General features: G+C 71.5%; 47 protein-coding genes, 1 pseudogene and 1 riboswitch (2 of these 49 cut by a window edge). Of the genes and pseudogenes, 17 read left to right on the top strand and 31 right to left on the bottom strand.

The window, feature by feature from the left end; translation table 11 throughout:
• The 3 genes in view from ACIOMQ_RS14730 to ribD are tightly spaced (each overlapping or abutting the next) and all read right to left on the bottom strand, a layout consistent with a single transcriptional unit that may run on beyond the window.
• Positions 1–179: the beginning of a nicotinamide riboside transporter PnuC gene (locus ACIOMQ_RS14730; protein ID WP_401938583.1), read on the bottom strand. It extends 466 nt beyond the left edge of the window; the window shows 179 of its 645 coding nt (coding positions 1–179); its start codon is at positions 177–179; the stop codon falls past the left edge of the window.
• Positions 176–793, bottom strand: coding sequence for a riboflavin synthase (locus tag ACIOMQ_RS14735; protein WP_362208996.1), 618 nt, complete (start codon positions 791–793; stop codon positions 176–178). Before ACIOMQ_RS14735 ends, ACIOMQ_RS14730 begins: the two co-directional genes overlap by 4 nt.
• Positions 794–1,894, bottom strand: coding sequence for a bifunctional diaminohydroxyphosphoribosylaminopyrimidine deaminase/5-amino-6-(5-phosphoribosylamino)uracil reductase RibD (ribD, locus tag ACIOMQ_RS14740; RefSeq protein ID WP_402189134.1), 1,101 nt, complete (start codon positions 1,892–1,894; stop codon positions 794–796).
• 158 nt (positions 1,895–2,052) lie between these two features.
• Positions 2,053–2,183, bottom strand: a riboswitch (FMN riboswitch).
• Between the two features lie 81 nt (positions 2,184–2,264).
• Between ribD and ACIOMQ_RS14745 the strand changes: the two are divergent.
• A pseudogene (locus ACIOMQ_RS14745) lies at positions 2,265–2,498 on the top strand (hypothetical protein); the annotation flags it as partial.
• Positions 2,499–2,621: 123 nt separating this feature from the next.
• On the opposite strand, the gene ACIOMQ_RS14750 reads toward ACIOMQ_RS14745, so the two are convergent.
• Complete coding sequence (locus tag ACIOMQ_RS14750) at positions 2,622–3,812, bottom strand: ROK family transcriptional regulator (RefSeq protein ID WP_402189136.1); 1,191 nt, start codon at positions 3,810–3,812, stop codon at positions 2,622–2,624.
• A 160-nt stretch (positions 3,813–3,972) separates the two neighbouring features.
• On the opposite strand from ACIOMQ_RS14750, the gene ACIOMQ_RS14755 reads away from it, so the two are divergent.
• Together ACIOMQ_RS14755 and ACIOMQ_RS14760 are read left to right on the top strand one after the other, a co-directional pair.
• Positions 3,973–5,205: an MFS transporter gene (locus tag ACIOMQ_RS14755; protein ID WP_402189138.1), complete on the top strand. Its 1,233-nt coding sequence runs from the start codon at positions 3,973–3,975 to the stop codon at positions 5,203–5,205.
• 176 nt (positions 5,206–5,381) lie between these two features.
• Positions 5,382–6,773, top strand: a complete 1,392-nt coding sequence (locus ACIOMQ_RS14760; protein ID WP_362209008.1) for a solute carrier family 23 protein — start codon at positions 5,382–5,384, stop codon at positions 6,771–6,773.
• 155 nt (positions 6,774–6,928) lie between these two features.
• On the opposite strand, the gene ACIOMQ_RS14765 is transcribed toward ACIOMQ_RS14760, so the two are convergent.
• Positions 6,929–8,488: an FAD-dependent monooxygenase gene (locus tag ACIOMQ_RS14765; protein ID WP_401270656.1), complete on the bottom strand. Its 1,560-nt coding sequence runs from the start codon at positions 8,486–8,488 to the stop codon at positions 6,929–6,931.
• Between the two features lie 121 nt (positions 8,489–8,609).
• Here ACIOMQ_RS14765 and ACIOMQ_RS14770 point away from each other — a divergent pair, with 121 nt between their 5' ends.
• Positions 8,610–9,152: a CGNR zinc finger domain-containing protein gene (locus ACIOMQ_RS14770; RefSeq protein ID WP_402189141.1), complete on the top strand. Its 543-nt coding sequence runs from the start codon at positions 8,610–8,612 to the stop codon at positions 9,150–9,152.
• Positions 9,153–9,310: 158 nt separating this feature from the next.
• On the opposite strand, the gene ACIOMQ_RS14775 is transcribed toward ACIOMQ_RS14770, so the two are convergent.
• The 6 genes from ACIOMQ_RS14775 to ACIOMQ_RS14800 all read right to left on the bottom strand — a co-directional run bounded on the left by ACIOMQ_RS14775 (position 9,311) and on the right by ACIOMQ_RS14800 (position 16,901).
• Complete coding sequence (locus ACIOMQ_RS14775) at positions 9,311–10,243, bottom strand: GNAT family N-acetyltransferase (RefSeq protein ID WP_401270651.1); 933 nt, start codon at positions 10,241–10,243, stop codon at positions 9,311–9,313.
• Positions 10,240–12,408 (bottom strand): peptidase C14, encoded by a 2,169-nt coding sequence (locus ACIOMQ_RS14780; protein WP_402189143.1) that lies wholly within the window; start codon positions 12,406–12,408, stop codon positions 10,240–10,242. Before ACIOMQ_RS14780 ends, ACIOMQ_RS14775 begins: the two co-directional genes overlap by 4 nt.
• 64 nt (positions 12,409–12,472) lie before the next feature.
• Positions 12,473–13,312 (bottom strand): SDR family NAD(P)-dependent oxidoreductase, encoded by an 840-nt coding sequence (locus ACIOMQ_RS14785; protein ID WP_402189145.1) that lies wholly within the window; start codon positions 13,310–13,312, stop codon positions 12,473–12,475.
• A 189-nt stretch (positions 13,313–13,501) separates the two neighbouring features.
• On the bottom strand, positions 13,502–14,347 hold the full coding sequence (locus ACIOMQ_RS14790; RefSeq protein ID WP_402189147.1) for an amidohydrolase family protein: 846 nt from the start codon (positions 14,345–14,347) through the stop codon (positions 13,502–13,504).
• The gene (locus ACIOMQ_RS14795; RefSeq protein ID WP_362212831.1) at positions 14,344–15,531 is read right to left on the bottom strand and encodes a mandelate racemase/muconate lactonizing enzyme family protein; all 1,188 of its coding nucleotides are present in this window, start codon (positions 15,529–15,531) and stop codon (positions 14,344–14,346) included. Before ACIOMQ_RS14795 ends, ACIOMQ_RS14790 begins: the two co-directional genes overlap by 4 nt.
• A complete protein-coding gene (locus ACIOMQ_RS14800; RefSeq protein ID WP_401989345.1) occupies positions 15,531–16,901 on the bottom strand; it encodes an aspartate aminotransferase family protein in 1,371 nt (456 codons plus the stop codon). The genes ACIOMQ_RS14795 and ACIOMQ_RS14800 overlap by 1 nt, the downstream gene beginning before the upstream one ends.
• 291 nt (positions 16,902–17,192) lie before the next feature.
• Between ACIOMQ_RS14800 and ACIOMQ_RS14805 the strand changes: the two genes are divergently transcribed.
• From ACIOMQ_RS14805 to ACIOMQ_RS14850, 10 genes are all read left to right on the top strand, one after another.
• Positions 17,193–18,050 carry an IclR family transcriptional regulator gene (locus ACIOMQ_RS14805; RefSeq protein ID WP_362212836.1) on the top strand — a complete coding sequence of 286 codons (858 nt, stop codon included), beginning with the start codon at positions 17,193–17,195 and terminating at the stop codon, positions 18,048–18,050.
• A 207-nt stretch (positions 18,051–18,257) separates the two neighbouring features.
• Positions 18,258–20,408, top strand: coding sequence for a peptidase C14 (locus ACIOMQ_RS14810; protein WP_401938603.1), 2,151 nt, complete (start codon positions 18,258–18,260; stop codon positions 20,406–20,408).
• Positions 20,409–20,531: 123 nt separating this feature from the next.
• Positions 20,532–21,788: a Gfo/Idh/MocA family oxidoreductase gene (locus ACIOMQ_RS14815; protein ID WP_362205779.1), complete on the top strand. Its 1,257-nt coding sequence runs from the start codon at positions 20,532–20,534 to the stop codon at positions 21,786–21,788.
• 47 nt (positions 21,789–21,835) lie between these two features.
• Entirely contained in the window at positions 21,836–23,089 is a 1,254-nt protein-coding gene (locus ACIOMQ_RS14820; protein ID WP_402189149.1) for an ABC transporter substrate-binding protein, read from the top strand.
• Between the two features lie 108 nt (positions 23,090–23,197).
• Positions 23,198–24,106 (top strand): sugar ABC transporter permease, encoded by a 909-nt coding sequence (locus ACIOMQ_RS14825; protein ID WP_362205773.1) that lies wholly within the window; start codon positions 23,198–23,200, stop codon positions 24,104–24,106.
• 2 nt (positions 24,107–24,108) lie between these two features.
• Positions 24,109–25,056: a carbohydrate ABC transporter permease gene (locus tag ACIOMQ_RS14830; protein WP_362205770.1), complete on the top strand. Its 948-nt coding sequence runs from the start codon at positions 24,109–24,111 to the stop codon at positions 25,054–25,056.
• Between the two features lie 6 nt (positions 25,057–25,062).
• Entirely contained in the window at positions 25,063–26,091 is a 1,029-nt protein-coding gene (locus ACIOMQ_RS14835) for an NAD-dependent epimerase/dehydratase family protein (RefSeq protein ID WP_362205767.1), read from the top strand.
• A gap of 8 nt (positions 26,092–26,099) precedes the next feature.
• Positions 26,100–27,155, top strand: a complete 1,056-nt coding sequence (locus ACIOMQ_RS14840) for a dihydrodipicolinate synthase family protein (protein WP_402189151.1) — start codon at positions 26,100–26,102, stop codon at positions 27,153–27,155.
• Positions 27,139–28,161, top strand: coding sequence for a hydroxyacid dehydrogenase (locus tag ACIOMQ_RS14845; RefSeq protein ID WP_362205761.1), 1,023 nt, complete (start codon positions 27,139–27,141; stop codon positions 28,159–28,161). The genes ACIOMQ_RS14840 and ACIOMQ_RS14845 overlap by 17 nt, the downstream gene beginning before the upstream one ends.
• A 73-nt stretch (positions 28,162–28,234) precedes the next feature.
• Entirely contained in the window at positions 28,235–29,083 is an 849-nt protein-coding gene (locus ACIOMQ_RS14850; protein WP_401755519.1) for a fumarylacetoacetate hydrolase family protein, read from the top strand.
• 28 nt (positions 29,084–29,111) lie between these two features.
• On the opposite strand, the gene ACIOMQ_RS14855 is transcribed toward ACIOMQ_RS14850, so the two are convergent.
• The 5 genes from ACIOMQ_RS14855 to ACIOMQ_RS14875 form a co-directional block, all read right to left on the bottom strand.
• On the bottom strand, positions 29,112–30,818 hold the full coding sequence (locus ACIOMQ_RS14855) for a flavin monoamine oxidase family protein (protein WP_401267184.1): 1,707 nt from the start codon (positions 30,816–30,818) through the stop codon (positions 29,112–29,114).
• 50 nt (positions 30,819–30,868) lie between these two features.
• Complete coding sequence (locus ACIOMQ_RS14860) at positions 30,869–31,666, bottom strand: carbon-nitrogen hydrolase family protein (protein WP_362205752.1); 798 nt, start codon at positions 31,664–31,666, stop codon at positions 30,869–30,871.
• A gap of 360 nt (positions 31,667–32,026) precedes the next feature.
• Positions 32,027–32,482 carry an Lrp/AsnC family transcriptional regulator gene (locus ACIOMQ_RS14865; protein ID WP_401267187.1) on the bottom strand — a complete coding sequence of 152 codons (456 nt, stop codon included), beginning with the start codon at positions 32,480–32,482 and terminating at the stop codon, positions 32,027–32,029.
• Positions 32,483–32,592: 110 nt separating this feature from the next.
• Positions 32,593–34,050, bottom strand: coding sequence for an aldehyde dehydrogenase family protein (locus ACIOMQ_RS14870; protein ID WP_401267189.1), 1,458 nt, complete (start codon positions 34,048–34,050; stop codon positions 32,593–32,595).
• A 199-nt stretch (positions 34,051–34,249) separates the two neighbouring features.
• Positions 34,250–35,716 (bottom strand): GuaB1 family IMP dehydrogenase-related protein, encoded by a 1,467-nt coding sequence (locus tag ACIOMQ_RS14875; protein WP_362205745.1) that lies wholly within the window; start codon positions 35,714–35,716, stop codon positions 34,250–34,252.
• Between the two features lie 307 nt (positions 35,717–36,023).
• On the opposite strand from ACIOMQ_RS14875, the gene ACIOMQ_RS14880 reads away from it, so the two are divergent.
• Positions 36,024–37,046, top strand: coding sequence for a terpene cyclase (locus ACIOMQ_RS14880; protein ID WP_362205742.1), 1,023 nt, complete (start codon positions 36,024–36,026; stop codon positions 37,044–37,046).
• A 99-nt stretch (positions 37,047–37,145) separates the two neighbouring features.
• Here ACIOMQ_RS14880 and ACIOMQ_RS14885 read toward each other — a convergent pair whose 3' ends face one another.
• Together ACIOMQ_RS14885 and rpe are read right to left on the bottom strand one after the other, a co-directional pair.
• Positions 37,146–38,162, bottom strand: a complete 1,017-nt coding sequence (locus ACIOMQ_RS14885; RefSeq protein WP_402189294.1) for a sugar-binding transcriptional regulator — start codon at positions 38,160–38,162, stop codon at positions 37,146–37,148.
• A 164-nt stretch (positions 38,163–38,326) separates the two neighbouring features.
• A complete protein-coding gene (gene rpe, locus ACIOMQ_RS14890; RefSeq protein ID WP_362205739.1) occupies positions 38,327–39,010 on the bottom strand; it encodes a ribulose-phosphate 3-epimerase in 684 nt (227 codons plus the stop codon).
• A gap of 473 nt (positions 39,011–39,483) precedes the next feature.
• On the opposite strand from rpe, the gene ACIOMQ_RS14895 reads away from it, so the two are divergent.
• Complete coding sequence (locus ACIOMQ_RS14895; protein ID WP_401267194.1) at positions 39,484–39,612, top strand: hypothetical protein; 129 nt, start codon at positions 39,484–39,486, stop codon at positions 39,610–39,612.
• Positions 39,613–39,746: 134 nt separating this feature from the next.
• On the opposite strand, the gene ACIOMQ_RS14900 is transcribed toward ACIOMQ_RS14895, so the two are convergent.
• From ACIOMQ_RS14900 to fmt, 4 genes are all read right to left on the bottom strand, one after another.
• Positions 39,747–40,709, bottom strand: a complete 963-nt coding sequence (locus ACIOMQ_RS14900) for a hypothetical protein (RefSeq protein ID WP_362205736.1) — start codon at positions 40,707–40,709, stop codon at positions 39,747–39,749.
• 422 nt (positions 40,710–41,131) lie between these two features.
• The gene (locus ACIOMQ_RS14905; RefSeq protein WP_402189296.1) at positions 41,132–42,163 is read right to left on the bottom strand and encodes an alpha/beta hydrolase; all 1,032 of its coding nucleotides are present in this window, start codon (positions 42,161–42,163) and stop codon (positions 41,132–41,134) included.
• 460 nt (positions 42,164–42,623) lie between these two features.
• Positions 42,624–44,057: a transcription antitermination factor NusB gene (locus ACIOMQ_RS14910; protein ID WP_362205734.1), complete on the bottom strand. Its 1,434-nt coding sequence runs from the start codon at positions 44,055–44,057 to the stop codon at positions 42,624–42,626.
• Between the two features lie 235 nt (positions 44,058–44,292).
• Complete coding sequence (gene fmt / locus ACIOMQ_RS14915; protein WP_402189154.1) at positions 44,293–45,225, bottom strand: methionyl-tRNA formyltransferase; 933 nt, start codon at positions 45,223–45,225, stop codon at positions 44,293–44,295.
• Positions 45,226–45,454: 229 nt separating this feature from the next.
• Here fmt and ACIOMQ_RS14920 point away from each other — a divergent pair, with 229 nt between their 5' ends.
• On the top strand, positions 45,455–46,003 hold the full coding sequence (locus ACIOMQ_RS14920) for a hypothetical protein (RefSeq protein WP_362205728.1): 549 nt from the start codon (positions 45,455–45,457) through the stop codon (positions 46,001–46,003).
• Positions 46,004–46,133: 130 nt separating this feature from the next.
• Here ACIOMQ_RS14920 and ACIOMQ_RS14925 read toward each other — a convergent pair whose 3' ends face one another.
• From ACIOMQ_RS14925 to carB, 9 genes are all read right to left on the bottom strand, one after another.
• Positions 46,134–48,278, bottom strand: a complete 2,145-nt coding sequence (locus ACIOMQ_RS14925) for a primosomal protein N' (protein WP_402189156.1) — start codon at positions 48,276–48,278, stop codon at positions 46,134–46,136.
• Between the two features lie 143 nt (positions 48,279–48,421).
• The gene (metK, locus tag ACIOMQ_RS14930) at positions 48,422–49,645 is read right to left on the bottom strand and encodes a methionine adenosyltransferase (RefSeq protein WP_362205722.1); all 1,224 of its coding nucleotides are present in this window, start codon (positions 49,643–49,645) and stop codon (positions 48,422–48,424) included.
• A gap of 243 nt (positions 49,646–49,888) precedes the next feature.
• Complete coding sequence (coaBC, locus tag ACIOMQ_RS14935) at positions 49,889–51,091, bottom strand: bifunctional phosphopantothenoylcysteine decarboxylase/phosphopantothenate--cysteine ligase CoaBC (protein WP_402189158.1); 1,203 nt, start codon at positions 51,089–51,091, stop codon at positions 49,889–49,891.
• A 132-nt stretch (positions 51,092–51,223) separates the two neighbouring features.
• Positions 51,224–51,496 (bottom strand): DNA-directed RNA polymerase subunit omega, encoded by a 273-nt coding sequence (gene rpoZ, locus ACIOMQ_RS14940; RefSeq protein WP_003970369.1) that lies wholly within the window; start codon positions 51,494–51,496, stop codon positions 51,224–51,226.
• 79 nt (positions 51,497–51,575) lie between these two features.
• Complete coding sequence (gene gmk / locus ACIOMQ_RS14945; RefSeq protein ID WP_401267210.1) at positions 51,576–52,193, bottom strand: guanylate kinase; 618 nt, start codon at positions 52,191–52,193, stop codon at positions 51,576–51,578.
• Positions 52,194–52,231: 38 nt separating this feature from the next.
• Positions 52,232–52,555, bottom strand: coding sequence for an integration host factor (locus ACIOMQ_RS14950; RefSeq protein WP_362205715.1), 324 nt, complete (start codon positions 52,553–52,555; stop codon positions 52,232–52,234).
• 244 nt (positions 52,556–52,799) lie between these two features.
• Positions 52,800–53,639 carry an orotidine-5'-phosphate decarboxylase gene (gene pyrF / locus ACIOMQ_RS14955; RefSeq protein WP_362205712.1) on the bottom strand — a complete coding sequence of 280 codons (840 nt, stop codon included), beginning with the start codon at positions 53,637–53,639 and terminating at the stop codon, positions 52,800–52,802.
• Positions 53,636–54,745, bottom strand: coding sequence for a quinone-dependent dihydroorotate dehydrogenase (locus ACIOMQ_RS14960; protein WP_362205709.1), 1,110 nt, complete (start codon positions 54,743–54,745; stop codon positions 53,636–53,638). The genes pyrF and ACIOMQ_RS14960 overlap by 4 nt, the downstream gene beginning before the upstream one ends.
• Positions 54,746–54,801: 56 nt before the next feature.
• Positions 54,802–57,159, bottom strand: the 3' portion of a protein-coding gene (carB, locus tag ACIOMQ_RS14965) for a carbamoyl-phosphate synthase large subunit (RefSeq protein ID WP_362205706.1). It continues 951 nt past the right edge of the window; the window shows 2,358 of its 3,309 coding nt (coding positions 952–3,309); its start codon lies beyond the right edge, outside the window; its stop codon occupies positions 54,802–54,804.

The raw sequence follows: 57,159 nt of genomic DNA on the forward strand, positions 1-57,159 counted from the left end.
ACATTGGCGGCGACCAGGACGACGCCGGACAGGAGCTGGGCGGGCCAGGTCCAGATGGAGCGGAGCCAGCCCAGCGTCAGCGCGATCAGACCGACCGTGTTGCCGATCATGTCGGACCAGATGATGTGCTGCCCGAAAGCGCTGAACGCCTCCGAGTTCAGCCAGTTCAGCGCGGTCACTTCGCCGGCTCCCCGGGCTCCCGCGCGGTGTCGCCGAGCAGCCGCTCGACATACTTCGCGATGACGTCCACCTCCAGGTTGACCGGGTCGCCGGGCTCCTTGATGCCGAGCGTGGTCAGGGCGAGGGTGGTGGGGATGAGGCTGATGGTGAAGTAGTCGGGTCCGGCGTCCACGACGGTCAGGCTGACGCCGTCGACGGTGATCGACCCCTTCTCCACCACGTAGCGGGTCAGGTCCGCGGGGAGGGAGATCTTCACGACCTCCCAGTTCTCGGAGATCTTGCGCTCGACGATGCGGCCGGTTCCGTCGACATGGCCCTGGACGATGTGGCCGCCCAGCCTGCCGCCGACCGCCATGGGCCGTTCCAGGTTGACCCGGGAGCCGGTCTCCAGGGCGCCGAGGCTGGACCGGTTCAGGGTCTCGGCCATCACATCGGCGGTGAACTCGCCGTCGCCGAGGTCGACGACGGTGAGGCAGACGCCGTTGACGGCGATGGAGTCGCCGTGCTTCGCGCCTTCGGTGACCACGGGACCGCGCAGGCGGAAGCGGGAGGCGTCGCCGAGTTCCTCGACGGCGGTGACTTCACCCAGTTCTTCGACAATTCCGGTGAACACTCAGTTTCCCTTCCGGGCAGGGCCGGGGACGGCGGTGATGCGCAGATCGGGGCCGATACGGACGGTCTCGGTCACATCGAGGCGCAACGCCTCGGCGATGGTGGAGATTCCGGCGTCGGCGAGGGCCACGGGGCCGGCGCCGAGGAGCACGGGGGCGAGATAGCCGACGACCTTGTCGACCGTTCCCGCGGCGACGAAGGCCCCGGCCAGGGTCGGGCCGCCTTCGAGGAGTACGGAGCGAATGCCCCGCCCGTACAGGGCGGTGAGCAGGGCGGGGATGTCCAGGCCGGGGCCGGTGGCGGCGCGCGGCAGCCTGAGGACGGCCCCTTCGGGGAGGTGGCGGGCGTCGGCGTCCTCGGCGACGGCGACCAGGGTGGGCGCGGTGCCGTCGAGGACGCGGGCGCCCGGACGTACGGCGGTGGCGCCGGTGTCCACGACCACCCGCAGGGGCTGTACGGCGCCGTCGGCGCCCCGTACACCGAGCTGCGGGTCGTCGGTGCGGGCTGTGCCGGAGCCGACCACGACGGCGTCGGCCTCGGCGCGCAGGCGGTGGACGTCGGCGCGGGACTCGGCAGAGGTGATCCAGCGGCTGGTGGCGTCGGCGGCCGCGATCCGGCCGTCGAGCGTCGCCGCGTACTTCCACAGGACGTACGGGCGGCCGAGGCGCACCGAGGTCAGCCAGGCCGCGTTGCCCGCCCCGGCCTCGTCCGCGAGAAGCCCCTGCTCGGCCTTGATCCCGGCCGCGCGCAGGGTGTCCGCACCGCCGGTGGCCTGCGGGTTCGGGTCGCCGACCGCGTAGACGACCCGGGCGACCCCGGCCTCGATCAGCGCCTGGGCACAGGGACCTGTGCGGCCGGTGTGGTTGCAGGGTTCGAGGGTGACGTAGGCGGTGCCGCCCCGGGCCCGGTCGCCCGCGGCGCGCAGGGCGTGTATCTCGGCGTGCGGTCCGCCGGCGCGCTGGTGGAAGCCTTCGCCGGCCCGATGGCCCGCGGCGTCGAGGACGACGCAGCCGACGACCGGGTTGGGGCTGGTGGAGCCGAGACCGCGGGCGGCGAGCGCGATCGCTCGGCGCATGGCGGTGATGTCGGCTGCGGTGTCCACCGGGTCCTCCTGCCTCTTAGGGCACGGACTCCGGGGCCTGTCGACGACGACAGATGAAGCGGGAACGCGACAGGGGAACGCCGAATGCCGGAATGCACGGATGGGATCGGTTGCCCGAAGACCATCCGCCGACGGCGGCGTACCCGTGAAACGGCCCGCCGCGCACTGCCTCCCATCCGGACTTTAACCGTCGGTCCAGGAATTTCACCTGGTCAACCGGCCGCTGGCTGCGGACGGGTCGCGGACTATAACCGCCGGTTCGGAATTGCACCGACCCCGGAGTGCGCTGCTACTGGTACACGGTCAGTGTGCCATGCCCGCCGAGAGGCCATATGAGTGAGTGTGTGTGGAGTGGCTCACAGCGGCCGGCAGTGGCAGGCGGGTGGACTCCGGCGGCTTCCACTCGATGGCGACCAAGGCCGACGGGTCGGTGAATCGGGCGGGCATCGACACCTTCGCCGACTCGGCCGTCGCCTTCGTCAAGAAGTACGGATTCAGCGGCGTCGACATCGACTGCGCGCACCCGACGGCCATGAGGGCCGGCCGCCCGGACAGGGGCGGTCCGGAGACCGGGGCGCTTCCCGATCCGCCCCGCGCCCGTCTGCGGGCGACCGGACCGGGACGGCCCCCGCCGTCCGTACGGCCGCCGGGCAGCGGCGCGGAGACCCCTTGAGCCCCGAACGGGCCGCGGGCACGGCGGCGCCCGAGGAACGTCTCGCCGCGCGGTTCAGCCGGCCGGAGTGAACAACTCGTCCTGAGCCGCTTCCCGGGCCGCCAGCAGCGCGCCGCGGAGCACCGCGACGCCGCCCAGCCGCCCCGCCCTGACCTCGGTGCGCAGCGGAGACATCCCGGCGAGCCGTTCCTCGACCCGCGCCGCGAGCGCGTCGCCGCCCGCGTGACCGACCTCGCCCGCGAGCAGCACACAGCCCGGGTCGAGGACCGAGGCGATGGCGGCGGCGCCGAGCGCGAGACGTTCGGCGAGGGCGTCCAGGAACGCCTCGCTGTCCCCCTCCCCCGCCAGCGCGGCCCGTACGGCGACCGCGGCACCCGGCTCCTTGTCCCCCTCGGCCGCTCCCGGGGGCACGTGGATCCCGTGGGCGGCGGCCAGTTCGCAGACCGGCGCGGAGCCTGCCAGCGAGTGGAACCCGCCGTCGCAGTTGACGGCCGACGGAGTGCCGGTGGTGCCGGGCACCGGCAGGAAGCCGATCTCGCCCGCGCCGCCCGAGGCCCCGCGGCGGAGCTTCCCGTCCAGCATGACGGCGGCACCGACGCCGTGGCCGAGCCAGAAGAAGACGAAGGTGTCGCGGTCGCGGGCCGCGCCGATGCGGTGCTCGGCGACGGCGGCGAGATTGGTCTCGTTCTCGACCAGCACGGTGGCGGGCAGCCGCTGCTGGAGCACCCGGACCAGCCGCCGGTGCCAGGCGGGCAGCCCGGTGGTGTCGCGCAGCTCGCCGGTGACCGGGTCGATCAGCCCGGGTGCGCCGATGCCGACGCTGTGCAGCGGGGCGGCGCCCGCCTCGCGCGCGGTGCGTTCCAGCAGTGCCGCGGCCTGCTCGGCGGCGGCCTCGGTCCCGGTGTCGCTGCCGATGGGCAGGGTGGCCTCGGCCAGCGTGGCGCCCAGGAGATCGGCGACGACCACGTCGACGCTGCCGGTGCGTACGTCGAGCGCGGCGAGATGGGCGCGGTCGGCGGCGATCCCGTACAGCCGGGCGTTGGGGCCGCGGCGCTCGGCGCCCGCCTCACCGACCACCCGGACCAGGCCGGCCCCCTGGAGCCGTTCGACGAGGTCGGCGACGGTGGGGCGGGAGAGTCCGGTCAGGGTCTTCAACTGCGTGGCCGTCAACGGGCCGTCCTGCTGGAGCAGTCGCAGGGCGAGCCGGTCGTTGATGGCCCGAGCGGTGCTCGGTGATGCGGGCATGCCGGGATCCTTCCAGATCGCTGCCGCACGGGACGGAGGGGCGAGCCTGAGCAAACGCACTATTTATCAGGCAGGGTTCCTGATAGTTTACGGCCCGCAGCGTGGAGACGGACGCCGGGGTCGCCGGCGGCAGAGGATTCCCAAGGGAGGGCACGGCGGTATGACAACGGATTCCACCGAGGCGGTCTTCGGCATGGAGCAGGTGAGACGGGCCAGGTTCGCCGTCGCCGCGGTCTTCACCGTGCACGGCGCGGTGACCGGCAGCTTCGCCACCCGGGTGCCCTGGATCCAGGACCACGCCGGGATCAGCGCCGGGCAGCTCGGACTGGCCCTCGCCTTCCCCGCGATCGGCGCCTCGCTCGCGATGCCGCTGGCCGGCGCGATCAGCCATCGCTTCGGCGCCAGGACCACGCTGCGCGGACTGCTGGCCCTGTGGACGCTGGCGCTGGTCCTGCCGGCGATGGCGCCCAACCTGCTGACGCTGTGCGCGGCGCTCTTCGCGTACGGGGCGTCGGCCGGCATGTCGGACGTGGCGATGAACGCCCTCGGCGTGGAGGTGGAGAACCGCCTCGACAAGTCGATCATGTCCGGGCTGCACGGCATGTGGAGCGTGGGCGCCCTGATCGGTTCGGCGGCCGGCACGGTGGCCGCGCATCTGGGCACGGACGCCCGGCTGCACCACTGCGTCGCCGCCCTCGCCCTCACCGCACTGGGCCTGCTCGCCTGCCGGGGCGTACTGGACCTGCGCAGCGAACCGGACGAGGAGCCGCCGCCGCGCTTCACGCTGCCGCCGAAGTCGGCGCTGATCATCGGCGCGGTGGGCTTCTGCGCGGTGTTCGCGGAGGGGGCCAGCCTGGACTGGTCGGCGGTCTATCTGCGGGACATCATGGACACCTCCGCGGGGCTCGCCGCGGCGTCCACGACGGCGTTCGCGCTCACCATGGCGGTGGCCCGGATCGTCGGCGACAAGGTCGTCGACCGCTTCGGTGCGGTCAGGACGGTACGGGTGGGCGGCGTCCTCGCGACGGTGGGCGGGCTGCTCGTGGTCGCGTCGCCGAGCGCGGCACCGGCCATGTGCGGTTTCGCGCTCCTCGGTCTCGGCGTCGCCGTGGTCGTGCCGCTCGCCTTCGCGGCGGCCGGGCGCAGCGGCCCGAACCCGAGTCAGGCGATCGCGGGCGTCGCCACCATCACGTACACCTCCGGGCTCATCGCCCCGTCCGCGATCGGCTCACTGGCCGAGGCGACGTCGCTGGTGGTGTCGTTCGGCCTGGTGACGGTGCTGGCGTTCGGCCTGGTGCTGGGGGCCGGGGTGCTGCGGGCGGGCGACCGCAGGGCCGTGCCGTCCTCGGACACCGGTGCTCCGAGTGCGGCGGCGGCCGAGCCGCGCCCCTGAGCCGCCGGCCCGGCGGGGCGCGGGCCTCCGCCCGTACAGCGGACCGCGCTTCCGCGTCCACGGCCCGACCGCGGGCGCACCGCGATCCGGCATTACCATGGCGCTGATCATTTTTCGCGGTGTGCACCATGCCGGGCGAGGCACTGGACTCCGCACCTACACACTAGGGAGCGACCATGGGCCTCGGCGTGCGCTGGACCTTGCACGGCGACGGGAAGACTCCCGCACCGGGGGCCGTGGTCCGGCCGGACGAACGGCTTTCATGGCCTCGTACGTTCGGGCTCGGCGCCCAGCACGTGGTCGCGATGTTCGGCGCGTCGTTCGTCGCTCCGGTGCTCATGGGTCTGGACCCGAACCTGGCGATCATGATGTCGGGTGTCGCGACGGCCATCTTCCTGCTGGCCACGCGCGGCCAGGTACCCAGTTACCTCGGCTGTTCGCTCTCCTTCGTCGGGGTCGCCGCGACGATCCGGGCGAGCGGCGGCTCCAGCGCCGTGGTCACCGGTGCGGTCTTCGCCGTCGGTGTGGTGCTCTTCCTCGCCGGTCTCGCGGTGCAGCGGTTCGGCGCGCGGATCATCCACGCGGCGATGCCGCCGGTGGTCACCGGCGCCGTCGTCATGCTGATCGGCTTCAACCTGGCCCCGGTGACCGCGTCGACGTACTGGCCGCAGGATCAGTGGACGGCGCTGCTGGTGATGCTGTTCACCGGATTGGCCGTGGTGTGCCTGCGGGGATTCTTCTCACGTATCGCGATCTTCCTGGGTCTGGTCTTCGGGTACGTGCTGTCCTGGGTCCTCGACCGGGTCTTCGGGAAGATCCACTCCCCGGCGGGCGGCGCCGGGGCCGTCGACCACTGGCGGCTCGATCTGTCGGGTGTCGCCAAGGCCGACTGGATCGGCCTCCCGTCCTTCCACGCGCCGAGCTTCGAGTGGTCGGCGATCCTGGTCGCCCTGCCGGTGGTCATCGCGCTGATCGCCGAGAACGCCGGACATGTGAAGGCCGTCGGCGAGATGACCGGCGCCTCGCTGGACGACAAGCTGGGCACGGCGATCGCCGCCGACGGTGCCGCCTCGATGCTGTCGACCGCGGTGGGCGGCCCGCCGAACACCACGTACTCGGAGAACATCGGCGTCATGGCCGCGACCCGTGTCTACTCCACCGCCGCGTACTGGGCCGCCGCCTGCTTCGCTCTGCTCTTCGGGCTCTGCCCCAAGTTCGGCGCGGTCGTCGCCGCCATCCCCGGGGGCGTGCTCGGCGGCATCACCGTCATCCTGTACGGCATGATCGGCCTCCTCGGCGCCCAGATCTGGCTGCACGCCGGGGTCGATCTGCGCAACCCGCTGAACCTGGTCCCGGCCGCCGCGGGCATCATCATCGGCGTCGGCGGGGTCAGTCTGAAGATCTCCGACAACTTCGAGCTGAGCGGGATCGCGCTCGGCACCATCGTGGTGATCACCGGCTACCACGTGCTGCGGGCCTTCGCCCCCGCCCACCTCAAGACCCAGGAGCCCCTGCTGGACTCGGGGACGTCCGCGTACGACGAACAGCACCCGGACGACAGGCCGTAGTACCGCGCCCCTGCGCCGGTCGGCAGATCTGCCCCGGCGCCGCGGCCCCGCCGGGTGACGGCGTCCTCGCCGCGCCGGTGGCCGCCGTACGGGAGAAGCGTCCGTCGGCGGGACCACTCCGCGACCGGCCGCGGAAGCCGGGCCGGGCGCGGGTCTCACGCGGTGGACAGGACGCGGTGCAGGACCTCCGCGAGGGCGGTGCGCGAGGAGCCGGAAGCGCACCAGGCGACATGCCCGTCGGGGCGTACGAGGACGGCGTCGTCCGACTCCGCGCCGCCGCAGTGTCGGGCCCACTGCCCGGGGACGGCTTCGCGCTGCGTGCCGGTGTCGAGCGGGCGGACGACGACCGGGATTCCCGTCCCGCGGACGATGTCGGCCTGCTGACGCCATGCCGGGCTGTCGGTCCTCGTGAGGAGCGTGAAGCCGGGGCCGATGAGGTCGAGGGTGGAGGTGACTCCCGGCGGCCCGCCGGCCAGGCCCACGTGGGGCGCACGCCGCCCGGGGGCGCAGCCCGGGTGGCAGCCCGTGGGGTCCAGTGCCTCGTGGCCGGCCGTTCCGGTAGGGGGGACGACGGCGGTGGAACGGTAGTCGGCGGTCAGCAGGAGTTCGTCGTCGATGCGGTAGCCCGCGCGGCTGCGGGCGTTGTCGGTGGAGATGCCGAGGACCCGGCGGGCGACCGGCCGCCGTTCGGCCTCGTAGCTGTCGAGCAGGGCGTCGGCGGCGTACCCGGCGACGACGGCTGCGAGCTTCCAGGCGAGGTTGTCCGCGTCGCCGATGCCGGTGTTCATTCCGTGCCCGCCCGTCGGCGGGATCGCGTGAGCCGCGTCGCCCGCGAGAAGGACGCGCGAGCTGCGGTAGGCGGCGGCGAGCCGGGCGTCCATCCGCCAGGTCATCGTGTCGCGCACGGTCACGTCCAGGTCCGGGAGGCCTGCCGCTGTGCGGATGAGACCGGCCAGGTGTCCGTGGTCGGAGAGGCCCTGCGGCTGATCCGTCTCCGGATCCAGCGGGTACTGGTAGATCCAGTGCCGGTCGTTGTCGACGGCCATGAAGCCGCCGCGTCCCGGCACCGTGAGGAAGTACGAGGCGCTCGCACGGTCGGCCACGACATCGCCCAGGGGCGCCTCGAAGCGGACGCTGAGGTACCGGCCCAGACCGGTGGGGCCTTCCATCGCGATTCCCGCCCCGGCGCGTACCGTACTGGCGGCGCCGTCACAGCCGATGGCCCAGTCCGCGCGCACGGGGTGCCGGGTCCCGGTGGCGGTGTCCTCGACGACGGCTTCCACACCGCGGCCGTCGTCGTCCAGGGACACCAGCCGCGTGCCGAACCGGATCCGCGAGCCGGCCAGATCCTCGGCGCGCCGCAGCAGGATGGGTTCCAGGACGTCCTGGGAGCAGATCAGACCCGGTGACGGGGTGTGCTCCTCCCCGCTGTCGGGAGACCCGTGCGCCGGCTCGGTACGGACGAAATCCGGATCCACGAGGTCGCGCCCGCGGTAGAAGAAGACCTGGGACGCGGGGAGACCGGCCTCCCGGACGGCAGCCTCCAGGCCCATCCGCCGGAAGATCTCCATGGAACGGGCCGACAGGCCGCGCGCCTTCGGATGACGGGAGGTCTTCGGGCGGGCCTCGACCAGCAGGTGGTCGACCCCGTATCCGGACAGCAGGGCCGACAGGGTCAGGCCGACCGGGCCGCCCCCGGCAATCAGTACGGACACTTTCGAAGGAACAGACATGACCCTCCCCATGCGCATGACCCGCCAGTCAAGTAACGACTAATTCTCAATTTGACGTTACCATGGGGTGGGGAAGGACGGCGCGAACCAATAAGGAGACGCGATGAGCGGCAGCAGCCTCGGTGACGGCAATCCACGTGGTCTGTATTTCCTGACCGACCTGGTCAACACGGTCCAGGACGGCGGCCCGGCGAACGCGGCCGATCTCCGAGCCGTGGTGGAACGCCACGGCGGACCGCCGATCGCACTGACCGACACCACCGCGCGGGAACTGCGCGACGCGGCCGTCTCCCTCATCCGGATCCTGGACCTGGACGACGAGGACCGGGCGGCCGACGCCATCAACACCCTGCTCGACCGGTACCCCGCCCGGCCGCGGCTGGCCCGCCTGCCCGAACGCCCCTGGTCACTCCACGCCCAGGCGCCCCACGACGCGGAACCCGCCCACTGGCTCCTGTCCACGGCCGCCCTCGCCCTCGCGCTCTGGCTCGGCGAACGCGGCTACTGCGCCTGGGGCCGATGCGCGGCACCGGGATGCCACCGCTACTTCATCGACACCGGCCGCCGCTCACCGCAGCGCTACTGCACGCCCCGCTGCGGCACCCGCGTACGCGTCGCCGCACACCGCGCCCAGCGCGACCAGTGAGCCGATTGGGGCCGCCGACGCCACGGCACCCGCCCCGGCACACGGGGCGCGGCCGCTCCCCCGCCCCGATGCCTCCGGCCGGCCGGTGCCGTGGCGGGGGCGCCGGCCCACGGCGCGGTTCGCGCCGGAACGCGCGGACCCGCCCGCCCCCGGCCCTTCTAGAAGCAGTCGCCGTACCAGTGCACCGCGCCGGGCGCCGTGACCGTGGCCCGGACGGTTTCGGCGGTGGCGTGCAGCGGGCGCGCCATGCCCACGTGCTCCTCGACCGACCGGGGGTCCGCCAGCAGGGCCGGCAGGGCCGCCCGGACCCCGGGGCCGTCGGGGATCCGGACCCGGGCCCGGCTCAGCCCCGCCTCCCGGCCCTGTTCACCGACGGCGGCGAACAGTTCGCCCAGGCACTCGGGCGCGCCCGCGAACTCCCGCACCTCCACGTACTCCCCCGCGTGCTGGGCCACGATCCAGCCGAGGAGAGCCCCCGACGCGGGGTCCTCCGCCACGAGCGACCGCGCGACCGGGCCGTACCAGGCGGGTACCCGCACCGCCCAGTCCTCGGGTGCCCGCAGCGAACTGAGTGCCCTGTTCGCGTTGTACGCGTGGTGCAGGGCGACCACCTCCGCACCGTCCTGAGCGGTGGCCGCACGGACCCGGAACGCCCCGGGGGCGGCCCGGGTCGCCAGGGTCCCCTCGGTGTACGTGCTGCCGAACTCCTGCCATCCCGAGCCCCGGTAGACGCCGGGCGTGCCGGTGAACAGCAGGGACCAGGCGCACTGTTCGGCCCTCATGGTGCGCTCCGCCTCCACCAGCAGCCGTCGCACCAGGCCCTGGCCCCGGGCCTCGGGGCGGGTGGCCACGCTACCGATGCCGCCGACCCGCTGCGGGGTGCCGTGCGCGTCGCGGATCAGCCGGGGTACGTAGACGACGACCGCGTCGATCCCGCCTCCGGGACCGTTCTGCGCGACGAACGTGTGCCGGTGCCGGTCCGGGTCGAGGGCGTGCAGGGCGGCGATGTGCGGGGCGTCGAAGCACCGTTGCCACAGGGCGGCCAGGGCCGGATCGTCGGCCGCGGTCGCGGTCCGCAGGACGGCGGTCACAGGGTCAGGTTCCCGTCCGTGCGGACCGAGTCGCCGTTCGCGGGCATCGCGGCGCGCTTCGTACCGTCCTCCACGCACGCCGTGTGCAGGACCGAGTCCAGGGCCTCCGGGGCGAGATGGAGCGTGCCGCCGGTGAAGCGGCTGCCGGTCGCCGCGTAGTGGTTCGTGCCGTCGGTGATGCGCACATGGGCGGTGTCCGGTCCGGAGGCGGCGCTGCTGAGCGCGGTGATGTCCCAGGTCACCTTCCCCGGGCCGGCCGCCCGGCCGAGCAGCGCCTTGGCCTTGTTGCTGCCGGTGAGGCGGGCCCCGCCGGTGACGGTGAGCCGCTGGTCGCGCACGGCGCTGAGTTCGATGCCGGTGTTGTCGTAACTGCCGCCGTCGATCCGCAGATCGGCCGATCCGACCGAGAGCGGGGCGGCGTTCTCGGCGCCGGTGACGGTGCAGTCGGTGAAGTGGACGGGCCCCGCACCGCGCAGGATCGCGCCGTCGACACCCTTGAAGGTGCAGCGTATGAAGTGGACGGGAGCGGTGACCGGCGTCTGGACGAGGACGGCACCCGCGGGCAGCTCGAAGGAGCAGTCGCTGATGGTGGTCGGCCGGGTGGAACGGGCGGAGCGCTGGGCGACCGCGAAGGTCTTGGCGGTGCAGCCGCGGACCTGGGCGCCGTCGGCGTTGACGGTGAGGGTGCCGGCCTGGTCGAAGGTGGGGCGCGCGATCACCGTGATGTCTTCGAGGGTCAGATCGGTGATCTTGGTGTTGGCGGTGAACCAGGAGCAGACGTGTCTGCGTACGGTGATCCGCTTGGCGGAAATGCCCCACTGCGCACCGGAGTTGGCGATGTCCATCAGCCCGGAGTTGCCGTCGAAGAGCAGGTCGTGCTCGTACTGCCCGTGGGTCGTGAAGGGGTTGCCGCCCGCGTCGTCGCCGTCGCCGTGGCAGTTCACGACGGTGCAGTAGGCGGAGGCGGTGAGGTCGTTGAGGTGGCGGACGTTGCTGGTCGTGCAGTCCGCGACCCGTCCGTACAGGCAGTAGATCTGCTGGGTGAGGTAGCCCGCACCGCCGTACTCGACGGTGGGCGGGTTCTTCAGGCTGCACTCCTCGGTGCGGAACCGGGTGCACCAGCGGCGCATGATGACCGGCCAGAAGGATCCGGTGGCGTGGATCCCGGAGACGTCGCAACCGACGGCGTACTCGAAGCTGACGGGGTGGGAGCCGGTGTACTCGTCGGGCCCCGCGCCCTCGAAGGCGATGTTGCGGATGTGGGTGTTGCGGACCGGCTCGACGCGGGTCCAGGTGAGGGTGCGGCCCGCGGCGAGTTCCCAGCCGTTGAGGTAGCCGATCCGGATGTGGTCCACGTCGATGATCTCGGTGATCTCGACCAGCTTCTGCAGCTCGCGTTCGTCACCGCCGCCGCCCGCGACCGGGTCGACCTGCACGGCCCACCACTGGCCGACCTCGAACGCCTTGGCGTCGGGGACCGGGAAGGTGTCGGTGAGTTCGATGACCTTGCCGGAGAGTGCGTGCTTGACGGTGGTGTCGGTGACGGTGCCGCGGAAGGAGAGGACGGCGCCGAAGGGGTTGTCGTGGGTGTTCTTCTCGATGCCTTCGGTGCGCATGCGGTGGCCGCCGAAGTCGAGTTCGATGTGGGAGCGGTCGAAGAGGTGGCGTTTGGTGAAGAGGAGGTCGGTGTGGGCTTCGATGCGGTGGACGCTCCGGTCGGCGATCATCGCGTCGAGGGCGGCGTCGGCGGGGGTCTTGGCGTCGAAGTGTCCGAAGGCGCGGAAGTCGAGGGTTCCGGTGTGGAGCTGGAGCCAGCGGCCGGTCTTGGTGCCTTCGGGGGCGAGGACCGTTCCGCCGTTGTGTGCGGCGGTGGACTTCGGGTCCCAGCGCACGGCCATCGCGCCGCCGTCGCCGGGGGTGTGGTAGCCGGCGATCAGGACCTGGGTGCCGTGGTCGAGCGGCTTGGTGTTCAGCTTGCGCAGCTCGGCGACGGTGTCGACACGCAGCACGTCGCCCGCGTGCGCGGGTGCGGCCTGTGCCGAGCCGGTGGCCACGGCCGAACCGGCCATGACCAGGCCGGCCAGTCCCGAAGCCCGCAGCAGAGCACGACGGGACGAAGCGGAGGAAGAGGCTGAGGAGGCTGGGGACGATGCATGGACGGACATGGCGGAGGTGCTCCTCGCGGTGTCGATGCGTGCTCGATGAGGACCGACTGCCGGTCGGTCGCGGTCAGATCGTTTTGCGGTACGGCGGCATGAAGCGCATACGCGGCATCTGGTCGGCCAGCACTCCCCCGTCGACGACGATGCGTGCCCCGGTGAGGTACGCCCCGGCGTCCGAGGCGAGCAGCAGCAGTGCGCCCACGCACTCGTCGGGCTGTGCGTACCGGCCGAGCGGGATGCGCTCGCGGTACGCGGATTCGAAGGCCTCCCGGTCGAAGGGGAATTCACCGTCGATGGGTGTCTCGACCATGCCGGGAGCGAGGGTGTTGGCGGTGATGCCGTGCGGGGCGAGTTCGACTGCCAGGGTCTCGGTGAGCAGTTGGGCAGCGGCCTTGGAGGCGTTGTAGTGGGCCAGGCCCGCCTCCGCCACCAGGGCGTTCTTCGATGTGATGGTGATGATGCGGCCGGCGACGGAGTCCGCCGTCATGTGCTCGGCGATGCGCTGGCTGAGGAAGAAGACGGCGTCGACGTTGACCCGCATGATGTGCGACCAGCTCGCGGGGGTGATCTCGTTGAAGCGCTCCAGCGCCGCCGTTCCCGCGTTGTTGACCAGGATGTGCAGCGGTCCGGCCTCGGCGCGCACGGCGTCGACGAAGCCGGGCAGCGCGTCGATGTCCGCGAGGTCCTGTCCGTAGGTGCGGACCCGGCGGCCGAGCGCCTCGACGGCCGCCGCGGTCTCGGCGACGCCGTCGGCGCCGGGCAGGTCGACGAGGACCAGATCGGCGCCCGCTTCGGCGAGTCCGACGGCGAAGGACCGGCCGAGGCCCCTGGCGGCTCCGGTCACGACCGCGGTGCGGCCGGTCAGGTCGAAGCGTTCGGTTCCGCGGGGCGGGACGGCTGCGGTCATGGCGGGGGTTCCTCCAGGCGGAGAGGTACGGAGAAGGGTGCGGCGGGTCGGGCCCTGATGCGCCGGAGAAGTCCGGGCCGCCGCGCAGGGACACTGGGGTGGGAGCGCGGCGGCCCGGCTGCCGGCCGGCGCCCTCGGACAGGGGGTTGACCCGGGCGCGGGCCGGCAGGTTCGTGGGGAACGGCCCGGTCAGCCGTTCAGGCCCAGCAGGTCCAGCGACGGGCGGTGGATGATCTCCTCCACCGCGTCCGCGTCGAGCGGCGGCAGTCCGGGGATGCCGGGGATGCGGGCGATCTCCCGCAGCCCCTTCACCGAGTCGTCGACCGTCGTGAACGGGTAGTCGCTGCCGAACATCAGCTTGTCGAAGACCCCGTAGTCCTGGACGAGCCGGAGGCTGTGCCAGAGCTGGAAGGGCCGGTAGTGCAGGGCGCTGATGTCCGCGTACACATGCGGGTGCTTGCGGATGACCGCGATGCACTCGCCCTCGAAGGGGTGGCCGAGGTGGGCGAGGACCATCCGCAGTTCCGGGTGGCGGATGGCGACCGCGTCCAGGTGGCGGGGCATCGCCCACTCCAGCGGCGCCTTCGACACGAAGGTCGTCCCGGTGTGCACGAGGAGCGGGAGGCCGTGCCGTTCGGCGTAGCCGTACAGCTCGTCGTACTCCTCGGCGGCCGGGTCGAAGCCCGCGTACATCGGCATCAGTTTGATGCCGCGCAGGCCCAGTTCCTGGTGGCCGTAGCGGAGTTCGTCCTGCCAGCCGGGCTGGGTGGGGTCGAGGGAGAGGTAGCCGATCAGCCGGTCGGGGTGCTGTCCGACGTACGAGGCGACGGCCGCGTCGTCGACCCAGAGCCCGCTGCGCCGGGCCTTGCCCCCGACGACGATCGTGCGGGTGCCCTCGGGTGCGGTGGCGGCGTACTCCTCCCACTTCACCGTGAGGTCGACCTCGCCCGCGTGGGCGCGGGCGGAGTCGGACTTGAACGGGTCGGTGAAGTCGTGGCTGTGCCGGAAGAGGTGCGAGTGGACGTCGACGATCATGTCCGGTTCCGCTTCTCCCAGCCGTCCGCGAACATGTTCCAGAAGCGGTGGCTGGGCGGGTGCTCCTCGAAGACCTCGTCGACGAGCTCGACGCCCAGACCCGGGGCGGTCGGCAGGCCGATGCGGCCGTCGACGATCGGGAGGGTGCCCTTGAGCGCGTCGAAGACGTAGTCCTCCAGGAGTCCGTCGAAGGTTTCGAGGATCTTGAAGTTGGGGATGCCGAGCGTCGCGTGCACCGAGACGGTGGTGCAGAGCGGCGAGTTGGAGTTGTGCGGGGCCACGAGCATGCCGTGGGTGTCGGCGATCGCGGCGAGTTTCCTGACCTCGGTGAAGCCGCCGGCCATCGAGAGGTCGGGCTGGATGATGTCGACCGCGTTGGTGGCGAAGAGCTGCTTGTACTCGTAGCGGTTGTGGAAGTGCTCACCGCCGGAGATCGGGAACGCGGCGCGCTGCCGCAGTTCCGCGTACCGCTCGATGTGGGTCCAGGGCATCGGCTCCTCGAACCAGCCGATGTCGAAGGGCTCCAGCTCGCGCACCAGCCGGGCCGCGGTCGGCATGGCGAATCGCGCGTGGCCCTCGATGAAGAGATCCACATCCGGTCCGATGGCCTCGCGGACGGCGGCCACGAGGTCGACGGAGCGGCGCAGTTCGGCGCGCTCCAGCTCGTGCAGGCCGGGGCCGAAGGGGTCGAACTTGAGGGCGGTGAAGCCCTTCGCCACGGTCTCCTTCGCCTTGGCGGCGAAGGTCTCGGGCTCGCGTTCGCCGGTGTACCAGCCGTTGGCGTACACGCGCACGTCGTCCCGGCAGGCACCGCCGGTCAGCCGGTACGCGGGAACGCCGAGCGCCTTGCCCATCAGGTCGTACATCGCCTGGTCGAGGCCGGACAGGACGATGCCGCCCATGTCTCCGCCGCGCAGGAAGTCGCCCTGGTAGACGCGGAGCCAGAGCTCCTCGATGTCGAAGGGGTCGGCGCCGATGAGGTGCCGCTGGGCCAGCGCCTCGGTGAGCGCGCAGACCTCGCGGACCCGGTAGGGGTGGGTGATCTCGCCGATGCCGGAGAGGCCCTCGTCGGTGTGGACCCGGACGTAGCCGAAGTCGCGCCACGAGGTGCCGAGCATCAGCGTCTCGACCCGGGTGATCCGTCCGGCGGGGCCCGCCGGGCGGGTGCGGTTGACGGTAAGCATCAGCGGGTCGCTCCACCCATGGTCGAGGTGTTCTCCAGGTCACGGGCGCCGCCGTCGGCGAGGACCGCCGTGACGGCGGCCTCGGTGCCCTCGATCAGGCGGTCCACGTCGGCGTCGGTGTGGGCGTAGCTGATGTGGCTGCGCTTGAGGTTGAGCGGCAGCTCGAACAGGCCGTGGTCCAGGAGCCTGCGGCGGTAGCCGACGAAGAGCGAGGCGTCGTTGTTCAGCAGGTCCGCGTAGGTGCGGGGGGCCTCGCCCGGCATGAAGTAGCTGACGAAGACGGAGCCGTAGCCGGTGACGACGGCGGGGATGCCGAGGCGCTCGTACAGCCCGGTCAGCTCGGTACGGACACGCTCGCCGAGCCGGAAGACGTGCTCGTGGACCGGCTCCTCGCGGAGCTTGCGCAGAGTGGCGAGGGCGGCGGCGACGACGGACGGGTGGCCGTTGTACGTACCGGCGAAGAAGGCGGGGGCGCCGGGGCGGGTGGAGAAGAGGTCCATCAGGTCGGCGCGGCCGCCGATCGCGCCGACGGGGGCGCCGTTGGCGATGGCCTTGCCGAGGGTGGTGAGGTCGGGGGTGACGCCCGAGATCTTCTGCCAGCCGCCGATGTCGTGGCGGAAGCCGGTGATGACCTCGTCGAAGATCAGGACGCTGCCGGCCTTGGTGGTCTCCTCCCGCAGGGTGGTGAGGAACTCCTGGTACGGCAGGAGCGCGCCCACGTTGTGCGGGACGGGTTCGACGATGACGGCGGCGATGTCGGAGCCGTGCTCGGCGAAGGTGCGGCGGACGGCCTCGCTGTCGTTGAAGGGCAGGACGAGGGTGGCTTCGAGGACCTCGGGCAGGATGCCGGTGGAGATCGGGTCGTGGCCGCCGACCTTTTCCGGGGCGGAGATGACATTGAGGCTGACCGCGTCGTGCCAGCCGTGGTAGCAGCCCTGGAACTTGACGACCAGGCGGCGGCCGGTGGCGGCGCGGGAGACGCGCAGCGCGTGGAACGTGGCCTCGCTGCCGGTGCTGGTGAGCAGCACCTTCTCGATCGACGGGATGAGCTCGGTGAGCTGTTCGGCGAGGAGGACCTCGCCCTCGGTGACACCGACGCCCATGTGGCCGAGGGTGGCACCGGCCTCGGCGGTGGCGCGGGCGACGTCGGGGTCGTTGTGGCCGAGCAGCGGCGGGCCGAACGCCGAGTGGAAGTCGGTGTACTCGCGTCCGTCGGCGGTACGGAACCGTGCGCCGTCGGTCCCGGTGACGACCAGGTCGGTCAGTCCGGGAACGCTGCGCTGACCGCTGTTCACGCCGCCGGGTACGACCTGGCGGGCGCGCTCGGCGAGTCGGGCTCCGGATTCGTTGCCTACCGGGCCTGAACTCATATCGCTTGCTCCTTGCGTCGAGAGTCGTCGGTTTTCGCAGGCCCTGCCCGGCCTGTGAGTCCCTGGCGCCATCCGCCCGGCAGTCGCCGCAGGAAGAGGGTGATCCGTGGTGCTTGGGTGGTGCGTTTCGCTTTTTCTGAACGCTGTTCTGTAGAGCAGAACAGTGCCTGGATATTACGTGCGCCATCAGGGTCGGTCAACCCCTTTCGGGACGCAATAAGGCCGGTTCTCAGGCTTTCTTGGCGGAGAAAGCACCTTCCGACCTCCCGAGAGGCACTAGGCTGTTCTGCTATGACGAACAGTGCTGCCCCAGAAGAACCGAAGTACTGGGTCAAGAGCGTGGCCAGGGCAGCGGACATCCTCGAAGCGCTCGCCGCCCCCGCGCAGGGGAACGGCCTGAGTGTCACGGAGGTCGGCCAGGCCTGCTCCATCTCCAAGAGCGCCGCCTTCGGCATGCTCCAGACCCTGCGCGCCTACGGCCTCGTCTCGGACGACGGCGAGGGCATGAACCGCCGCTACCGGCTCGGCATGAGCCTGGCCCGGCTCGGCGACCGGGCCCGCTCCCAGGTGTCCCTGCGCGGAGTGGCCCACCCCGTCCTGAGCGAGCTCACCCGGACCACCGGCATGGCGTCCAGACTCGCCGTGCCCGAGGACGGCCACGCGGTCGTCGTGGACCAGGTCGAGCTCGACCAGCGCGTCCGGCTCGATCTGCGGATGGGCCAGCGCGAGCTGCCGCACTGCACGGGCCTGGGCAAGGCGCTGCTGTCCGCGGTGCCGCCGAGCGAGGCCGCCGCGGTCGTCGAACGGTTCGGGCTGCCCCGGCGCACGTCCCGCACGATCACCGACCCGGCCACCTTCCTGTCGCATCTGCGCGACATCGCCCGGGTCGGCTACGCCCTGGACGACGAGGAGGACGCCGAGGGCATCATCTGCATCGGCGCGCCGGTCTTCGACGACCGCGCGGTGTGCGCCGGAGCGGTCTCCATCACCGGCCTCAAACTCGGTCTGCCGGCCTGGCGCTACCAGGAGCTGGGCGGCCAGGTACGGGACGCGGCCCGGCGGATCAGCCTCTCGCTGGGCTGGGTCGACGACACCGAGGACACCGCACCCGACACCGACACCTCGCATTCCGACGGATTCGGGTCTTGACCAATCGGCTCAACCCACCGTAGGTTCCCTGCCAACCTCAGTGACACTCGCACGTCACCGGCGATTTACCCCTTCCGGTCCCCTTCCGACGCCTGCCCATCGCGTCGTGAACATCCGACGACCGGACCCTTTTCAGCCATCCGCCTATGGCAGTCCACCGCAGGAACGCTCCCTCTTTCTCGGCACTTCTCGGAAGGCGAAGTCCGCATGAGCGTTCCGCACCACCCCTCCTCCGCTTCGTCCCGTCGTGCTCTGCTGCGGGCTTCGGGACTGGCCGGCCTGGTCATGGCCGGTTCGGCCGTGGCCACCGGCTCGGCACAGGCCGCACCCGCGCACGCGGGCGACGTGCTGCGTGTCGACACCGTCGCCGAGCTGCGCAAGCTGAACACCAAGCCGCTCGACCACGGCACCCAGGTCCTGATCGCCGGCTACCACACCCCCGGCGACGGCGGCGCGATGGCCGTGCGCTGGGACCCGAAGTCCACCGCCGCACACAACGGCGGAACGGTCCTCGCCCCCGAAGGCACCAAGACCGGCCGCTGGCTCCAGCTCCACACCGGAACCCTCGACTTCCGCACCTTCGGACACTTCGACGCCAAGACCCCCGCCGACGCCGCCCTCGACGCGATGATCGCCGACCGGAGCGTCCACCGCATCGAAGCCCACACCGACCTCCTCTTCACCAAACGCCACCTCTTCGACCGCTCCCACATCGAACTCGACTTCGGCGGCCACCGCATGCGCACCGAAGGCATCGAGAAGAACACCCACGACAACCCCTTCGGCGCCGTCCTCTCCTTCCGCGGCACCGTCACCGACACCACCGTCAAGCACACGCTGAGCGCGGCGATGCCGGATCTCTCGGACCTCTTCGAGGTCGGCGACTCCGCGAAGTTCTCCGTCGGCCAGTGGTGGGCCGTGGAGATCAACGCCCTGTCGGGGCAGTACGAGAAGGAGATCCAGCGTCTCGTCCAGGTCACCGATGTCGTCGACTCGACGCACATCCGGGTCAACTACCAGACCGGCTGGGACCTGGCCGCCGGCCGCACCCTCACCTGGACCCGCGTCGAGCCCGTCGACCGCGCCCACGTCCGCAACCTCGTCTTCGAGGGCTGGGGCGAGGACGAGATGACCGGCTCGCACCCGGTCGCGTACGAGTACGCGGTGCGCTGCGACGTCTCCGGGATCGAGGCCATCGGCACCTTCTGGCCGGTCGTGATGCGCCGCTGGTGCACGTACTACCGCACCGAGCAGTGCTCACTGACCAACCCCAAGTCCGTCACGTACGGCGGCGCGGGCTACCTCACCCAGCAGATCTACTGCCTGTACGGGCACGTCGAGGACTGCCACACCTCCAACGCCCGCCACCTCAACGACTTCACGGCCTCCGCCTACTGCTACGTCACCAACTGCCACGGCGACGGTGACGACGAGGGCCCGTTCGTGACGCACGGGCAGTTCGAGCACGACCTCGTCTACACCGGCAACTCCGGCCTGATGACGTTCGCCAACTCCGGTGCCGCCTGGGGCGGCAGGGCCAAGCGGATCACCGTCCGCCGGCACGCCTGCTCCTGGTTCGTGGCCCGCGTCAAGATCACCGATCTGACGCTGGAGGACGTCCTGGTCATCGGCAAGAAGTCCCTGGCCGGCTCCGGCATGCTCTGGGTCAACGCCGACGGTGTGCAGATGCGCGGTTGCACGGCCTCCGGTCCGCTGATCGTCTCGCGGGCCTCCGACCTCTCCGCCCGCCCCAATGTGATCGCCGACTCCTCGTTCGCCTTCGCGGCGGGCGCGGAGATAACCCAGGCCAATGTGACCGTCCCGCTCACCCTGCAGCGCAACACCCTGAAGGGCGTCGACGGCGCGGTCCTCAACGGCACCGGACCGCTCGTCCTGGACCAGTGCACCCTGACCGGCTCCAAGGACACCGCCCCGGTCTCGCTCGCGCACGCCGACATCACCGTCCTCGGCGGCGAACTCCGCGACACCGGCCTGAAGCTGACCTCGTCCAAGGACCAGCGCCTGCGCATCGACGGAACGCGGCTGACCGGAACCAACAAGGACGGCGCCCTGCTGGCCCGTACCGGCTCCGGACGGACCGTCGACTGGCAGCTGGCCGGCCTCGACTCGACCGCGCCCGAGGGCACCGCCCATGTGCTGGTCACCGAGGGCCCCAACCGCTACCGGGCCACCGGCTCCACCTTCGCCGGCGGCCGGCTCGAACTGCGGCCCGCGGCCTTCGGCGGCACCTCCAGCCATCTGCTGCACACCGGTTGTGTCGAGGACGGCACCGAGCGCACCGCGATGCCCGACGAGGGCGACCGCGTCGCCCACACCGCGGCCACGCTGCGCTTCTGACCACCCTGGGGACTCTCGTCCGGATCAGGCCGGGCTCGCGGGGTCTGGCACCCACGCTCTCCGGTCCGGCCTGATCCGAACGAACAGCCCCACCCCCCAATCCATCGAGTACCAGGGATTCCCGTGTCCACGCATACCCCGATCACCGGCCGGCCCGTACGGGTCGCGCTCGTCGGCGCCGGCAACCGCGGTCTGACGTACGCCGAGTGGATCAAGGCGCACCCCGAGCGCGCCGAGCTCGTCGCCGTCGCCGATCCGCGCCCCGCGGCGCGGGCCGCCGCCGGTGCGCCCGTCGAGTTCGACGACTGGCGGCCGCTCGTCGAGAACCGCATCGCCGACGCCGTCATCGTCGCCACCCAGGACCGCTTCCATGTGGAGCCGGTACTGGCCCTGGCCGAGGCCGGATACGCGATCCTCGCCGAGAAGCCCCTCGCCCCGACCGAGGACGAGACCCGGCGCATCGTCGAGGGCGTGGAGCGGGCCGGGGTCCTGTTCGCGGTGTGCCACGTCATGCGGTACACCCCGTACACCGACCTGGTGAAGGAGGTCGTGGACTCCGGCGTGCTCGGTCAGCTGGTCTCCCTCGACCATCTGGAGCCGGTCGGCTGGTGGCACTACGCCCACAGCTATGTGCGCGGGCCGTGGCGCAGCGAGAAGGACTCCTCCCCGATGCTGCTCGCCAAGTCCTGCCACGACCTGGACTGGATCACGTACGTCATGGGCGGCCGGATCGAACAGGTCACGAGTTTCGGCGGGCTGAAGCACTTCCGGCCGCAGAACGCTCCGGCCGGGTCCGCCGACCGCTGCCTCGACTGTGCGGTCGAGTCCGACTGCCCGTACAGCGCGCTGAAGCTGTACATGCCGACGCTGCGCGAGAAGGGCGCGGTCTGGCCGGTCACCCATGTCACCGAGGCGACCGACGAGGCCGGGCTGGTGCAGGCGCTGCGCGAGGGGCCGTACGGCGTCTGCGCGTACCGCAGCGACAACGACGTGGTCGACCACCAGGTGCTGGCGATGCAGCTGACGGACGGGGTGACCGCGACCTTCCAGATGGTCGCGTTCACCGAGCAGACGCATCGCCAGACCCGGATCTTCGGCTCGCACGGCTGGCTGATCGGTGACGGTGAACGGGTCACGGTGCAGGACTTCCGGACCGGCGAGTCCACCGTCCATGAACTCGGCGCGTCCGGTTCGAACGCGGCCGACGGGCACGGCGGCGGGGACGCCGCGCTCGTCGAGGCGTTCGTCGCCGCTGTCGCCACCGGTGACGCCGGGGCCGTCCGCTCCGGTCCCGCCACCTCGCTCGGCAGTCATCTCGCGGCGTTCGCCGCCGAACGTGCCCGGCACACCGGCACCGTCCAGACGGTCCCGGCCAAGTGACACCCCCTCTTCCCCGCCCCACCCTCACGTCCTCGGAGGACCACCTCATGTCCCGTCTTCTCACCCGCCGTTCCAGAGTCCGCGCCGTCGCCGCCCCCGTCCTGGCCACCGCGCTCGCCGCCGGTGTGCTGGCCGGCTGTTCCAGCAGCGGCGACGACAACACCGTCACCATGTGGACCTACCCGGTCATCTTCGACGAGGCCAAGAACAAGGCGTACTGGGACGGCCTGGTCAAGGCGTTCGAGAAGGAGCACTCGGGCGTCAAGGTGAAGGTGGAGACCTTCCCGTGGGCCAACCGCGACACCGCGCTGGCCACCGCGATCGCCTCCGGCAAGGGCCCGGACGCGGTCTACCTGATCCCGGACCAGCTGCCGAAGTACGCCAAGAGCATCGTCCCGGCCGACGACTACATGGCGGCCGACGCCAAGTCGGACTACACGGACTTCGCGCTGAAGTCCGTCACGATCGACGGCAAGGCGCTCGGCACCCCGGTCCTGACCAGCGCCAACCCGCTGATCTGCGACAAGCGGGTGTTCGCCGCGATCGGTGAGAAGAACTACCCGACGAGCTGGGCGGACCTGGAGGCACTGGCTCCGAAGCTGAAGGAGAAGGGCTACTACGCCACCACCTACTACGGCGACACCCAGCAGACCCTCAACATGACCTTCTACCCGCTGCTGTGGCAGGCCGGCGGCGACGTCTTCTCCGAGGACGGCAAGACCGTCACCTTCAACGACGCGGCGGGCGTCAAGGCCCTGACGTACCTGAAGAAGCTCGTCGACGGCGGCTACACCGACAAGGACCTGGTCACGACCACGCCCAAGCTGGAGCAGACCCCGACCGCCAAGGGCAAGGTGGCCTGCACCTGGCAGAACACCCCGACGGACGTCGAGCCGTTCTGGGGCAAGGAGAACATCGTCGTCCAGCCGCCGCTGAAGGACGTCAAGCCGGTCGGTTACGGCACGGTCGGCGCCCTGTCGATGCTGAAGGGCGCCGACAAGAAGAACACCGGCGACTGGCTGAACTTCGTCGCCGAGTCGAAGAACGCCGCCGGTCTGCAGAAGGCCGCGGGCTACTTCCCGGCCCGCAAGTCCGGTGGCGACCTGTACCCGGGCGACGCGCTGCAGACAGCGGTCGGCGCCACGCTGCCGAGCATGACCGTGGGCCCGCTCCAGGACAAGGCCCGTGAGGTCCAGGGCATGCTCGCGCCGGAGATCCAGGCGGCGCTGCTGGGCAAGAAGAGCCCGCAGGAGGCGCTGAACGCCGCGCAGAAGGCCGCGCAGGCGATGCTCGGCCGCTGATCACGCGCGGGGCCGGGGTCCGGCCGCACCCGGACCCCGGCCCCGCACCCTCCCCGGGGGCACCCTCCCCCGACCCCCCGCAATCCCCCGTACCGCAAGGAGATCCCCGTGGCAGTCGTCGCGGAACCCACCCGCCGCCGGGGCCGTCGCAGCGGGCCGCAGGCGCGCCGCGAGGCCCGGATCGGCCTGCTCTTCGTCCTTCCGTGTTTCCTGCTCTTCCTGGCCTTCCGGTTCGGTCCGGGTGTCGCCGGTGTGCTGATGAGCTTCACCGACTACTCCCTGACCGGCGGCGGCAGCTTCATCGGGCTGGACAACTTCACCCGCCTGTGGGACGACCCGCTGTTCTGGCAGGCGCTGAAGGTCACGGTCCTCTACACCGTGCTCGCCGTGCCGGGCACGCTCATCGCGTCGGTGTCCCTGGCGCTGATCACCCGCCGTGCGTTCCGCGGCGCCAAGTTCTTCCGTTCGGTGTTCTTCCTGCCGGTCGTCACCTCGCTGGTGCTGGCCGCCACCATCTTCGTCTGGATCTTCTCGACCGGCGGCCCGTGGTCCACGCTGATGAGCTGGTTCGGGATGTCCGAGGGCTCCTGGCTCTCCGACGACGTGCTGGTGCTGCCCGCGCTCGCGATCGTCGGCGTCTGGTCCCGCTTCGGGTACGGGATGCTCATCCTGCTGGCCCGGATGCAGGACATCCCGCGGGAGCTGGAGGAGGCGGCGCTCACCGACGGCGCCGGTCCCTGGCAGCGGTTCCGGTACATCGTGCTGCCGCAGCTCAGGCCCGCCCTGTTCTTCCTCGCCGTGATCGAGACGACGGCCTCCTTCCAGGTCTTCGACGCGGTCTACACGATGACCGGCGGCGGCCCCGCCAACGCCAGCTACACGCTCGTCTTCCAGCTCTACGACGCGGGCTTCAAGTACTTCGACCTGGGTTACGCCTCCGCCATCGGTGTCGCGCTCTTCGCGCTGACCGTGGTGGTCGCGGTGATCCAGCGGCTCGTGATCGGGAAGGACCAGTGACCATGACCACAGCACCCGTCAAGACCGAGACCCCTCCGCCGAGCAAGGCTCCCGCGGCACCCGACCGGGCCGCGCGCCGGGCCGAACGCAAGCTGCGCAAGCTCTCGGAGCAGGACACCGTCCCGCACGGCATGCGCCCCACCCGGGCCGGCCGGATCGGGCGCGCCGCGTTGCTGACGGTGGCCGCGATCGCGACGGTCTTCCCGTTCTACGCGATGGTCGTGCTCTCCCTGAAGCCGTCCGCGGCAGTCGAGTTCCCCGGCAGTCTGCTGCCGTGGCCGCTGACCGGCGAGGCGTACGACACCGTCATGAACGCCCAGGACGTACCGCGCTGGCTGGTCAACACCCTGGTCTACTCGGTCGTCTCGGTCGTCGGCGTGCTGCTGCTCGCCTCGCTCGCCGGGTACGCCTTCGCCAAGAAGCGCTTCCCGGGCCGGGAGGCGATGTTCTGGTCGTTCCTGTCGATGGTGATGGTCCCGTACCACGTCACGATGATCCCGACGTTCGCGATGATCGCGAAGCTGGGCGGCGTGGACACGTACTGGGGCCTGATCGTGCCGACCCTGGCCAACGCCCAGGCGGTGTTCCTGATGCGCCAGTTCATCCAGGGACTGCCGGACGAACTCTTCGAGGCGGCCCGGCTCGACGGCTGCAGCGAGTGGCAGATCTTCTACCGGATCGTGCTGCCGCTGCTGAAGCCGATCCTCGCCACGCTCGGCGTCTTCGTCTTCCTGTGGCACTGGAACGACTTCCTGTGGCCGCTGGTCATCGGCCAGTCCACCGACATGCGCACCCTCACGGTCGGCATCGCCTCGCTCCAGCAGCAGAACGTGCCGCTCAACGTGGTGCTCTCCGGCTCCGTCATCGCGTTCGTGCCCATCTTCGCCGCGTACATGGTGGGCCAGCGCTACTTCACCGAGGGCGTCACCGCGTCCGGAATCAAGGGATAGTCACGCATGTTCACCGATGAGGCCGCTCTCGAAGAGCGGCTCGCCACCCCCTCCCCCGCACTCGTCGCCGACCTCGGCCGCCTGGAAGGCGATCTGCTGGTGCTCGGCGCCGGCGGCAAGATGGGCCCCAGCCTGTGCCGGCTGGCCCGACGGGCACTGGACGCCGCGGGCCGTACGGACGTGACCGTGTACGCGGTCTCCCGCTGGTCCGACAAGTCCGCCGCCGACGAGCTGGAGGCCGCCGGGGTCTCCACCGTCGCCTTCGACCTGATGGACCCGGCCGCCGACCTGGCCGAACTGCCGGACGCCGGGAACGTGATCTTCATGGTCGGCGCCAAGTTCGGTTCCGCCGGGGCTCCTTCGCACGCCTGGGCCGTGAACGCCGCGATGCCGGACCGGGTGGCCCGCCGCTGGTCGGAATCGCGGATCGCCGCGTTCTCCACCGGCAACGTGTATCCGCTGGTGCCGGTCTCCTCCGGCGGCTGCACCGAGGCCGACCCGGTCGGTCCGGTCGGGGAGTACGCCATGTCGTGCCTCGGCCGTGAACGGATCTTCGGCCACGCGGCGCTGACCCGCGGCACCAAGGTCGCCAACATCCGCCTCAACTACGCCGTCGACCTGCGCTACGGCGTCCTCGCCGACATCGCGTACCGCGTGCAGGCGGGCGAGCCGGTCGATGTGACGACCGGCCATGCCAACGTGGTGTGGCAGGGGTACGCCAACGAGGTCGCCCTGCGTTCCCTGCTGCACGCCACCGACGGCGAGGCGTTCACCCTGAACCTCACCGGCCCGGAGACCGCTTCGGTGCGCCGCATCGCCCAGTGGTTCGGCGAGGAGTTCGGCAAGGAGCCGGTCTTCGCCGGTGCGGAGGCGCCCACCGCGCTGCTCTCTGACGCGAGCCGCTGCCACGCGCTCTTCGGCTACCCGGACGTCGCCCTGCGCACCCTCGTCGAGTGGCAGGCCGACTGGCTGCGCCGCGGGCTGCCGCTGTCCGGCAAACCCACCAAGTTCCAGGTCCGTGACGGAAGGTTCTGATCCACTCCATGTCCACTCCCTCCTCCCTCACCACCCCTGCCCTGGACGCGCTCGCCCGCGGGGCCGTGATTCCCGCACACCCGCTGGCACTGCACGACGACGGAACCTTCGACGAGCGCCGCCAGCGTGCGCTGACCCGCTACTACCTCGCCTCGGGAGCGGGCGGCGTCGCCGTCGCCGTGCACACCACCCAGTTCGAGATCCGCGAACCGGAGGTCGGTCTGCTGCGGCCGGTCCTGGAGCTCGCCGCCGAGACGATCGACGCCGAGGCCGGCCGCCCGTTCATCAAGGTCGCCGGTGCCTGCGGCTACACGGCGCAGGCCGTCGCCGAGGCCGAGACCGCCGCCGGCCTCGGCTATGACGCGGTGCTGCTCAGCCCGGCCGTGCCCGGTGCCGACGAAAAGGGTCTGCTGGACCGCGCCCGAGCCGTCGGCGAGGTGCTGCCGGTGATCGGCTTCTATCTCCAGGAGGCCGTCGGCGGACGGTACCTGTCGCCGGGTTTCTGGTCCGCCTTCACCGATCTTCCGAACACGGTCGCGGTGAAGATCGCCCCGTTCGACCGGTACCGCACGGCCGATGTCGTACGGGCGGTGGCCGCCGCGGACCGGGCCGACGAGGTGGCGCTGTACACCGGCAACGACGACGACATCATCGGTGACCTGCTCACCCCGTACGAGACGGCCGGCGGCAAGCCGAGCTGGTTCGCGGGCGGCCTGCTCGGCCAGTGGGCCGTGTGGACGAGCTCCGCGGTGACGCTCCTCGACGACGTCCGCAAGGCGCGCGGCGGCGACCACGAGGCGATGGTGCGCTGCCTGGCGCGCCGCTCCGAACTGACCGATGCCAACAGCGCGGTCTTCGATGTGCGCGGCGCGTTCCGCGGCTGCATCGCCGGGGTGCACGAGGTGCTGCACCGTCAGGGCCTGCTGGCGAACATCCGGTGCCTGGATCCGGCCGAGACGCTCTCCCCCGGACAGGCCGAGGAGATCAGCCGGGTGGCCGCGGCCTACCCTTGGCTGACCGATGACGCCTTCGTTGCGGAGCACCTCGATGCCTGGCTCTCCTGATCCTGCCGGCCGTTCCCGGGTGGTCGTCGCCGTACCGCCGGGGCTGCGGGCCCAGTTCTTCACCCCCGAGGTGTGGCAGGAGCTGGAGCGGGCGGCGGAGCTGACGGTCCTGGACGACCACGCGGACCGGGCGGCGGTGGCCGCGGCGCTGCCCGGTGCCCGCGCGCTCATCACCGCGTGGCGGGCACCCCGGGTGGACGCCGGACTCCTTGCCTCGGCCGACCGGCTGGAGCTGGTGGCGCACACCGGTTCGGCGGTCGCGCCCTATGTCACGGAGGAGGTGTTCCGGCGGGGCATCCTGGTCACCCAGGCAGGGGACGAGATGGCCCGCCCGGTCGCCGAGGTGGCTCTCGCGTTCACGCTCTCGCTGCTCCACCGCATCCAGCGCTTCGACCACGCCCTGCGCGGCGGGCTGGACTGGGCGGTGGCGAGCGAGGCCCCGCCGCGCCACGAGATCCACGGCAGCGACATCGGCGTGATCGGCGCCTCCCGCACCGGGCGCGCCTACATCGCCCTGGTCCGGGCGATGGGGGCACGGGTGAGTGTCACCGACCCGTACCTCTGCGACGCAGACGCCGAGGCGCTCGGCGTGCGGTCCGTGGAGCTGGAGACGCTGCTGTCGCACAGCAGGATCGTGGCCGTGCACGCGCCGGTCACCGAGGAGACCCGCAGGATGATCGGCGCCGAGCAGCTGGCGCTGATGCCGGACGGCGCGGGCCTGGTGAACACCGCCAGGTCATGGCTGGTCGACGAGGACGCGCTCCTCGCCGAGGTGTCGTCGGGCCGGCTGGACGCGGCGATCGACGTCTTCGACGCCGAACCGCTGCCCGTCGGCCACCCCTTCCGCTCCCTGCCGAATGTGCTGCTCACCCCGCACCAGGCGGCGGGCAGCGTCGAATGCCGGCAGCGGCTCGGCATGAGCGCCGTCAACGAAGTGCTCCGGCTGCTCGCCGGACGCCCCCCGGTCCACGCCGTCACCGCCGACGCCCTCACCCGTCTGCACTAGGGCGTGTTCTGAACGTCCGCGAACGCCCGCAGTCCCTCCCCAACCCCCGTACCTGTCAGGAGAATCCACCGTCATGCGACTGATGCGCATCGGCGAGCCGGGCCATGAGCGCCCGGTCGCCGTCTGCCCCGAAGGCCGGCACCACGACCTTTCCGGCATCACCGACGACATCGACGGCGCGTTCCTCGCCGCGCTCGCCGACAATCCGCACCTGATCCCCGCCGAACCGGCGCTCCCCGAAACCGACATCACGGGCCTGCGCATCGGCGCCCCCGTGGCCCGTCCCTCCGCGCTGCTCTGCATCGGCCAGAACTACGCGGCCCACGCCGCGGAGTCGGGCAGTGAGCCGCCCGAGCAGCCGATCCTCTTCTACAAGTCGCCGAACACCGTCGTCGGCCCGTACGACGACGTGCTGATCCCGCGCGGCTCGAAGAAGACCGACTGGGAGGTGGAGCTGGCCGTCGTCATCGGCCGCCGCGCCTCCTACCTGGACTCCCCCGCCGACGCCGCCGCGCACATCGCGGGCTACGCCGTCAGCAACGACGTCTCCGAGCGTGCCTTCCAGCTGGAGGAGTCGGGCGGCCAGTGGTCCAAGGGCAAGAGCTGCGCCACGTTCAACCCGCTGGGTCCGGTGCTGGTGACGGCCGACGAGGTCGGTGACCCGCAGCGGCTGCGGCTGCGCAGCTATGTGAACGGGGAGCCGCGGCAGGACTCCAGCACCGCGGACATGATCTTCAGCGTGGCGCACCTGGTGCACCATCTGTCGCAGTACCTGGTGCTGGAGCCCGGCGACGTCATCAACACCGGCACCCCGCAGGGCGTGGCGCTGTCCGGCCGTTTCCCCTACCTGGGTCCGGACGACGTGATGGAGGTCGAGATCTCGGGCCTGGGCCGGCAGCGCAGCGTCTGCCGGCCCGCGTAGCCCGGAACGTGTCCCGGACCGTCCGGTCTCAGTCCTCCGGGAGTTCGACCGGGGCGATGTCGTCGAAGACATCGCCCGGGCCGGGGTTCGTCGCATCGGTCGCGCCGCCGAACTGGGTCATCACGCCCCAGACGGCGTTGAGCGCGGTCTGTACGGCGCCCTCGGCCCATCCGGCCGTCCAGGAGATGTCGTCGCCCGCGAGGAACAGGCCCCGCCGGTCGGCGGGCAGCCGGTCCTGCATGAAGTGGGTGAACAGCCGCCGCTGGTAGCGGTAGTGGCCCGGCAGATTGGCCTTGAACGCACCCATGAAATAGGGCTCGTTCTCCCACGAGACCGTCACCGGGTTGCCGATGACGTGCTTCCTGATGTCGACGTCCGGGTAGATCTCCCCGAGCGACTTGAGCATGACGTCCATGCGCTCGTTCGGGGAGAGCGGCAGCCACTTCAGGCTGTCGTCGCACCAGGTGTACGAGAGGCAGATGACGGCGGGCCGGTCGGGGCCGTCGTCCAGGAGGTACGTCCCCCGGGTCATCCGGTCGGTGAGCGTCATCGACATGGTGTCCCGCCCGGTCGGAACCCCCCTGTCGTCGACGGCCTCGTCCAGCCAGAACGGACGGTCGACGGGGACGAACAGCTTGGACGACTCCATGTAGTGGGTGCGCTCCATCGCCGTCCAGTGGTCGATCGGGAAGAGCGCGTCGTCGCAGTCGATCTTCGAGAGCAGCAGCCAGGACTGCCCGGTGAAGATCGCGGCCGGATAGGTGCGGATGTCACCGCCGGCGTCGGTGACGGTGATCCGGTTCCCGGCGGTGCGGTGCAGCCGGGTCACGGCGGGGCGCGGTTCGCCCCCGTGCAGGGAGGACAGCGAGGTGCCGAGCGGCCAGTGGACGATCTTCCGCGGTTCGCGGTCCCAGAGCCGCAGCGGGAGCTGCTGGCTGCCGCCGACGATGCCCCGGTGGTGGTCGTCCGCCTCGGTGTAGACGACGCGCAGGATCTCCAGGATGGAGTTGGGGAAGTCGGTGTCCCAGCCGCCGGTGCCGAAGCCGACCTGGCCGAAGATCTCCCGGTGCCGGAACGACTTGAAGGCGTCGGAGTCGCAGAGGAATCCGTAGAAGGTCTGGTTGTCGAGCTTCTGGACGAGCTCCGCCCAGATCTCCCGGATGCGCGGCACATCGCGTTCCCGCATCGCGCGGTTCATGTCGGAGAAGTCCGCGCCCTCCTCCAGGCACCGGTTCCAGGCGTCCATCACCTCGCGGTAGACCTGCGGCAGATCGTCGATGGTGCGGGCGTAGTGCGAGGTGCCCTTGAGGTCGACGACGGTCGACGGGGTGGCCGGGGAGAGCGGGTTGGGAAACGGCTTCGTCTCCAGACCGACCAGATCGATGTAGTGCTGGAGCGCGGTGGAGGACGGCGGGAAGCGCATCGCGCCCATCTCGGCGGTGAGTCCGGGATCGCAGCCGTCGAATCCGACGGTACGCAGCCGGCCGCCGATCTCGTCCGCCTCGTAGACGACGGGCTTGAGCCCCATCTTCATCAGCTCGTACGCGGCGACGATGCCGGAGAGCCCGCCCCCGATGACGGCGACCTCGGTGCCGTGCTCCGTCGCCGGTACCTGCCCGATCCCCGCGGGGTGCGCCAGGAAGTCGTCGTACGCGTAGGGGAAGTCCGGCCCGAACATGGTGATCGGCTCGGCGGCGTCGGTGTGCTGGACGGCGTTGGGCACCGTGGACGTCATGGGGTACGGACTCCTTGCGCGGGTGAAGAGTTGGAACGGGGGCGGCGGGCTCAGACGAGGGAGCCGTACAGACCGGGGCGGCGGTCGTGCAGATACGGGTTGGCGGCGCGCGACGTGTCCAGGAATTCCGGGTCGACCTCACCGACGACCAGTTCCTCGCCGCGTCCGGCGCGGGTGCGGACGGTGCCGTCGGGGCCCGCCAGGCAGCTCAGCCCGACGAACTCGAACTCGCCCTCCGGGCCGGTCCTGTTGACGTACGCCACGTACATCTGGTTCTCGAAGGCGCGGACCGGCACGACGGACTCGGCGACGAACTGGAAGGGGTGCATCTGCGCGGTGGGCACGAGCAGCAGATCGGTGCCCGCGAGGGCGTGCGCCCGGACGTTCTCCGGGAACTCGACGTCGTAGCAGATCATGATCCCGATGCGGACGCCGTCGAGTTCGGCCTGGACGACGGGCTGCTCGCCCGGGGTGAACCACTCCTGCTCGAAGCAGCCGAAGAGGTGGGTCTTGCGGTAGTTCGCAAGCGTCGCGCCGTCCGGCCCGACGAGGCGCGCGGCGTTGAAGATCTGCTCGCCCGCGCGCTCCGGGTAGCCGTAGAGGACCGCGAGCCCGTGCCGTGCGGCGATCTCGTCGACGGCACGGGCGGAAGGACCGTCGGCCGGCTCGGCCAGCCGGGACACATCGGCCCCGATCGCGTACCCGGTCAGGAACAGCTCGGGACAGACCAGCAGCCGGGCCCCGGCGTCCGCCGCCCGCCGCGCCGCTCCGTCGAGCGCGTCGATGTTCTCGTCCACGTGCCCGGGTCGTCCGGAGCTCTGGAGCAGGGCGGTGCGCAATGGCGGCATGGCTGACCTCGGACGGTGCGGGCGGGGCGGGGACGTATCGACGGTACGGTCCACCGCGCGGGCCCGACAAGGCGCGACCGTTGCGCGTACACCGTCGATCCATTGCGCCCGGACAGCCCGTCCCGGCGATTCATTGCGCACCCTGTCTTCGCAGGTCAGGCAGGTGACACAGGTCTCACCCCGCCGCGCCCCGCCCGATACGGCCAGGCCCGCCCGGCGCACGTCGAGCCGGCCCGCGCGATGGTGGACGGCACCGTCACCACGGCGCTCCGGCGCCTTCTTCCGAGACTCCGCACCCGGTCTCCCGACCCCGTCGGGCGTTCGAGGACGGAGCGGCCGCCGGGCGGCCGTCCGGCACCGCTACTCCGGCGACCCCGACGAGTACCGCCGCAACAGTGGCGACAGCACCAGCACGGACTTCGTCCGCTCCACGTACGGCTCGCCAGCGATCCGCTCCAGCACCTGCTCGAAGTGGCGCATGTCCGCGGCGAAGACCTGCACGATCGCGTCGGCCTCTCCCGTCACCGTGGAGGCCGACGCGATCTCCGGATACCGGGCGAGTCCGTGCTTGATCGCCTCCGGCGACGTGTTGCGGCTGCAGTAGATCTCGATGAACCCCTCGGTCTCCCACCCCAGCGCCGCCGGGTCCACCCGCACCGTGAAGCCGGTGATCGCACCCTCGGCGCGCAGCCGGTCGACCCGGCGTTTCACGGCGGGCGCGGAGAGGCCGATGATCGCGCCGATGTCCGCGTAGGAGCGCCGGGCGTCTTCGGCGAGGGCGTGGACGATGCGTTCGTCGAGGTCGTTCAGGCGCACTTCGGGCGGTTCACTTCTCTGCGATGGCCGGTGTCGGGGGCGGCAGGGCCGCCCCCGAAGTAGACCACGGCGCCGCCCCGCCGGGCGCGCTCACCGCAGCGGGTGACCGGTCAGAACGGGAACCGCGAGCGGCCGTGCTGCACCGAGATCCACTTCTGGGTGGTGAATGCCTCGACCATCGAGTCGCCGTTCAGCCGGCCGAGGCCGGAGCTCTTCTCGCCGCCGAACGGGACGATCGGCTCGTCGTGGACCGTGCCGTCGTTGATGTGGATCATGCCGGTGTGGACGCGCTGCCCGAGCCGTACGCCGCGCTCGATGTCGCCGGTGTGCACCGCGCCGCTCAGGCCGTACGGGGTGTCGTTGGCGATCCGTACCGCCTCGTCGTCACCGTCGAACGGCACCAGGAGTGCGACCGGCCCGAAGATCTCCTGGGAGAGGACGGGGGAATCGGCGGCCAGCCCGGTCAGCACGGACGGGCTCACCACGTTGCCGTCGGCCCGGCCGTGCAGCAGGGCGGTGGCACCGGCCTCGACGGTCTGGTCGACGAGCGACGAAATGGCCTCGGCCTGCGAGGAGTTGATCAGCGGGCCGATCACCGTCTCCGGGTCCGCCGGGTCACCGACCCGCAGCGAGGCGACCTTGGCGACGAATTTCTCGGTGAACTCCTTCTCCACCGCGCGGTCGACCAGGATGCGGTTCGCGGCCATGCAGACCTGGCCCTGGTGCACGTACCGGCTGAAGACGGCCGCGTCCACGGCGTAGTCCAGATCGGCGTCGTCGAGCACGATGAGCGCGCTGTTGCCGCCGAGTTCGAGCACGGCGCGCTTGAGGTTCGCCGCGCACACCGTGGCGACGTGCCGCCCCACCTTGTCCGAACCGGTGAAGGAGATGACCTGCGGAATGGGGTGCTCCAGCAGCGCGTCGCCGATCTCGGCGATGTCGGTGACCACGACGTTCAGGAGCCCGGCCGGCAGCCCCGCCTCCTCGAACACCTTCGCCACCAGCGTGCCGCCGCAGACCGGGGTGTTCTGGTGCGGCTTGAGCACGACGGCGTTGCCGAGCGCCAGGGCGGGGGCGACCGACTTCAGCGACAGCAGGAACGGGAAGTTGAAGGGGCTGATGACACCCACGACACCGACGGGTACCCGGTAGACGCGGTTCTCCTTGCCCTCGGTCGGCGAGGGCAGTATCTGTCCGGAGGGCCGCAGCGCGAGCTGGACCGACTCCCGCAGGAACTCCTTGGCGAGATGCAGCTCGAAGGCCGCCTTCAGCCGGGTGCCGCCCAGCTCCGCGACGATCGCGTCACTGATCTCGGGCTCGCGTTCCTCGACGATGCGCAGCGCCCGCTCCAGCACCAGCCGCCGGGCGTACGGGTTGGTGTCGCCCCACGCCCGCTGGGCGGTCTCGGCGGCCCGGTACGCCTGGTCCACCTCGTCGGCCGTGGCGACCGTGATCGAGGCGAGCTTCTCCCCGTCGTACGGATTGAAGTCGACGATGTCCCAGGACCCCTTGCCCTGCCTCCACTCTCCGTCGATGTACTGATGGGCCAGGTCGGTGAAGAAGGACATGAGATCCCTTACCACAGAGGAACGGGCGGCTGATTGGGGTTCATGTTACTTACATCCCAACGGGGTTGAGGCGCGGAGCCACGGTATCCGAGGGCCCGGAATCGGACATCTGTGCCGCCCGGCGGCCACCTGCGAAGACGCCGGTGCCCCTCCGGGCGAATGGCCCGGAGGGGCACCGGCGTCGGGTGCGGCCGCGGGATCAACTCCAGCTGGCGTGCAGCGGCTTGCCCTCGGCGTAACCGGCGGCGCTCTGCACCCCGACGACCGCCTTCTCCGCGAACTCCTCCAGGGAGGCCGCACCGGCGTAGGTGCAGGAGGAGCGGACGCCCGCGATGATCGAGTCGATCAGGTCCTCGACGCCGGGACGGGTCGGGTCGAGGAACATCCGGGAGGTGGAGATGCCCTCCTCGAAGAGCGCCTTGCGGGCCCGGTCGTACGCCGACTCGTCCGACGTGCGGTTCTTCACGGCGCGCGCGGACGCCATGCCGAAGGACTCCTTGTAGAAGCGGCCGTCGGCGGACTGCTGGAGGTCGCCGGGCGACTCGTACGTACCGGCGAACCAGGAACCGATCATCACGTTGGACGCACCCGCGGCGAGCGCCATCGCGACATCGCGCGGGTGGCGGACACCGCCGTCGGCCCAGACGTGCTTGCCGTACTTCTTCGCCTCGGCGGCGCACTCCAGGACGGCGGAGAACTGCGGCCGGCCCACGCCCGTCATCATCCGGGTGGTGCACATGGCGCCGGGGCCGACACCGACCTTGATGATGTCCGCGCCGGCCTCGACGAGATCGCGCACGCCCTCGGCGGCGACGATGTTGCCCGCGACGATCGGCACCTGCGGGTCGAGCGCCCGGACGGCCCGGACCGCGTTGATCATGGACTCCTGGTGGCCGTGGGCGGTGTCCACCACCAGCGTGTCGATGCCCGCGTCGAGCAGCTGCTTGGCCTTGCCCGCGACATCGCCGTTGATCCCGACGGCGGCGGCGATCCGCAGCCTGCCGCCGGTGTCGGTGGCGGGGGTGTACAGGGTGGCGCGCAGTGCGGCCTTGCGGGTGAGGATGCCGACGAGCCGCCCCTCCGCGTCGACCGCGGGTGCGAGCTTGCGGTGGGCACCGTCGAGCTTGTTGAAGGCGTCGCGCGGGTCGATGTCCGCGTCGAGCAGCACCAGGTCCCTGGACATGACCTCGGACAGCTGGGTGAAGCGGTCGACCCCGGTCAGGTCGTGGTCGGTGACGACACCGACGGGCCGCTGCTCCTCGTCGACGACGACACCCGCGCCGTGCGCGCGCTTGGGCAGCAGGGACAGGGCGTCGGCGACCGTCTGGCCGGGGGCCAGCACGATCGGCGTGTCGAGCACCAGGTGGCGCGTTTTCACCCAGGAGACGACATCGGTGACGACCTCGATCGGGATGTCCTGGGGGATGACGACGAGCCCGCCCCGGCGGGCGACCGTTTCGGCCATCCGGCGGCCCGCGATGGCCGTCATGTTCGCGACGACGAGCGGGATGGTGGTGCCGGTGCCGTCGGGCGAGGAGAGATCGACACCCTGGCGGGAACCGACCGCCGAACGGCCCGGAACCATGAAGACGTCGTCGTAGGTGAGGTCGTACGGGACCGAGGGGGAGTCTGTGTAGCGACCGGTGCCGGGCTCAAGAAAACGCATAACGCTCATTTTTTCATACGAAACGGAGCAGGTCGCTTCCCCGAAGGCACAACGAACGACCCCCGCGTTCGTATGTTCCTCCAGGGGACCGGGCGGGGTCCCGGGCAAGTGGAACCTGCCGTGCCGGCGGACCCTGTCCGAGCGGCATCCGAATCATTCGCGATCATCTTCCCTGGACCTGGTGACAAGGGGTCCGGTAGCTTCAAAACCCGCAGGTCCCGTGGGTCGCCACGACGCCCCGGAGGGAACAGTCGGAAGGGTCACAACTTCCGTCACACGTACGACCGGAGAGGATCACGACCCACCCGTGGAGAGCGAACTGCCGGACATCTACTGCCCGTTCCCCCAGCGGACGAATCCGCACGTCGGGCACACCAGGGTCCACCTCGACGCCTGGACCCGCGACACCGGTCTGGTGCACCGCGATTCAGCCAGGGAACGCTTCGAGCAGGCGGACTTCGGGGCGTTCGTCGGCATGGTGTACCCGACCGCCGACGACAGGAATCTCGACCTCGTCGCCGACTGGTTCGTTTGGCTGTTTCTCGTCGACGACCAGCTCGACGACGGTCACCTCGGACGCAGCCCGGAGCGGGTGCGGGACGTGGTCGACGTGATGCGGTCCGTGATCGACGGCAACGGCACGGGCGACCTGCCGGACGAGGAGCTCCCCGCCGCCGTGGTCGCCCTGGTCGATCTGTGGGAGCGGACGACGCCGACCGCGGCCCCGCACTGGCGCACCCGGTTCGGCTGGCACCTGACCACGTATCTCACGACGGCCACCACCTGGGAGGCCGGGAACCGGGCCGCGGGCGTGGTGCCGTCCGAGGAGACGTACATCGCCAAGCGCCGCCACACCGGCGCGATACATGTCTGCATGGACCTGATAGAGATCGTGGCCGGGATCGAGGCACCCGAGTCGATCCACAACGACTCCCGGTTCATCACCGCGCTGGAAGCCTCGTGCAACGTCGTGTGCTGGGCCAACGACGTGTACTCGTACGAGAAGGAACAGGTGCTCGGCGAGATCCACAACCTCGTCCACCTGGTCCGGCACCACCGCGGGTACGGCGAGCGGCAGGCTCTCGAACACGTCTGCGCGGAGATCGCCGCGGAGACGGAGCGGTTCCTCGCCGCCGAGGCCGAGCTGCTGGCCGCGTACCCGCAGCTGGCCTCGATGCTCGTGCCGTACCTGGACGGGATGCGGAGCTGGATGCGCGGCAACCTGGACTGGTCGCGGCAGACCCCCCGCTACAACCCGGCCGATGTGAGCCAGTACGAGGAGCCGGAGGAGTACCTGGAGGCGACGGTCCTGGGTGTGGCCCGGGACTGAGCCGCCGGGCCGGACACCGCCCGGGCAGCGCATCCGCTGTCCGGGCCCGTCTCCGCAACGGTCCCGGGGCGGCCCCGGGGCCGATCACCGGCGCCCGCGTCAGACCCCGTCCGGATCCGCCCGCTCCAGCGCCGGACGCTGCGGCGCCGCCGACTCGGTCAGCAGGTAGTCCGCCGCAGCCGTGTCCGTCACCAGGCTGGTGACCAGCCCGGACCGCAGCACCGCACCGATCGCCGCGGCCTTGCGCTGGCCGCCCGCGATCGCCACCACCTCGGGAATCCGGCGCAGCCGGTCGGCCTCGACCGTGATGCACCGCTCCCCCAGGTCCCGGCCGACCCGCCGCCCCTCCGCGTCGAAGAGGTGCGCGGACATCTCCGCGGCGACGCCGAGCGACGCGTAGTGCGCCCGCTCCTCGTCCGTGAGCATGTCGTGGACGGTCGAGATGCCCGGCTCCCAGGAGCCGATGGACACCGCGGCGACCGTCACCTTGTCGAAGTACTCGAAGGCACGCGCGATACCGGTCTGGTGGCGCAGCGCGGCGGCCGTGGCCGGGTCGGGGAGCAGCATCGGCGCGTAGATCGGGTGGGCCTCGCCGCCGGCCACCTGGGCGGCCCGGCGGACCGCCTCGACCGAGCCGCGCTCGGCCGTCCCCGCGTCGTACACCCCGGTGAGCTGCACGACCGTGCACGGCGGCAGCCGGTCGAGAGCCGCGGCCATGTGGATCGTGGAGCGGCCCCAGGCCAGGCCGAGCACATCGCCCTCGTTCACCAGTTCGCCGAGGAGATCCGCCGCGACCTCCCCCAGGTTCTCCGGGTCGGGTGCGTCGTCCTGCTCCTCCGCGGGGGATTCGACGACGACCGCGTGACGCAGTCCGTAGCGGGCCCGGAGCGCGTCGGAGCGCTCGGCGTCCAGCTCGGCGGGGACGCGGATCTCGATCCTCACGAGGTCGCGCTCAAGTGCCGTCTCCAGGACCCGGGCCACCTTGAAGCGGCTGACGCCGAATTCCTCGGCGATCTGGATCTTCGACTTTCCTTCGAGGTAGAAGCGGCGGGCCATGGCCGCCGCCTGCACCAGCTCCGCGGGCCCCATCCGCAGGGCGGACCGTCCCGCCGACATTGCAGACACCGCGATCTCCTCACTGCTGTTCACACTCTCGATACGCCGTTCATCCTGTCAGATCCGGCGACCCTTGATCGGTCCCGTCGGACCACGTTCATCTGCCCTTGGCCGGGCCGACCCGCAATCGGGGACCGGAGTGGGTTCCGGCTCCCGTTCCGGCTTCAGTGGCGGCACGCCCAGGCCGCCGAGGCAGTGGCCTCGTCGGCCCTGGCCCGCAGTGCGCGCACCGCTTCGGCCGGGTCCTGGGCCCCGTACACCGCCGAACCCGCGACGAACACATCCGCGCCGGCCTCGGCGCACCGCTCGATGGTCGACTCGGAGACTCCCCCGTCGACCTGGAGCCAGAGTTCGAGTCCGTGCTTCGAGATGAGCTCACGGGTGCGGCGGATCTTCGGCAGCATGATGTCCAGGAACGCCTGACCGCCGAAGCCCGGCTCCACCGTCATGATCAGCAGCATGTCGAGCTCGGGGAGCAGGTCCTCGTACGGCTCGATGGGCGTCGCGGGCCTGAGCGCCATGGAGGCGCGGGCGCCCTTGGCCCGGATCTCCCGCGCCAGTCGTACGGGGGCCGCCGCCGCCTCCACGTGGAAGGTGACGGAACCGGCCCCCGCCTCGACGTACTGCGGCGCCCAGCGGTCCGCGTCCTCGATCATCAGATGGCAGTCCAGCGGCGTGTCCGTGGCCCGGCTGAGCGATTCCACGATGGGCACGCCGAGGGTCAGATTGGGCACGAAATGGTTGTCCATCACGTCGACGTGGAGCCAGTCGGCGCCTTCGACCGCCTTCGCCTCCTCGGCGAGACGGGCGAAATCGGCGGACAGGATGCTGGGGTTGATCTGGGCCATGTGCCAAGCCTGCCATGTTCCGCGCCACTTCCCCGCCCCAGTGCGGGCCAAAGCCTCACGGGATCATTACAGTTCGGGGGACCCGGGCCTCCCGCACTGCGCGATCCGGGGTGCGGGTGCCCTTCGGAGTACCCCATTCCACGCCGATGACCTGGGGTTTTACCGACCGTCTCGGACCTGGGCCGGGCGATTGCGTCTCCCGATCCCGGCCCACCGCCGGGTCCGCCCGCCCGCGACCCCAGTCGGCCGGGTCGCCCGATTCCGCGTACGCGGCCCGATTCGACCGCTCCCCGCCCTGCCGCCTCCCCCGCGCCGGCCCGCCGCGTGACCCGGGCCGCTGCCAGGAAGCCGGACCGGCCCACGAGCACGCCCCGGCACGGACCGTCGACTGCGCACCGACGGGCGTTGCCGGCGTGGGGCCGGACCGCCGGGCGGCGGGTGTCGTCGGGCGCCGGAGGATGCGCAGCCGCGCCATGGCGCCGTCCGCCGGCGACGGCCCTCGGGCCTCGACCGGCCCGGCCGCGCACGGCGGTCTCGACGACCCCGGCGCGGCCGCCTCCCGCGGGGCCCTCGCGCGCGGCGCCACCCGCTTCGCCGCTTGATCCACCACATGCGCAGACGGGGCGGGCGGATCGCCGGCCCCGACCGCCGTCGGGTTCCGGTCCGCAGTGCGGCCGCGGGTGTTCCGGGCGGCCCCGACCGCCCGGTCCTGTGGGCCAACGGCCCGCATGATCGGTCAGGCGTAGTAGTGGATGGTGCCGTGGAGAGCCGCTGTCGTTCCTTCACAACGCTGCAGGAAGGTGGCCGCGAGTGCCTTGACGTTGCCCTGGTCGTCGGTGGCGAGCCGGGTAATGGTGAGCTCCCCCGTACTGAGGCCGCAGCCGCGGCTGCCGTGCGAGACGGAGAGGAACGCGGCGGTCTCGTCTCCGATGTCGGCCGTCTGGTAGGTGCGGCCCGCCTGAAGCTGCTCGCCCTCCGGCGCCGCGAACCGCACACTCCACGTTTCGCGTTGGCCCGACCCCGTGTAGCTGACGATGCCGTCCGCGGAGCCGGTGAGCCGGAAGAGGCTGGTGGCTCCGGTGTAGCTGTTGCTGGTCCCACCTCCGATGTAGTCGCCGGCCTCGCTCGTATAGGCGTAGGAGAGAGGGAACGCCCGGTACTTGATGTCCCCGGTGAGCGCGGGCGCGTCAGCGCTCTCGCACCGCTGTGTGAAGGTCAGGTCCACCAGCGTCGCCAGACCCGATGCGTCGAACTCGATCTGGTTGACGGTGAATCCGCCGAATACCTCGTTGCACCCCCGGTTGAAGCCGGTGGCGTCCAGGCCCGGCGCCCGCCCGGAACGAACAGAGACGCGCTCGGCGTCCCGGAAGACTCCCGGCCGCAGCGACTCCCCTCGGGGCGCGGCGAGTACGATCGTCCAGAAACTCGTGGAAAGCACGACTTTCTCAGGGCTGGGGTCGACGACAACGTTGTTCACCGTCACGCCGTCGTACCTGCCCGAACCGCCGCCGCCGACCCAGTCACCCTGTTCGCTTCGGTACGAGTACGACGAGACCGCCACCGGCTCCGCGCCCGTCGCCCCGGCCGGTGCCGCCTGGGCCTGGGCCGGTGTCGCCTGGACCCCGACCCCGACCCCGGCGAGAGCGAGCCCCACCGCCAGGGCTACGCCGATCCGTCTCGCGCTCATCCAGAACTGCATGAAAATCCCCTCCCTGGAGCACCTGTTCGATACAGGCGGTCAATCCCTACCCGCCCGCCCCGGGTGATGACACCTCGCATCGGTGACATCGGTGGATCAAGACCTCCAGGGCGCCACGTCGCCGGCTCCGGAATCGCGAACCGGCAGAGAAGGACGCGATCGTCCCCGTCGAGGTGATCGCGCGTACCGAGTGACGCGGGTTCATCGCCGGCATCCGGACATGCCGGCCCCCGGGGCAAGGGCGATGTGATCCGGCGGGTGGGCCGGGCCCGCCGAGTCCAGTGGCTCGCCGGCACCGGGCGCACCACCGGAGCCGGAACCCCGGATGTGACAGCACGGGGGTGCTCGCCAGGAGTACGGGGTGGCGTTGTTGTACGGCAAGGAGAGCGGTGGACGTCCCTCGCCCCGCAGCCGCAACGGGCTCAGCGGGCAGGTCCGCTGCCCGCATCGGACTGTGTGAGGATGCGCCGAAGCCAGCGGGAACGGGCGTCGCGGGCGTCCTGGCTGAGAGCTGCCCGTGGTGCGAAGGTGTCGAAGCCGTGGAAGGCTCCGGGCCATACGTGCAGTTCGGCTTGGCCACCGGCCTGCCAGATCGCCTGGGCGTACGCCACGTCCTCGTCCCTGAGGGTCTCGGCCGACCCGACCTCGATGTAGGCCGGGGGCAGCCCGGACAGATCCGTGGCGCGGGCGGGAGCCGCGTAGGCAGGCAGGTCCGCAGCGCCGTACTGCTCACCCAGCAGCGCCTGCCACGCGGTTGCGTTGGAGGTTCGGTCCCAGGTGTCGATGCCGGCCATCTGGTGGCTGGAGAAGGTGTTGTTGCGGTCGTCGAGCATCGGGCACAGGAGCAGTTGCCCGATCGGTGCGGGCCCGCCTCGGTCACGGGTGAGCAGGGCCAGTGCCGCGGCGAGCCCGCCGCCGGCACTCTTTCCTCCGATGACGATGCGGTCCGCGTCGATGCCCAGTCCGGCCGCGTGCGCAGCCGCCCAGACGAAACCGGCGTAGCAGTCCTCCACCGGTCCGGGGTACTGCGCCCGCGGTGCCAGCCGGTACTCGACAGAGATCACGGCCAACTCCAGCACGAGGGCCCATTCGCGAAGCAGCTGCGGAAGTACGGACCACGCGTTGCCCATGATCATTCCGCCGCCGTGCATGTAGTACAGCAGCGGCAGCGGCCCGGCGATCCCGGCGGGCCGCGCGCTGACGAGCGTGACGTCCTGCCCGCCCGGCGCTCCCGGCACACGCAGTTCGTCCACCTCGAAGTGGCCGTCGGCCCGGAGATCCCGGACCGTCGGCCTGGGCCGGGCCGCGGCATCCCGTTCCTGCCGGGCCGCAAGGTTCTCCGGGGTGAACGGCTCCCTCGCCTCGTCCCCCAAAGCCGCCAGCGCCGCGCCCAGTTCGGGGTCGAAGGCAGGCGCGTCCCGGGCCGCCGAGGCAGGGCCGGGGTCCGGCGGCATGCCACCGGCACTCACGCCAGGCCATCCCGCCGGGCGAGGAAAAACTGAAGGAAAAACCGGAGGAAGCACCGGTCGCCGTCCCGACCGGAACAGCCCGTCAGCACGTCCGTGCACACAGGGAACGCTCGCGCGAGGTCCATACGGCGTAGTCAATCACCTGCCGGGCGGAGACCACCGCTCCTCAGCGAAGGAAACAGGTCGCGCGACTCGGGCCCCGCCAACGACTCCGTCGCCGCGGCCCGGTACCGGCCCGGAATGTGCCGCTCCCCGCGGTGGGACGCGAAACACCGGACCGGGGCACCGACTCGAACACCACCCGGGCGCCCCGGGCACCGGCTTCCGTGGCCCGCTACCGTCCCCGGCCCCACGGTCCGGGCAGGGGCCGGACCCGAAGGAGAACGGGCCGGTGCGCAGGAGGCGCTCCAGCGTCGGACGCGGACGCGGGCGGCGGGCGGGCGCGTCAGGCAGTACGCCGCAGCAGCGCCAGGTACATCGCGTCCGTGCCGTGCAGATGCGGCCACAGCTGGACGTCGGGACCGTCGCCGAGCGCAGGCACTCCCGGCATCAGCGGGCGGGCGTCGACCCACTCCGCCTCGACCGGCTCACCGCCTCGCCCCTTGAGCACGTCCTCGACGACAACCCGGGTCTCCGCGAGATGCGGCGAGCAGGTCGCGTAGCCGACGATGCCGCCGACCCGTACCGCCTTCAACGCCTCGCGCAGCAGCCCGCGTTGCAGCGGTGCGAAACCCTCCAGGTCCTCCGGGCGGCGCCGCCAGCGCGCCTCCGGGCGGCGGCGCAGCGCGCCGAGGCCCGAGCACGGCACATCCATCAGGATCCGGTCGAAGGTGCCCGGCCGCCACGGCGGGCGGGTGCCGTCGGCGGTGATCACCTGGTACGGGCCGGGGTTGCCGGCCAGCGCGCGCTCCACGAGGCGGGCCCGGTGCGGCTGCTTCTCGGCGGCGAGCAGGGCGGCGCCCCGTTCGGCGGCGAGGGCTGCCAGCAGGGCGGCCTTGCCGCCGGGCCCGGCACAGCCGTCGAGCCAGCGGGTGTCGCTGCCCTCCACCGGTGCGTTGGCGAGGGCGACGGCCACCAGCTGGCTGCCCTCGTCCTGGACCCCGGCGCGGCCCTCCTGCACGGCCGTGAGGGCGCCGGGCTCGCCGCCCTCGCCCATCCGTACGGCATGGGGCGACCAGCGGCCCGGCAGGCCGTTGCCGTCGCCGAGGGCGGTGAGCAGCTCATCGGTGGTGGCGCGGCCGGGACGGGCGACCAGCGTGACCTCGGGCCGTTCGTTGTCCGCTTCGAGGAGGTCCTCGATCCCGGCGCGGCCACCGCCCAGCGCGTCCCAGAGGGCGGAGACGATCCAGCGCGGATGCGAGTGCACGACCGCGAGGTGGTCCTCGGCGTCCTCGTCGTACGACGGGGCGACGCGCGCCACCCAGCCGTCGAGGTCGTCCGCGGAGACCTTCCGCAGGACGGCGTTGACGAACTTCGCCCGCCCCTCGCCGAGCACCACCCGGGCCAGCTCCACACTGGCGGAGACGGCGGCATGGGTGGGGATGCGGGTGTCGAGCAGCTGGTGCACACCCATGTCGAGTACATCGAGGACCGGCGGATCGACCTCGCGCAGCGGCCGGTCGATGCAGGCCGCGACGATGGCGTCGTACGTCCCCTGGCGGCGCAGCGTCCCGTAGACCAGCTCGGTCGCCAGTGCCGCGTCCCTGCTGTCGAAGTCGCCCTTGGCCCGGGCCTTCTTCAGCAACGGGGGCAGGACGAGGTTGGCGTACGCATCGCGTTCGTCGACGGCCCTGAGCGCTTCGAAGGCGAGGAACCGGACGGGGTCCTTCTTGGGGCGGCGATGCGGCTTGGCGGGACGGCGACGCTGCTGGTCGTTCACGTGAAAGGTGCTCCGCTGATGGTGAGGGGGCGAACCCTCCCAGCGTACGTCGCCGCCCCGGACCGGATCCCGCCAAGGACTGTCCCGCAATCCCTGGTGGATCGGCGTGCGGCGTCGGATGCGGTGCGTCGCACGGCGGAGGGACACCCGAGTACTGGATGTACTCGGGCGTTCCGACAACGCGGCAAGCCCCGTAGCTGCCGTCGCACGTCCGCCAGGGACAACGGGACAGCCTTTAGCTGCCCAGCAGCTCGCCGTGGACGATCCGCACCCCGCGGGCCCAGTCCGCGGCCCGCATCGGCTTCTTGCCCTGCGGCTGCACCCAGAGCAGCTCGACGGCGTGGGATCCGGTGCCCACGTACACATTGTTCTTGGCCGCCGACAGTTCGCCGGGGGCCAGGTCGGCGCGGTCCAGTACGGGCACCGCCTGGATCAGCTTCAGCCGTTCCCCGCGAAACAGCGTCCAGGCCCCCGGAGCGGGTGTGCAGCCGCGCACCACCCGGTCGACCCGCAGAGCGGGGGCGGACCACTGCACCTGGGCGTCCTCGACGGTGATCTTCGGTGCGAGGGTGACGCCGTCGGCGGGCTGCGGCACGGCGTGCAGCGTGCCGCCCTCGATGCCGTCCATGGTCGCGACCAGCAGCCCCGCGCCGGCGAACGCCAGCCGGGTGAGCAGGTCGCCGCTGGTGTCGGTGGGCCGCACCTCTTCGGTGAGGACGCCGTACACCGGGCCGGAGTCGAGTCCCTCCTCGATCAGGAAGGTCGACGCACCGGTCACCTCGTCCCCGGCCATGACCGCGTGCTGCACGGGAGCCGCGCCACGCCAGGCGGGCAGCAGCGAGAAGTGGAGGTTGACCCAGCCGCGGGCGGGTACGTCGAGCGCGGTCTTGGGCAGCAGTGCCCCGTAGGCGACGACCGGACAGCAGTCCGGGGCGATCTCCCGCAGCCGCGCCAGGAAGTCCTCGTCGCGCGGGCGGGCGGGCTTGAGAACCTTGATCCCGGCCTCCTCCGCACGCTCGGCGACGGGGCTGGCGACCAGGCGGCGGCCCCGCCCGGCGGGGGCGTCGGGCCGGGTGACGACGGCGGCCACCTCGTGCCGGCCGGAGGCGATCAGGGCGTCCAGGGCGGGTACGGCTACCTCGGGGGTGCCTGCGAAGACGAGCTTCATGGGTGGCTGACTGCCTCTCAGGCCGAAACGTACGGTGACGAGCAACGCACAAGTCTATGGGCCGGGCGCCCGGGGGGCGTACGCATCACTGCGCGCCCCTTGGATATGCGCACGCGCCCCTCCAGCGTGACCAGATCCACGGCTGACGCGTTGGTCAAGAGAGATTGACCGAAGCGAGCCGCCACGGTGCGGCCCGATCCCTTTCAACGCCGGTTCGAGAGGCTTCTTCATGGCCGACCACGCAACCCACGACGCCCAAGCGAGGGCCAGCCTGCATCTGCTGGTGCGGGACATCGAGCGGGTCCGGCGGCAGGTGGACGCACTGCGCACGCTCACCGCCCAACTCGGCAACGTCTACCGTCCGCGCCGCTCCGGCCCGTCCACGGGCTTCGTCGTCTACGGCAGGGCCCCGGCCCCCACGGTCAGGCTGGCCCAGGAGCTGCGCGACAGCGTCGAGACCCTGGTCACCGCGGCGGTGGACTTCGACCGCTCGCTGGGCTTCTCCTGGGACGCGGTGGGCTCCGCGCTCGGGGTCACCAAACAGGCGGTGCACCGCCGCTACGGCGCCCGCCGCAACGCCCGGCAGCCGGGGCCGGCCGACACCGCCGCGGAGACCGCGGTGCCGCGCCCCCTGCCCATGGCGCCCGGCTCCACCGGCGCGCCGACGCTGCCCGCCGTACCCGCCGCGCGCTCCATGCCCCCGCAGCCGTTGGCGGACCGCCCGTCACTGCGCGAGGATCTGCGCCCCGGCGCCTTCCCCGGCCCACGCAACGGCTGACCCCCTCATCCGTCCCTGCCCCGCCGCGCCCGACGCACGGCGGGGCAGCCGCATCGAGGGCGGTGCGGCCGCCTGGTGGCCACCGGCCGCACCGCGTCCGGCCCCGCGCCATGCGCCCGTCCACGCGTCGTCACCCGATGTCCGGCGGGTCCACCCTGATCCGGACCTGCTCGCCGCTCCCCCGGGACATCCGCGCCGCCTGCGCCGCCTTCAGCGCGGCCGCGAGTGCCGCCCCGCTCCCCGGAGGCACCCTGAGCAGCACCCGCTCCCACGACTCCCCCGGCGGCGCGTCCCCGGGCCTGCGAGGTCTGCCGGACTCGGTGCCCGGCACCGGGACCGGGCCGAGCACCTCGGCCTGCGGCGGCAGTTCGGCCGCCGCGAGAAACGCGGCGAGCGCCTCCGGCGAACCGGTTACCGAGGCCATCCGGGAGACCGGCGGAAAGCCGAGCTCGGCCCGCTCCGCCAGCTCGCGGCGGGCGTGTCCGACCGGATCCCAGCGCACCAGGGCCTGCACCGCCCGCAGGGTCGGCTCGGCGACGACCACCACTGTGCCGCCCTCCGGCCGGCCCCGTACCAGCGAGGCCGCGGCCGTCCAGCGGCGCAGCGCCTCCTCGCCGGCCCGCAGGTCGGGGCGGCCGACCATCGCCCACCCGTCGAGCAGCAGCGCCGCCGCGTAGCCGCCCTCGGCGACGGGTTCGGCGCCCGGGGTACTGACGACCAGCGCCGGCACGTCCGGCACCGAGTCCAGGATGTGGTCGCGGCCGGACGTCCGTACCGGCACGGCGGGGAACGCCCGGCCCAGCTCCTCCGCGGTGCGGCGGGCGCCGACGATCTGGGCCCGCAACCGGTTGGAGCCGCAGGCGACGCAGTGCCAGGCGGTCTCGGCCCGTCCGCACCAGGCGCAGTCGAGATCCCGTTGGTCCGGCGCCTGAAGCGGCCCGGCGCAGTGCCGGCACCGAGCGGGTTCACGGCAGCGCTCGCAGGCCAGCCGGGGCGCGTATCCGCGGCGCGGCACCTGGACGAGGACGGGGCCGCTGCGCAGCCCGTCCCGTACGGTCTGCCAGGCCAGACTGGGCAGCCGGGCCGTCCGCGCGGCCCCGTCCCGCGCCAGCTCCCCGTCGCCGACGGTACGCACCAGGGGCGCCGCCGTCCGCAGCTGCTCCCGGTCCGCGCGCAGCGGCAGCGCCCAGCCGCTCTCCACCAGCTGGGCGGCCTCCACCGTGCAGTTCGTACCGCCGAGCAGGAACGCGCACCGGCCGTGCGCGGCCCGTAGTTCGAGTACCTCGCGCACGTGCGGGAAGGGGGCGTTGTCGTCGCTGTGACTGGAGTCCCCGTCGTCCCAGACGGCGACCAGTCCGAGGTCGGTGACGGGCGCGAACATCGCGGCCCGCGTTCCGACGACCGCCCGCACGGAGCCCCGCCGCACGGCGAGCCACTCCCGGTACCGCTTCTCCGGCCCGGAGTCGGCGGTCAGCAGTGCGTGGCGCCCCCGGCCGAGCAGTGCGGTCAGCGCGGCATCGACCCGCCCCGCTCCCCGGCCGTCGGGCACGACGACGAGTGCGCCGCGCCCGGAGGCGAGGGTCGCGGCCATGGCCCTGGCGATCTCCTCGGGCCAGTGCGGGCCGGGCAGCGCCGTCCAGACGGCGCGGGGCGCACCGCCCTCGGCCAGGGCCCGCAGGAACGCGGGCCCCTGTGCGTATCTCTCCCAGCTGCCCGCCGACGGGGCGGGCGGTGGGGGCAGCGGCTCGGGCGAGGGCTTGGCCTCGGCCCGTCCGTTCCTGGGGGGCACGGCGAGTTGCAGCACATCGGCGAGACTGCCCGCGTAGCGGTCCGCGACGGCCCGCGAGAGGGCGAGCAGCTCCGGTCCCAGCACCGGTTCGGGCGATACGACGTAGGCGAGCGCGGCGAGGGCACCCGTGTAGTCCGATTCGGCGCGCCGCTCGACGAGGAACCCGTCGATCAGCCCGCCGCCCTCGCGCCGGCCGCCGCGGACATTGCGTGCCCCGGCCCCGAATCGCACCCGCACCCGCACGCCGGGCTGTGCGTCGGCGTCGAGCTCCTCGGGGACGGCATAGTCGAAGTACTGGTCGAGATGGAGCACGCCCTTGTTGACCAGCACCCGGGCGACGGGCAGCTCCTCGGCGAGTGCGGCGCCGCGCCACGTCCGCGGCTTCGCCCGCGGCACCTTGGCCTTCCGTACCGTCTCCCGAATCAGCGCAAGCTGCTCCGGGGCCCCGCTCCCGGGGTCCTCGGACCGCTCGTTGTCGCTGCTCACAGCCAAATTCCTACCAGACACCACTGACAGCGGCCCCGGCGCGAACGCACCGGCGGCCGCACGCGCCGGGGCCCGGACACCGCGTGCGGCGTCCGGGCCCCGGCGTACAGACGAAGAGCAGCAGGCTTACGACACCCGGGGCGTCACAGCCCGGCCGCGGTACGCAGCGCGTCCACGCGGTCCGTGCGCTCCCAGGTGAAGTCGGGCAGCTCGCGGCCGAAGTGGCCGTACGCCGCGGTCTGGGCGTAGATCGGGCGCAGCAGGTCGAGGTCGCGGATGATCGCGGCCGGGCGGAGGTCGAAGACCTCGCCGATGGCGTGCTCGATCTTCTCGGTCTCGACCGCGGCGGTGCCGAACGTCTCGACGAACAGACCGACGGGCTCGGCCTTGCCGATCGCGTACGCGACCTGCACCTCGCAACGGGCGGCGAGGCCCGCGGCGACGACGTTCTTGGCGACCCAGCGCATGGCGTACGCGGCGGAGCGGTCGACCTTCGACGGGTCCTTGCCCGAGAAGGCGCCGCCGCCGTGGCGGGCCATGCCGCCGTAGGTGTCGATGATGATCTTGCGACCGGTCAGACCGGCGTCGCCCATCGGGCCGCCGATCTCGAAGCGCCCGGTCGGGTTGACCAGCAGCCGGTAGCCGTCGGTGTCCAGCTTGATGCCGTCCTCGACCAGCTGCGCGAGCACGTGCTCGACGACGAACTCGCGGATGTCGGGCGCGAGCAGCGAGTCGAGGTCGATGTCGCTGGCGTGCTGAGAGGAGACGACGACCGTGTCGAGACGGACGGCCTTGTCGCCGTCGTACTCGATGGTGACCTGCGTCTTGCCGTCCGGGCGCAGGTACGGGATGGTCCCGTTCTTGCGGACCTCGGAGAGCCGGCGCGAGAGCCGGTGCGCGAGGTGGATCGGGAGCGGCATGAGCTCGGGCGTCTCGTCGCAGGCATAGCCGAACATCAGGCCCTGGTCGCCGGCGCCCTGCTTGTCGAGGTCGTCCCCTTCTTCACCTGCGGCGGAACCCTCGACCCGCTTCTCGTACGCGGTGTCGACGCCCTGCGCGATGTCGGGCGACTGCGCACCGATGGACACCGAGACACCGCAGGAGGCGCCGTCGAAGCCCTTCTTGGAGGAGTCGTAGCCGATTTCGAGAACCTTGTTGCGTACGAGGGTCGGGATGTCGGCGTAGGCCTTGGTCGTGACCTCACCCGCAACATGCACCAGACCGGTGGTGATCAAGGTCTCGACGGCGACGCGGGACCGGGGGTCCTCACGGAGCAGTGCGTCGAGGATGGTGTCGCTGATCTGGTCAGCGATCTTGTCGGGGTGGCCCTCGGTGACGGATTCCGAGGTGAAGAGACGGCGGGACACATCGCTCCCTGGGGTTGCAGCGGCTGCTGGCTGATCATTTGGCGGACGGCCGGGAGCTGCGCCCGACACCGTCCGCAGGTCAGTTTATCGGTCGCTTTCGTTCGGCGGACAGCGTGTCTCGCCCTTTGGGAGTTCTGTGACCTGTCGCACGGCCCTCAGCTGTACGGAAATCGCCGGTCGAGAAAGCCATTTACGCCCATATTTCAAGGGATTCGGCCGCTACGAAGACAAGAAACGAGAATTTCACGCGAGTCGCGACGACACGAGATCCCAGACCGTGTCGGCGAGCGCCTCCTTGGGGCCGTGAGGCACCGGGGTCTCACCGCCGTCGGCCGCGAGCACCACCGCTTCGTTCTCCTCGGAGCCGAAGGTCCTGCGCTCCCCCACCTCGTTGACGACGAGGAGATCACAGCCCTTGCGGCGGAGCTTCTCGCGGCCGTTGGCCAGGACGTTGTCGGTCTCGGCGGCGAATCCGACGACGATCTGGCCCGGCCGGGCGCGTTCACCGGCGACCTCGGCGAGGATGTCGGGATTGCGGACGAGCTCGACGGGCGCGGGCTCCTGGCCGTCCTTCTTCTTGATCTTTCCCGTCGCGTACGCGGCGGGCCGGAAGTCGGCGACCGCCGCCGCCATCACGACCACGTCGGCGTCCGCGGCGGCCTTGAGCACCGCCTCGCGCAGCTGTACGGCGGTCCCTGCGTGCAGGACGTCGGCGCCGGCCGGGTCGGGCAGGGCGGTGTTGGCCTCGATGAGGGTGACCCGCGCGCCGCGGGCGACCGCGGTGCGGGCCAGGGCGTAGCCCTGCTTGCCGGAGGAGCGGTTCCCGAGGTAGCGCACCGGGTCGAGCGGCTCGCGCGTACCGCCCGCGCTGATCACGACGTGGCGGCCGGCCAGGTCGGCCTCGGCGGGCCCGCGGGCCAGCACCCGGCGGCAGACCTCGAAGATCTCCCCGGGGTCGGGCAGCCGGCCCTTGCCGGTGTCGACGCCGGTGAGCCGGCCGACGGCGGGCTCGATGACGACGGCGCCGCGGCGGCGCAGCGTGGCGACGTTCTCCCGGGTGGCGGGGTGCTCCCACATCTCGGTGTGCATGGCGGGCGCGAAGACGACCGGACAGCGGGCGGTCAGGAGCGTGTTGGTGAGCAGGTCGTCGGCGAGACCGTGGGCGGCCCTGGCGAGCAGGTCGGCGGTGGCGGGAGCGACGACGACCAGGTCGGCGCCCTGTCCGATCCTGACGTGCGGCACCTCGTGGACGTCGTTCCAGACCTCCGTGGAGACCGGGTGCCCCGAGAGCGCCGACCAGGTGGCCGCCCCCACGAAGTGCAGCGCCGACCCGGTCGGGACGACGCGCACGTCGTGACCGGACTCGGTCAGCCTGCGCAGCAGCTCGCACGCCTTGTACGCGGCGATGCCCCCGCTGACCCCCAGAACGACCTTCGGCTTGTCCACTGCTTCTCCCCGCACTCGGATACGAACACCCCCATGCTGCCTCACCGCGCCCGGTCCGATGCCGTCGCCCCGGACACACCACAGGCCCGGCTGCCGCGGCCGCCGGGCCTGTGGTGAAGGTGCTGCTCCTGCTTACTGCGCGGGGCCCTCGATGGCCTCGGAGGTGAGCAGGCCCGCGTTGATCTCGCGGAGCGCGATCGAGAGCGGCTTCTCGTGCACGTGGGTGTCGACGAGCGGACCGACGTACTCCAGGAGACCCTCGCCGAGCTGCGAGTAGTACGCGTTGATCTGGCGCGCGCGCTTGGCGGCGTAGATCACGAGGCTGTACTTCGAGTCGGTGGCCTCGAGGAGCTCATCAATCGGCGGGTTGATGATGCCCTCGGGCGTGGTGATGGAAGAGGACACTCTCTGCCTTCCGAAGGGGGTAAAGGTCAAAGAAATCTTTGACAGTGCGGAGTTCCGTGGTGCGTGCGCGTCGGCCGCGTCACTCGCCGCCGGCACGGTGGCCGGAAGCCTCCAGCATCAAGGCTAGCAGCTCACGGGCCACGTCCTCGACGGAGGTGTTGACCAGTGTCGCATCGAACTCGGACTCGGCGGCCAGTTCGATCCTGGCGGCGGCGAGGCGGCGCTCGATCACCTCGGCGGACTCGGTCCCGCGGCCGGTGAGCCGGCGGACCAGTTCCTCCCAGCTCGGCGGGGCCAGGAAGACGAGCCGGGCGTCCGGCATCGACTGCCGGACCAGGCGGGCGCCCTGGAGGTCGATCTCCAGCAGCACCGGCTCGCCCGCCTCCAGGCGGTCGAGCACGGCGCGGCGCGGCGTGCCGTACCGGTTGCCGGCGAACTCGGCCCACTCCAGCAGTTCGCCGTTGGCGATCAGCTTGTCGAACTCGTCGTTGTCCACGAAGAAGTAGTGGACACCGTTGCGCTCACCGGGACGCGGCTTGCGGGTCGTCGCCGACACCGAGAGCCATACCTCGGGGTGGGCCTTGCGCATATGAGCGACGACCGTGCTCTTGCCGACCCCCGAGGGGCCGGAGAGCACGGTCAGCCGCGGACGTACGTCCGGGGGTACGGGGGACGTCCCCCGGGATGTTGCAGCCATGGAGCGATTATCCAGGTTCTCAGGAGTGCCTGAGAACGTCAGGCGGCCTTGTCGCCGAACTCGCGCTCCAGGGATGCGATCTGGTTGGAGCCGAGACCCCGGACCCGGCGGCTCTCGGAGATGCCGAGCCGCTCCATGATCTGCTTGGCGCGGACCTTGCCCACGCCCGGCAGGGACTCCAGGAGGGCGGAGACCTTCATCTTTCCGATGACGTCGTTCTCCTGGCCCTGCTTGATGACCTCGTGGAGGGAGGCGCCGGAGTGCTTGAGTCGATTCTTGACCTCGGCCCGCTCCCGGCGAGCCGCGGCGGCCTTTTCGAGCGCGGCTGCGCGCTGTTCAGGGGTAAGGGGCGGAAGAGCCACGCCTACGTCACCTCGGATGTCGATCTGTCGGATACGGACCGGTGAGGAAGCTGGACGCCCCACACCAGGTGAGCGACGGACAGCTTGTGTACGTCGGCTCTCGACGGAGACTAGCGGCCAAGGCCGCCCGAGTCAGCGAGAACCAACGAAAAGTCCTGGTCAGCCTCAGCCGACCAGGACATTTCAGGCATAACAACCGAGATTTTTGGTCAGGATTCAGTCAACGCCCCGTTACATGGCATGGTCATGTACCTGCGACGGCCGTCCGGACCTCGTCCGCGAGCCGCTCGGCTGCCGCGCGCAGCCCCGCCACGTCCGGTCCCCGGCTCAGCACGCCGCGGCTCACACTGGGCACCACATTGCCCACGGCTTCGCCGAAGACACCGGGCAGATCGGCGGGCGTCGCGCCCTGGGCACCGATCCCGGGGGCGAGCAGCGGGCCGTTGATGGCGAGATTCACACCCGCGTCCTTGAGCGTGGCACCGACCACCGCGCCGACGGAGCCGAGCGGAGTCGCCCCCTCGTTCTCGGCGGCCATGTGGTCGAGCATCAGCTGGGCCAGTGAGCGGCCGTCGGCGGCGGTGGCGCGCTGCACCTGAGCCCCCTCCGGGTTGGAGGTCAGGGCGAGCACGAAGACGCCCGCACCGGAGAGGACCGCCGCGTCGAGCGCCGGACGCAGCGACCCGAAGCCGAGGTACGGCGAGACGGTGACCGCGTCCGAGAACAGCGGCGAGCCCTCTTCCAGATAGGTCGCCGCGTAGGCGCCCATGGTGGAGCCGATGTCACCGCGCTTGGCGTCCATCAGGACGAGTGCGCCGGCTGCCCGCGCCTCTTCGACGGCCTTCTCCAGCACGGCGATGCCGCGCGAGCCGAAGCGCTCGAAGAACGCGGACTGCGGCTTGAGCACCGCGACCCGGTCCCCCAGGGCCTCGACGACGGTGCGCGTGAACCGCTCCAGACCCGCGACGTCGTCGTTCAGGCCCCAGGCGGTGAGGAGCGAGGCATGCGGGTCGATGCCGACGCAGAGCGGCCCGCGGGTGTCCATGGCCCGGCGCAGGCGTGCGCCGAACGGTTCCGGGATCATGCGGTGGCCTTCCTGGTTTCTGCGCCGACGGCCTCGGCGAGGGTGGCGTACGGGGAGGCGGCCAGGCGCGCGGCCAGGCCCTTGTGGATCGCCCGTGCGTAGAACGGGCCCTCGTAGATGAAGGCGCTGTAGCCCTGGACGAGCGTGGCCCCGGCGAGAATGCGCTGCCAGGCGTCCTCGGCGTTCTCGATGCCCCCGACACCGACCAGGGTGATCCGGTCGCCCACCCGCGCGTACAGGCGGCCGAGGACCTCCAGGGAGCGTGCCTTGAGGGGCGCGCCGGACAGCCCGCCGGTCTCCTCGACCAGGGACGGCGAGGACTTCAGGCCGAGGCCGTCCCGGGCGATGGTGGTGTTGGTGGCGATGATGCCGTCCAGCCCCAGCTCGACCGCGAGATCGGCGACCGCGTCGACGTCCTCGTCCGCGAGGTCCGGGGCGATCTTGACGAGCAGGGGGACCCGCCGGCCGGTGACGGACCGGTCGGCTGCCTCGCGCACGGCGCCGAGCAGCGGCCGGAGCGCCTCGGTGGCCTGGAGGTTGCGCAGGCCGGGCGTGTTGGGCGAGGAGACGTTCACGACGAGGTAGTCGGCGTGGCGGGCGAGCCGTTCGGTCGACTTCACGTAGTCGCCGACCGCTTCGGCCTCCGGCACCACCTTGGTCTTGCCGATGTTGACGCCGACCGTGGTCCTGAAGACCGGCCTGCGGGCGGCCAGGCGCTCGGCCACGGCCGCGGAGCCCTCGTTGTTGAAGCCCATGCGGTTGATCAGCGCGCGGTCCGCCACGAGGCGGAAGAGGCGCTTCTTGGGGTTTCCGGGCTGCGGCTCGCCGGTGACCGTACCGATCTCGATGTGGTCGAAGCCGAGCATCGACATGCCGTCGATCGCGACGGCGTTCTTGTCGAAGCCGGCCGCGAGGCCGAAGGGGCCGTGCATCCGCAGGCCGAAGGCCTCGGTGCGCAGCTCCTTGTGGCGGGGGGCGAGCACGGCGGCGACGAAGGTGCGCAGCACGGGGATGCGGGCCGCGAGGCGGATCCAGCCGAAGGCCAGGTGGTGCGCCTGCTCCGGGTCCATCCGCCGGAAGACCAGCTGGAAGAAGAATGCGTACATCGGGGGTGTCCTCACAGAGAGGGGGACACCGTTTCCGGTGTCCCCCTGCCGGTCTGCTAGTCGCGGGCCGCGGTCAGACGTTCCGCGTGTTCCTGGAGGGAGCGGACGCCGACGCCTCCGTGGGTGAGCGCGTCGATGCCCTGCACGGCGGCGGCGAGCGCCTGGACCGTCGTCAGGCACGGCACGGACCGGGCCACGGCGGCGGTGCGGATCTCGTAGCCGTCGAGGCGGCCGCCGGTGCCGTACGGCGTGTTGACGATCAGGTCGACCTCGCCGGCGTGGATCAGCTGGACGATGGTCCTCTCGCCCTGCGGGCCCACGCCTTCGGACTGCTTGCGCACGATCGTGGCGTTGATGCCGTTGCGCTTGAGGACCTCGGCGGTGCCGGAGGTGGCGAGCAGCTCGAAGCCGTGGGCGACGAGTTCACGCGCCGGGAAGATCATCGAGCGCTTGTCGCGGTTGGCGACCGAGATGAACGCGCGGCCCTTGGTGGGCAGCGGGCCGTAGGCGCCGGCCTGCGACTTGGCGTACGCCGTGCCGAAGACCGAGTCGATGCCCATGACCTCACCGGTGGAGCGCATCTCCGGGCCGAGGACGGTGTCGACGCCGCGGCCGTGGATGTCGCGGAAGCGCGACCACGGCATGACGGCCTCCTTGACGGAGATCGGCGCGTCGAGCGGCAGGGTGCCGCCGTCGCCGTTCGCCGGGAGCAGTCCCTCCGCGCGCAGCTCGGCGATGGTCGCCCCCAGCGAGATGCGGGCGGCGGCCTTGGCGAGCGGGACCGCCGTCGCCTTCGAGGTGAAGGGGACGGTGCGCGAGGCGCGGGGGTTGGCCTCCAGGACGTACAGGATGTCCCCGGAGAGCGCGAACTGGATGTTGATCAGTCCGCGGACGCCGACGCCCTTGGCGATGCCCTCGGTGGAGGCGCGCAGCCGCTTGATGTCGTAGCCGCCGAGCGTGATCGGGGGCAGTGCGCAGGCGGAGTCGCCGGAGTGGATGCCGGCCTCCTCGATGTGCTCCATGACGCCGCCGAGGTAGAGCTCGGTGCCGTCGTAGAGCGCGTCGACGTCGATCTCGATCGCGTCGTCGAGGAAGCGGTCGACCAGGACCGGCCGGGTGGGGCTGATCTCGGTGGACTCGGCGATGTACGAGGAGAGCCGCGCCTCGTCGTACACGATCTCCATGCCGCGGCCGCCGAGCACGTACGACGGGCGCACGAGGACGGGGTAGCCGATCTCGTCGGCGATGGCCTTGGCCTCGTCGAACGTGGTGGCGGTGCCGTGCTTCGGGGCCGGCAGCCCGGCCTCGGCCAGGACGCGGCCGAAGGCGCCCCGGTCCTCGGCGGCGTGGATCGCCTCCGGGGACGTGCCGACGACCGGCACGCCGTTGTCCTTGAGCGCCTGCGACAGACCCAGCGGGGTCTGGCCGCCGAGCTGGACGACGACACCGGCGACCGGGCCCGCGAGGGTCTCCGCGTGCACGATCTCCAGCACGTCCTCCAGCGTCAGCGGCTCGAAGTACAGGCGGTCGGAGGTGTCGTAGTCGGTGGAGACGGTCTCCGGGTTGCAGTTGACCATCACGGTCTCGTAGCCCGCGTCGCTCAGCGCGAAGGAGGCGTGGACGCAGGAGTAGTCGAACTCGATGCCCTGGCCGATGCGGTTGGGGCCGGAGCCGAGGATGATCACCGCGGGCTTGGTGCGGGATGCGACCTCGTTCTCCTCGTCGTAACTGGAGTAGAAGTACGGCGTCTTCGCGGCGAACTCGGCGGCGCAGGTGTCGACGGTCTTGTAGACGGGGCGGATGCCCAGCGCGTGCCGCACCTCGCGTACGACGTCCTCGCGCAGACCGCGGATCTCGGCGATCTGGGCGTCGGAGAAGCCGTGCCGCTTGGCCTCGGCGAGCAGCTCGGGGCCGAGCTTGTCGACGGCGGCCAGCTCGTCGGCGATCTCCTTGATCAGGAAGAGCTGGTCGACGAACCAGGGGTCGATCTTCGTGGCGTCGAAGACCTCCTCCTGGGTGGCACCGGCCCGGATCGCCTGCATGACGGTGTTGATCCGGCCGTCGGTCGGGCGGACCGCCTCGGCCAGCAGCTCGGCCTTGTCGCCGGTCTCACCGGTGAAGGAGAACTGCGAGCCCTTCTTCTCCAGGGAGCGCAGCGCCTTCTGGAGCGCCTCGGTGAAGTTCCGGCCGATCGCCATGGCCTCGCCCACGGACTTCATGGTGGTGGTGAGGGTGGAGTCGGCGGAGGGGAACTTCTCGAAGGCGAACCGCGGGGCCTTGACGACGACGTAGTCGAGGGTCGGCTCGAAGGAGGCCGGGGTCTTCTCGGTGATGTCGTTCGGGATCTCGTCGAGCGTGTAGCCGACGGCCAGCTTGGCGGCGATCTTGGCGATCGGGAAGCCGGTGGCCTTCGA

Origin of the sequence: Streptomyces sp. NPDC087845 (genome assembly GCF_044742755.1) — a bacterium.
In the GTDB taxonomy this organism is placed as follows: Bacteria; Actinomycetota; Actinomycetes; order Streptomycetales; family Streptomycetaceae; genus Streptomyces.

What these genes read in the sequence shown, in the direction of transcription:
- ACIOMQ_RS14750 (WP_402189136.1), bottom strand. Translation starts at nt 3,812, where the DNA reads ATGCCCGCATCACCGAGCACCGCTCGGGCCATCAACGACCGGCTCGCC.
- ACIOMQ_RS14755 (WP_402189138.1), top strand. Translation starts at nt 3,973, where the DNA reads ATGACAACGGATTCCACCGAGGCGGTCTTCGGCATGGAGCAGGTGAGA.
- ACIOMQ_RS14760 (WP_362209008.1), top strand. Translation starts at nt 5,382, where the DNA reads ATGGGCCTCGGCGTGCGCTGGACCTTGCACGGCGACGGGAAGACTCCC.
- ACIOMQ_RS14770 (WP_402189141.1), top strand. Translation starts at nt 8,610, where the DNA reads ATGAGCGGCAGCAGCCTCGGTGACGGCAATCCACGTGGTCTGTATTTC.
- ACIOMQ_RS14780 (WP_402189143.1), bottom strand. Translation starts at nt 12,408, where the DNA reads ATGTCCGTCCATGCATCGTCCCCAGCCTCCTCAGCCTCTTCCTCCGCT.
- ACIOMQ_RS14785 (WP_402189145.1), bottom strand. Translation starts at nt 13,312, where the DNA reads ATGACCGCAGCCGTCCCGCCCCGCGGAACCGAACGCTTCGACCTGACC.
- ACIOMQ_RS14790 (WP_402189147.1), bottom strand. Translation starts at nt 14,347, where the DNA reads ATGATCGTCGACGTCCACTCGCACCTCTTCCGGCACAGCCACGACTTC.
- ACIOMQ_RS14795 (WP_362212831.1), bottom strand. Translation starts at nt 15,531, where the DNA reads ATGCTTACCGTCAACCGCACCCGCCCGGCGGGCCCCGCCGGACGGATC.
- ACIOMQ_RS14800 (WP_401989345.1), bottom strand. Translation starts at nt 16,901, where the DNA reads ATGAGTTCAGGCCCGGTAGGCAACGAATCCGGAGCCCGACTCGCCGAG.
- ACIOMQ_RS14805 (WP_362212836.1), top strand. Translation starts at nt 17,193, where the DNA reads ATGACGAACAGTGCTGCCCCAGAAGAACCGAAGTACTGGGTCAAGAGC.
- ACIOMQ_RS14810 (WP_401938603.1), top strand. Translation starts at nt 18,258, where the DNA reads ATGAGCGTTCCGCACCACCCCTCCTCCGCTTCGTCCCGTCGTGCTCTG.
- ACIOMQ_RS14820 (WP_402189149.1), top strand. Translation starts at nt 21,836, where the DNA reads ATGTCCCGTCTTCTCACCCGCCGTTCCAGAGTCCGCGCCGTCGCCGCC.
- ACIOMQ_RS14830 (WP_362205770.1), top strand. Translation starts at nt 24,109, where the DNA reads ATGACCACAGCACCCGTCAAGACCGAGACCCCTCCGCCGAGCAAGGCT.
- ACIOMQ_RS14835 (WP_362205767.1), top strand. Translation starts at nt 25,063, where the DNA reads ATGTTCACCGATGAGGCCGCTCTCGAAGAGCGGCTCGCCACCCCCTCC.
- ACIOMQ_RS14840 (WP_402189151.1), top strand. Translation starts at nt 26,100, where the DNA reads ATGTCCACTCCCTCCTCCCTCACCACCCCTGCCCTGGACGCGCTCGCC.
- ACIOMQ_RS14845 (WP_362205761.1), top strand. Translation starts at nt 27,139, where the DNA reads ATGCCTGGCTCTCCTGATCCTGCCGGCCGTTCCCGGGTGGTCGTCGCC.
- ACIOMQ_RS14850 (WP_401755519.1), top strand. Translation starts at nt 28,235, where the DNA reads ATGCGACTGATGCGCATCGGCGAGCCGGGCCATGAGCGCCCGGTCGCC.
- ACIOMQ_RS14855 (WP_401267184.1), bottom strand. Translation starts at nt 30,818, where the DNA reads ATGACGTCCACGGTGCCCAACGCCGTCCAGCACACCGACGCCGCCGAG.
- ACIOMQ_RS14860 (WP_362205752.1), bottom strand. Translation starts at nt 31,666, where the DNA reads ATGCCGCCATTGCGCACCGCCCTGCTCCAGAGCTCCGGACGACCCGGG.
- ACIOMQ_RS14870 (WP_401267189.1), bottom strand. Translation starts at nt 34,050, where the DNA reads ATGTCCTTCTTCACCGACCTGGCCCATCAGTACATCGACGGAGAGTGG.
- ACIOMQ_RS14875 (WP_362205745.1), bottom strand. Translation starts at nt 35,716, where the DNA reads ATGCGTTTTCTTGAGCCCGGCACCGGTCGCTACACAGACTCCCCCTCG.
- ACIOMQ_RS14885 (WP_402189294.1), bottom strand. Translation starts at nt 38,162, where the DNA reads ATGTCGGCGGGACGGTCCGCCCTGCGGATGGGGCCCGCGGAGCTGGTG.
- rpe (WP_362205739.1), bottom strand. Translation starts at nt 39,010, where the DNA reads ATGGCCCAGATCAACCCCAGCATCCTGTCCGCCGATTTCGCCCGTCTC.
- ACIOMQ_RS14895 (WP_401267194.1), top strand. Translation starts at nt 39,484, where the DNA reads ATGGCGCCGTCCGCCGGCGACGGCCCTCGGGCCTCGACCGGCCCGGCC.
- ACIOMQ_RS14900 (WP_362205736.1), bottom strand. Translation starts at nt 40,709, where the DNA reads ATGCAGTTCTGGATGAGCGCGAGACGGATCGGCGTAGCCCTGGCGGTG.
- ACIOMQ_RS14905 (WP_402189296.1), bottom strand. Translation starts at nt 42,163, where the DNA reads ATGCCGCCGGACCCCGGCCCTGCCTCGGCGGCCCGGGACGCGCCTGCC.
- fmt (WP_402189154.1), bottom strand. Translation starts at nt 45,225, where the DNA reads ATGAAGCTCGTCTTCGCAGGCACCCCCGAGGTAGCCGTACCCGCCCTG.
- ACIOMQ_RS14920 (WP_362205728.1), top strand. Translation starts at nt 45,455, where the DNA reads ATGGCCGACCACGCAACCCACGACGCCCAAGCGAGGGCCAGCCTGCAT.
- gmk (WP_401267210.1), bottom strand. Translation starts at nt 52,193, where the DNA reads ATGGCTGCAACATCCCGGGGGACGTCCCCCGTACCCCCGGACGTACGT.
- pyrF (WP_362205712.1), bottom strand. Translation starts at nt 53,639, where the DNA reads ATGATCCCGGAACCGTTCGGCGCACGCCTGCGCCGGGCCATGGACACC.
- ACIOMQ_RS14960 (WP_362205709.1), bottom strand. Translation starts at nt 54,745, where the DNA reads ATGTACGCATTCTTCTTCCAGCTGGTCTTCCGGCGGATGGACCCGGAG.